Origin of the sequence: Pseudomonas sp. 478, from assembly GCF_003254125.1 — a bacterium.
Taxonomy (GTDB): Bacteria; Pseudomonadota; Gammaproteobacteria; order Pseudomonadales; family Pseudomonadaceae; genus Aquipseudomonas.
In genome coordinates this window covers 56856-110910 of the sequence record NZ_QKZG01000008.1, presented here as the reverse complement: position 1 = coordinate 110910, position 54055 = coordinate 56856, and the positions used below count along the sequence as shown (strand labels likewise).

At 58.8% G+C, this 54055-nt stretch carries 56 protein-coding genes, 2 tRNA genes, 1 pseudogene and 1 riboswitch (2 of these 60 only partly in view); of the genes and pseudogenes, 29 read left to right on the top strand and 30 right to left on the bottom strand.

The window, feature by feature from the left end:
* A protein-coding gene (locus tag DFS28_RS17925) for an AidA/PixA family protein (RefSeq protein WP_111450875.1) crosses the window boundary here: on the bottom strand, positions 1–57 show its 5' end (the start). It extends 483 nt beyond the left edge of the window; the window shows 57 of its 540 coding nt (coding positions 1–57); it begins with the start codon at positions 55–57; its stop codon lies off the left edge, out of view.
* A gap of 124 nt (positions 58–181) precedes the next feature.
* The gene (locus DFS28_RS17920; RefSeq protein WP_111450873.1) at positions 182–685 is read right to left on the bottom strand and encodes an inclusion body family protein; all 504 of its coding nucleotides are present in this window, start codon (positions 683–685) and stop codon (positions 182–184) included.
* Positions 686–1125: 440 nt separating this feature from the next.
* On the opposite strand from DFS28_RS17920, the gene DFS28_RS17915 reads away from it, so the two are divergent.
* Both DFS28_RS17915 and tam read left to right on the top strand, forming a co-directional pair.
* On the top strand, positions 1126–1455 hold the full coding sequence (locus DFS28_RS17915; protein ID WP_111450872.1) for a YXWGXW repeat-containing protein: 330 nt from the start codon (positions 1126–1128) through the stop codon (positions 1453–1455).
* Positions 1456–1559: 104 nt separating this feature from the next.
* On the top strand, positions 1560–2330 hold the full coding sequence (gene tam / locus DFS28_RS17910) for a trans-aconitate 2-methyltransferase (protein WP_111450870.1): 771 nt from the start codon (positions 1560–1562) through the stop codon (positions 2328–2330).
* A 79-nt stretch (positions 2331–2409) separates the two neighbouring features.
* On the opposite strand, the gene DFS28_RS17905 is transcribed toward tam, so the two are convergent.
* Complete coding sequence (locus DFS28_RS17905) at positions 2410–2751, bottom strand: hypothetical protein (protein ID WP_111450869.1); 342 nt, start codon at positions 2749–2751, stop codon at positions 2410–2412.
* Positions 2752–3191: 440 nt separating this feature from the next.
* Here DFS28_RS17905 and DFS28_RS17900 point away from each other — a divergent pair, with 440 nt between their 5' ends.
* From DFS28_RS17900 to DFS28_RS17880, 5 genes are read left to right on the top strand one after another with little or no spacing between them, the layout of a single operon-like run.
* Positions 3192–4658, top strand: coding sequence for a cytochrome c oxidase subunit II (locus tag DFS28_RS17900; RefSeq protein ID WP_111450868.1), 1467 nt, complete (start codon positions 3192–3194; stop codon positions 4656–4658).
* Positions 4659–4707: 49 nt separating this feature from the next.
* A complete protein-coding gene (gene ctaD, locus DFS28_RS17895) occupies positions 4708–6483 on the top strand; it encodes a cytochrome c oxidase subunit I (RefSeq protein ID WP_111450866.1) in 1776 nt (591 codons plus the stop codon).
* Complete coding sequence (locus tag DFS28_RS17890) at positions 6480–7172, top strand: cytochrome c oxidase subunit 3 (RefSeq protein WP_111450865.1); 693 nt, start codon at positions 6480–6482, stop codon at positions 7170–7172. The genes ctaD and DFS28_RS17890 overlap by 4 nt, the downstream gene beginning before the upstream one ends.
* 6 nt (positions 7173–7178) lie before the next feature.
* Positions 7179–7892, top strand: a complete 714-nt coding sequence (locus DFS28_RS17885) for a heme-copper oxidase subunit III family protein (protein WP_111450864.1) — start codon at positions 7179–7181, stop codon at positions 7890–7892.
* A gap of 13 nt (positions 7893–7905) precedes the next feature.
* The gene (locus DFS28_RS17880; protein WP_008074510.1) at positions 7906–8223 is read left to right on the top strand and encodes a cytochrome C oxidase subunit IV family protein; all 318 of its coding nucleotides are present in this window, start codon (positions 7906–7908) and stop codon (positions 8221–8223) included.
* A 32-nt stretch (positions 8224–8255) separates the two neighbouring features.
* On the opposite strand, the gene DFS28_RS17875 is transcribed toward DFS28_RS17880, so the two are convergent.
* The 13 genes and pseudogenes from DFS28_RS17875 to DFS28_RS17815 all read right to left on the bottom strand — a co-directional run bounded on the left by DFS28_RS17875 (position 8256) and on the right by DFS28_RS17815 (position 21551).
* Positions 8256–8816, bottom strand: a complete 561-nt coding sequence (locus DFS28_RS17875) for a magnesium transporter (protein WP_111450863.1) — start codon at positions 8814–8816, stop codon at positions 8256–8258.
* Positions 8817–9109: 293 nt separating this feature from the next.
* Positions 9110–9183 (bottom strand) — tRNA-Gly (locus DFS28_RS17870).
* Positions 9184–9363: 180 nt separating this feature from the next.
* Positions 9364–10248: an alpha/beta fold hydrolase gene (locus DFS28_RS17865; protein WP_111450861.1), complete on the bottom strand. Its 885-nt coding sequence runs from the start codon at positions 10246–10248 to the stop codon at positions 9364–9366.
* A gap of 312 nt (positions 10249–10560) precedes the next feature.
* Positions 10561–11253, bottom strand: coding sequence for a pseudouridine synthase (locus DFS28_RS17860; protein WP_111450859.1), 693 nt, complete (start codon positions 11251–11253; stop codon positions 10561–10563).
* A 56-nt stretch (positions 11254–11309) separates the two neighbouring features.
* On the bottom strand, positions 11310–11504 hold the full coding sequence (locus DFS28_RS17855) for a cysteine-rich CWC family protein (RefSeq protein ID WP_008153014.1): 195 nt from the start codon (positions 11502–11504) through the stop codon (positions 11310–11312).
* Positions 11505–11510: 6 nt separating this feature from the next.
* A pseudogene (locus tag DFS28_RS31210) lies at positions 11511–11655 on the bottom strand (GGDEF domain-containing protein); the annotation flags it as partial.
* 59 nt (positions 11656–11714) lie between these two features.
* Positions 11715–13487, bottom strand: a complete 1773-nt coding sequence (atzF, locus tag DFS28_RS17845; RefSeq protein WP_111450857.1) for an allophanate hydrolase — start codon at positions 13485–13487, stop codon at positions 11715–11717.
* Between the two features lie 25 nt (positions 13488–13512).
* Positions 13513–17175 (bottom strand): urea carboxylase, encoded by a 3663-nt coding sequence (gene uca, locus DFS28_RS17840; RefSeq protein WP_111450856.1) that lies wholly within the window; start codon positions 17173–17175, stop codon positions 13513–13515.
* 300 nt (positions 17176–17475) lie between these two features.
* The gene (locus DFS28_RS17835; protein ID WP_076030050.1) at positions 17476–18117 is read right to left on the bottom strand and encodes an urea amidolyase associated protein UAAP2; all 642 of its coding nucleotides are present in this window, start codon (positions 18115–18117) and stop codon (positions 17476–17478) included.
* Between the two features lie 11 nt (positions 18118–18128).
* Entirely contained in the window at positions 18129–18854 is a 726-nt protein-coding gene (locus tag DFS28_RS17830; protein ID WP_111450854.1) for an urea amidolyase associated protein UAAP1, read from the bottom strand.
* Positions 18855–18866: 12 nt separating this feature from the next.
* The gene (locus DFS28_RS17825) at positions 18867–19655 is read right to left on the bottom strand and encodes an ABC transporter ATP-binding protein (RefSeq protein ID WP_111450853.1); all 789 of its coding nucleotides are present in this window, start codon (positions 19653–19655) and stop codon (positions 18867–18869) included.
* Positions 19652–20467: an ABC transporter permease gene (locus DFS28_RS17820; RefSeq protein WP_111450851.1), complete on the bottom strand. Its 816-nt coding sequence runs from the start codon at positions 20465–20467 to the stop codon at positions 19652–19654. Before DFS28_RS17820 ends, DFS28_RS17825 begins: the two co-directional genes overlap by 4 nt.
* Positions 20468–20483: 16 nt before the next feature.
* A complete protein-coding gene (locus DFS28_RS17815; protein WP_111450850.1) occupies positions 20484–21551 on the bottom strand; it encodes a putative urea ABC transporter substrate-binding protein in 1068 nt (355 codons plus the stop codon).
* 62 nt (positions 21552–21613) lie between these two features.
* Positions 21614–21714: riboswitch (guanidine-I (ykkC/yxkD leader) on the bottom strand.
* A 277-nt stretch (positions 21715–21991) separates the two neighbouring features.
* Between DFS28_RS17815 and DFS28_RS17805 the strand changes: the two genes are divergently transcribed.
* Together DFS28_RS17805 and DFS28_RS17800 are read left to right on the top strand one after the other, a co-directional pair.
* Entirely contained in the window at positions 21992–22234 is a 243-nt protein-coding gene (locus DFS28_RS17805) for a hypothetical protein (RefSeq protein ID WP_111451037.1), read from the top strand.
* A 166-nt stretch (positions 22235–22400) separates the two neighbouring features.
* Positions 22401–22880: a hypothetical protein gene (locus DFS28_RS17800; protein WP_111450849.1), complete on the top strand. Its 480-nt coding sequence runs from the start codon at positions 22401–22403 to the stop codon at positions 22878–22880.
* 59 nt (positions 22881–22939) lie between these two features.
* Here DFS28_RS17800 and DFS28_RS17795 read toward each other — a convergent pair whose 3' ends face one another.
* Entirely contained in the window at positions 22940–24043 is a 1104-nt protein-coding gene (locus DFS28_RS17795; RefSeq protein WP_111450848.1) for an enoyl-CoA hydratase/isomerase family protein, read from the bottom strand.
* Between the two features lie 132 nt (positions 24044–24175).
* On the opposite strand from DFS28_RS17795, the gene ung reads away from it, so the two are divergent.
* Positions 24176–24868, top strand: coding sequence for a uracil-DNA glycosylase (gene ung, locus DFS28_RS17790; RefSeq protein WP_111450846.1), 693 nt, complete (start codon positions 24176–24178; stop codon positions 24866–24868).
* Between the two features lie 123 nt (positions 24869–24991).
* On the opposite strand, the gene DFS28_RS17785 is transcribed toward ung, so the two are convergent.
* From DFS28_RS17785 to DFS28_RS17765, 5 genes are read right to left on the bottom strand one after another with little or no spacing between them, the layout of a single operon-like run.
* Positions 24992–26032, bottom strand: a complete 1041-nt coding sequence (locus DFS28_RS17785; RefSeq protein WP_111450844.1) for an AbrB family transcriptional regulator — start codon at positions 26030–26032, stop codon at positions 24992–24994.
* Complete coding sequence (locus tag DFS28_RS17780) at positions 26025–27539, bottom strand: tripartite tricarboxylate transporter permease (RefSeq protein ID WP_111450843.1); 1515 nt, start codon at positions 27537–27539, stop codon at positions 26025–26027. Before DFS28_RS17780 ends, DFS28_RS17785 begins: the two co-directional genes overlap by 8 nt.
* 1 nt (position 27540) lies before the next feature.
* Positions 27541–27999, bottom strand: coding sequence for a tripartite tricarboxylate transporter TctB family protein (locus tag DFS28_RS17775; RefSeq protein WP_111450842.1), 459 nt, complete (start codon positions 27997–27999; stop codon positions 27541–27543).
* Between the two features lie 59 nt (positions 28000–28058).
* The gene (locus DFS28_RS17770) at positions 28059–29036 is read right to left on the bottom strand and encodes a tripartite tricarboxylate transporter substrate binding protein (protein ID WP_111450841.1); all 978 of its coding nucleotides are present in this window, start codon (positions 29034–29036) and stop codon (positions 28059–28061) included.
* Positions 29037–29075: 39 nt separating this feature from the next.
* A complete protein-coding gene (locus DFS28_RS17765; RefSeq protein WP_111450839.1) occupies positions 29076–30368 on the bottom strand; it encodes an OprD family porin in 1293 nt (430 codons plus the stop codon).
* A gap of 233 nt (positions 30369–30601) precedes the next feature.
* Here DFS28_RS17765 and DFS28_RS17760 point away from each other — a divergent pair, with 233 nt between their 5' ends.
* Both DFS28_RS17760 and DFS28_RS17755 read left to right on the top strand, forming a co-directional pair.
* Positions 30602–31273, top strand: coding sequence for a response regulator (locus DFS28_RS17760; protein WP_008153060.1), 672 nt, complete (start codon positions 30602–30604; stop codon positions 31271–31273).
* Positions 31266–32651, top strand: coding sequence for a sensor histidine kinase (locus DFS28_RS17755; RefSeq protein WP_111450837.1), 1386 nt, complete (start codon positions 31266–31268; stop codon positions 32649–32651). Before DFS28_RS17760 ends, DFS28_RS17755 begins: the two co-directional genes overlap by 8 nt.
* A gap of 114 nt (positions 32652–32765) precedes the next feature.
* Here DFS28_RS17755 and DFS28_RS17750 read toward each other — a convergent pair whose 3' ends face one another.
* Complete coding sequence (locus DFS28_RS17750) at positions 32766–33587, bottom strand: HDOD domain-containing protein (RefSeq protein WP_111450836.1); 822 nt, start codon at positions 33585–33587, stop codon at positions 32766–32768.
* A 34-nt stretch (positions 33588–33621) separates the two neighbouring features.
* The gene (locus DFS28_RS17745) at positions 33622–34563 is read right to left on the bottom strand and encodes a folate-binding protein YgfZ (protein ID WP_111450835.1); all 942 of its coding nucleotides are present in this window, start codon (positions 34561–34563) and stop codon (positions 33622–33624) included.
* A gap of 149 nt (positions 34564–34712) precedes the next feature.
* Here DFS28_RS17745 and DFS28_RS17740 point away from each other — a divergent pair, with 149 nt between their 5' ends.
* Both DFS28_RS17740 and DFS28_RS17735 read left to right on the top strand, forming a co-directional pair.
* Positions 34713–34967: a succinate dehydrogenase assembly factor 2 gene (locus tag DFS28_RS17740; RefSeq protein ID WP_007944081.1), complete on the top strand. Its 255-nt coding sequence runs from the start codon at positions 34713–34715 to the stop codon at positions 34965–34967.
* On the top strand, positions 34951–35403 hold the full coding sequence (locus DFS28_RS17735) for a protein YgfX (RefSeq protein WP_111450833.1): 453 nt from the start codon (positions 34951–34953) through the stop codon (positions 35401–35403). Before DFS28_RS17740 ends, DFS28_RS17735 begins: the two co-directional genes overlap by 17 nt.
* On the opposite strand, the gene nadB is transcribed toward DFS28_RS17735, so the two are convergent.
* Positions 35372–36988: an L-aspartate oxidase gene (gene nadB, locus DFS28_RS17730; protein ID WP_008153071.1), complete on the bottom strand. Its 1617-nt coding sequence runs from the start codon at positions 36986–36988 to the stop codon at positions 35372–35374. The genes DFS28_RS17735 and nadB overlap by 32 nt on opposite strands.
* Positions 36989–37546: 558 nt before the next feature.
* Between nadB and rpoE the strand changes: the two genes are divergently transcribed.
* The 4 genes from rpoE to DFS28_RS17705 all read left to right on the top strand — a co-directional run bounded on the left by rpoE (position 37547) and on the right by DFS28_RS17705 (position 41320).
* Entirely contained in the window at positions 37547–38128 is a 582-nt protein-coding gene (rpoE, locus tag DFS28_RS17725) for an RNA polymerase sigma factor RpoE (RefSeq protein WP_007944079.1), read from the top strand.
* Positions 38129–38158: 30 nt separating this feature from the next.
* Positions 38159–38746, top strand: coding sequence for a sigma-E factor negative regulatory protein (locus DFS28_RS17720; RefSeq protein WP_111450832.1), 588 nt, complete (start codon positions 38159–38161; stop codon positions 38744–38746).
* Positions 38747–38754: 8 nt separating this feature from the next.
* Complete coding sequence (locus tag DFS28_RS17715) at positions 38755–39711, top strand: MucB/RseB C-terminal domain-containing protein (protein WP_111450831.1); 957 nt, start codon at positions 38755–38757, stop codon at positions 39709–39711.
* A 181-nt stretch (positions 39712–39892) separates the two neighbouring features.
* On the top strand, positions 39893–41320 hold the full coding sequence (locus tag DFS28_RS17705) for a DegQ family serine endoprotease (RefSeq protein ID WP_111450828.1): 1428 nt from the start codon (positions 39893–39895) through the stop codon (positions 41318–41320).
* A 77-nt stretch (positions 41321–41397) separates the two neighbouring features.
* On the opposite strand, the gene DFS28_RS17700 is transcribed toward DFS28_RS17705, so the two are convergent.
* Positions 41398–42831 carry a M48 family metalloprotease gene (locus DFS28_RS17700; RefSeq protein WP_111450827.1) on the bottom strand — a complete coding sequence of 478 codons (1434 nt, stop codon included), beginning with the start codon at positions 42829–42831 and terminating at the stop codon, positions 41398–41400.
* Positions 42832–42929: 98 nt separating this feature from the next.
* Between DFS28_RS17700 and DFS28_RS17695 the strand changes: the two genes are divergently transcribed.
* Together DFS28_RS17695 and DFS28_RS17690 are read left to right on the top strand one after the other, a co-directional pair.
* The gene (locus tag DFS28_RS17695; RefSeq protein WP_007930235.1) at positions 42930–43169 is read left to right on the top strand and encodes a sulfurtransferase TusA family protein; all 240 of its coding nucleotides are present in this window, start codon (positions 42930–42932) and stop codon (positions 43167–43169) included.
* 31 nt (positions 43170–43200) lie between these two features.
* Positions 43201–44271, top strand: a complete 1071-nt coding sequence (locus tag DFS28_RS17690) for an AI-2E family transporter (RefSeq protein ID WP_046055715.1) — start codon at positions 43201–43203, stop codon at positions 44269–44271.
* A gap of 143 nt (positions 44272–44414) precedes the next feature.
* Here the strand turns inward: DFS28_RS17690 and DFS28_RS17685 are convergent, their stop codons facing one another.
* Positions 44415–44888: a peroxiredoxin gene (locus DFS28_RS17685; RefSeq protein WP_008153083.1), complete on the bottom strand. Its 474-nt coding sequence runs from the start codon at positions 44886–44888 to the stop codon at positions 44415–44417.
* A gap of 10 nt (positions 44889–44898) precedes the next feature.
* On the bottom strand, positions 44899–45459 hold the full coding sequence (locus DFS28_RS17680) for a glycine cleavage system protein R (protein WP_008034925.1): 561 nt from the start codon (positions 45457–45459) through the stop codon (positions 44899–44901).
* Positions 45460–45788: 329 nt separating this feature from the next.
* Here DFS28_RS17680 and dapA point away from each other — a divergent pair, with 329 nt between their 5' ends.
* The 5 genes from dapA to DFS28_RS17650 all read left to right on the top strand — a co-directional run bounded on the left by dapA (position 45789) and on the right by DFS28_RS17650 (position 49478).
* On the top strand, positions 45789–46667 hold the full coding sequence (gene dapA / locus DFS28_RS17670; RefSeq protein WP_008153085.1) for a 4-hydroxy-tetrahydrodipicolinate synthase: 879 nt from the start codon (positions 45789–45791) through the stop codon (positions 46665–46667).
* A gap of 17 nt (positions 46668–46684) precedes the next feature.
* Positions 46685–47800, top strand: coding sequence for an outer membrane protein assembly factor BamC (gene bamC, locus DFS28_RS17665; RefSeq protein ID WP_111450826.1), 1116 nt, complete (start codon positions 46685–46687; stop codon positions 47798–47800).
* Between the two features lie 4 nt (positions 47801–47804).
* Positions 47805–48563, top strand: a complete 759-nt coding sequence (locus tag DFS28_RS17660) for an MBL fold metallo-hydrolase (protein ID WP_008153089.1) — start codon at positions 47805–47807, stop codon at positions 48561–48563.
* A gap of 28 nt (positions 48564–48591) precedes the next feature.
* The gene (purC, locus tag DFS28_RS17655) at positions 48592–49305 is read left to right on the top strand and encodes a phosphoribosylaminoimidazolesuccinocarboxamide synthase (protein WP_008034929.1); all 714 of its coding nucleotides are present in this window, start codon (positions 48592–48594) and stop codon (positions 49303–49305) included.
* Positions 49306–49388: 83 nt separating this feature from the next.
* Positions 49389–49478 (top strand) — tRNA-Ser (locus DFS28_RS17650).
* A gap of 145 nt (positions 49479–49623) precedes the next feature.
* Here DFS28_RS17650 and DFS28_RS17645 read toward each other — a convergent pair.
* Positions 49624–50790: an MFS transporter gene (locus DFS28_RS17645; protein WP_165934044.1), complete on the bottom strand. Its 1167-nt coding sequence runs from the start codon at positions 50788–50790 to the stop codon at positions 49624–49626.
* Positions 50791–51087: 297 nt separating this feature from the next.
* Here DFS28_RS17645 and DFS28_RS17640 point away from each other — a divergent pair, with 297 nt between their 5' ends.
* The 4 genes from DFS28_RS17640 (at position 51088) to DFS28_RS17625 (ending at position 53432) form a co-directional block, all read left to right on the top strand.
* Positions 51088–51432 (top strand): hypothetical protein, encoded by a 345-nt coding sequence (locus tag DFS28_RS17640; protein ID WP_165934042.1) that lies wholly within the window; start codon positions 51088–51090, stop codon positions 51430–51432.
* 291 nt (positions 51433–51723) lie between these two features.
* Positions 51724–51915, top strand: a complete 192-nt coding sequence (locus DFS28_RS17635; protein ID WP_008074435.1) for a DUF1508 domain-containing protein — start codon at positions 51724–51726, stop codon at positions 51913–51915.
* Positions 51916–52085: 170 nt separating this feature from the next.
* Positions 52086–53009, top strand: coding sequence for a LysR family transcriptional regulator (locus tag DFS28_RS17630; RefSeq protein ID WP_111450823.1), 924 nt, complete (start codon positions 52086–52088; stop codon positions 53007–53009).
* A 57-nt stretch (positions 53010–53066) separates the two neighbouring features.
* Positions 53067–53432, top strand: a complete 366-nt coding sequence (locus DFS28_RS17625; protein WP_111450822.1) for a 5-carboxymethyl-2-hydroxymuconate Delta-isomerase — start codon at positions 53067–53069, stop codon at positions 53430–53432.
* 3 nt (positions 53433–53435) lie between these two features.
* Here DFS28_RS17625 and DFS28_RS17620 read toward each other — a convergent pair whose 3' ends face one another.
* Positions 53436–54055, bottom strand: partial view of a LysR family transcriptional regulator gene (locus DFS28_RS17620; protein ID WP_111450820.1) — the 3' portion only. Its footprint extends 316 nt past the window's final position; the window shows 620 of its 936 coding nt (coding positions 317–936); the start codon falls outside the window, past its right edge; it ends in the stop codon at positions 53436–53438.

Genomic DNA, 54055 nt, shown 5'->3' with positions numbered 1-54055 from the left:
CACATTATTGGCTGGCGCGATACTCGTCGAGGGGGAGGCAATCGGTTCGGAAGTCATCATGGATTCCTTTCATGATGTTGATGCAGGACGGCAGCCGCATCGGCTCAAGCAGGACATCCCGTCCCGGCCGAAGCGGCAACGAACTCGGTAGGCCCCTCGTCGCCAAGGGGCCTGGTCGTCGTCAGTTACGGATGGTAATGAACGGATCCCACGAGCAGCAGCCTACGATCTTGCAGTCGCGATCAACGATCAGGAAATGGAAGTGGTAGGTCACGCTACCGCACGAAAGTGTTTCCGAAGACCAGTAATGGTTGTCGACTTTCTGGCAGCTCGGCACCGACGGGTTGCTGGTGTTGGGAACGGCAACGCAAGCTGTAGCCTTGCGGGGCGTGGGTGTTGAGATCAACTCGTTGCCGACATTGCCAATGAACTTGTAGAAAATTACTGCATTCTCGAAGCTCTGCGACAGGCTGGTTTCACGCCAGCGAATCAAGTCGCCAACCTGGGCTTTCAAGTTGAGTTCGCCACCGGCCTGGCCGCTGACGACGTTGTTCTGGTTGGTCACCATGTACACATGATTGACGTCGATCAACGTCGGCGACGCAGGGTTTTTGCTGATGTTCGGGTAGTTTTTCAGAATGGTTTCAGTGTCGATTGAAACAAGTACATCCGTGACTCGAGACATAGTAAAGCTCCTTGTTCATAGTGAATGCCTGGCATCTTCCAGGCACAACAACGCTTGCTTGCCTTACGGCCGTTGCGAAAACACTACGGGCGGAACCCACCTGTCACGGGCATGAGCTGGCCTTGCTCCTTGCGTGCAAACTAACGGGTTCGGGTTCCTTCCGACGGGCCGCGATAGGACTATAGGTGCCGTTTTCAGGCTGTCAAAATTGCTTGCCTGTCAGTTCGACGAACGGTCGATTTAGTTATGATTTCAGAAGATTTGGCGATAAAGAACGCTCATTTAAATTCTCGTTGTTATGTGGGTGCCAAGTCATCCAGGTTCAGGTAATAGACAGATACGACCTGCTACAAGATCAATTAGCCAAGCAGGAGCGTGGCTGGGGAAGGGGGGATTTTTGCTGATGCACTCAATGCGGCGGTCAAGCCTGAGGAGGCAGCATGTGGTTACGTTATATGGCGTTATTGGCGGTGATGTTCGCAGCGTCCGGCTGTGTGCAGGAGCGGGTCGTTCATGAGCGGCGTCCGGTTCAGCATGAGTACGTTGAAGTCATTGCACCGCAGCCGCCACCGGAACGGGTAATCGAAGTAGAGCCTATGGCACGTCCGGGGTACGTCTGGTCCCGAGGGTACTGGCGTTGGGAAGGTGGGCGTTATGTCGCTGTTCATGGCCACTGGGTGCCGGAACGACCGGGCTATCGTTATGTGCATCCCCACTGGGAGCAGCGTAATAATGGCTGGTACTGGCAACGAGGGGGTTGGGTCAACTGACATCTTTCGCCATAGGTCGGATTGGGCAGAGCGCATCGGTCGAGGTATCGTAGCGAACCGGTTTTCCGCCTCTTGCTACAACAACGCACCGACAGGAGAACGCAATGAGTTGGTCCGCCAAACAATACGTCGCTTTTGAAGATGAACGCACACGTCCCGCCCGTGACTTGCTAGCCGCGATCCCTGCTGTGGACGCGCGCTCGGCAATCGACATTGGTTGCGGCCCTGGCAATTCGACCGAGTTGCTGGTTGAACGCTTCGCCAATGCCACGGTACGTGGCCTGGACAGTTCGACCGATATGATCGACGCCGCCCGCAAGCGCTTGCCGCAGGTGCAATTCGATACGGCTGATATTGATACCTGGAACGAAAACGGCCCGTTCGATGTGATTTTCGCCAACGCGGTGTTGCAGTGGCTACCGGATCACGCGAAGTTACTGCCTGCACTGGCGAGCAAGCTGGCCCCTGGTGGCAGCCTGGCGATCCAGATGCCGGACAATCTCAATGAGCCTTCGCATCGCTTGATGCGCGAAGTTGCAGCCGATGGTCCATGGGTTGGCAAACTGGCGGACGCCGCCGGGCAGCGGACGGAAATGGCAGATGCCAGTGGTTATTACTCCATGCTGCGAGCCCATTGTTCCCGTGTCGATGTGTGGCGCACGACGTACCATCATCCACTTGCTGGCGGCGCGTCTGGTGTGGTCGAGTGGTTCAAGGGCAGTGGATTGCGGCCATTTCTTGATCCGCTGGATGAGGCGGAGCGGGCGCAGTATCTCAAGCAGTATCAAGCGGCAATCGAGCTGGCTTATCCGCCGTTGGCCGATGGTTCAGTGCTGCTGCCGTTCCCACGGTTGTTTATCGTTGCGACGCGCTGATGCATTAATGAAAAAGGGACAGATTCTGCTCTTTTCGTCTGTCCCTTTTGCGTACCAATGGCCGAGCATCCCGTCGTAGCTAGGCGTCAATCAGCTGATCAATCAAAACCGCGTTGCTATAGATCAAGCTTCCATCACTCGCTCGATGCCCGACCAAATGGAACTGACCGCGCTCGTTGTGTATATAGACGCGCATTTGGCAGTCGGACAAAGGGCCGTATCCCTCTGGCAATTTCAACTCCAGCGTGTCCATGTCGACATCGACCATGGCTTCACGCTCATGGGTCTTCTGCAGGCGTTCTTCCGCTTGCTCCAGACCCCGATGGAGGGAGCCATCGACGTAAAAATGGATTTCACCCACCGGGGTCGACTTTTGTGCTCCGCTGACTTTGCACCAGCCTTCGATCGTCAATGCACTCATGACGAAATCTCCGTTGTGGACGGCTGGACTCTATAGCTCTGGCCGTCACTTGTCTGACCGCTATGCATAGGCAAGGACTTTTGCGGGGGCTTTTAGCCGATCTTTGCCTTCCGTAATCAGACCTGATTATAGCTGGCAACCGGGCTTCGCTTACTCGACGTGGCGACCAGGCGAGAGGTGTTACTTAATAGTTACAGTTATATATAGCGAATCGGTTTCAAGTGATCAAGTTGACGCAGAAGTTGGAATATCCAGAACGTCAATGGTTTTCACGATAAGCGCTGGTTCCGGCCATGAACTATACTTCCTGCGGACTTTGCCACAAAGATAGTGGTATTTGTCTAGCCTGTTTTGGCGTCAGATTAGTATTGATTTGACGGTGTTGTTCTGTGGCGATGTTTAGGCATACCGATGAGTAACAGGAATAGGATGAAGGCAAAATGGCAATGGCAATTATTCTTGTACTAATCGTTATTGCGTCCGTGCTGTTCCATTTGTTAGCGCCTTGGCATGCGGCACCGCCAGCCTCCAACTGGGGGTCAATAGACACCACCCTGTTCATCACTCTGATCATCAGCGGAATATTTTTCATCGCCGTCACTCTATTCATGGCGGTGGCCTTGATACGTTTCCGTCACAAGAAAGGCGGCAGGGCGGCCTACCAGCCAGAAAATAAAAAGTTGGAAACATGGTTGATTATCGTGACCTCGATAGGTATTGCCGCGATGTTGGCGCCAGGCCTGGTTGTTTATGATGATTTCATCCGGGTGCCAAAAAATGCTTATGAACTCGAAGTGGTCGCCCAGCAGTGGCAATGGGCGTTTCGTTTTCCGGGTCAGGATGGAAAGCTGGGAAAGTCAGACATCAAGTTTGTTGACTCGGTCAATCCTCTCGGTCTTGATCCCAAGGATTCTGCCGGACAGGACGATGTACTAATAAGAAGCAATGAAGTTCACCTTCCGCTCGATCAGCCGGTGAAAGTCTTATTGCGTTCCAAAGATGTACTGCATGATTTCTATATACCGCAGATTCGCAGCAAGATGGACATGGTGCCTGGGATGGTGTCGTACTTTTGGTTTACACCGACGGTAATCGGGAAGTATGAAATACTGTGTGCCGAGTATTGTGGTGTCGGTCATTACAACATGCGCGGCTATATGATCGTAGAAGACCGGACCGCCTTCGAACAATGGCTTAACAGTCAACCGACTTTTGCGCAGACATTAACGACAGCTGCCAAACCCAGTCGGGACAGCGTGCTGGAAAAAGGTCGCCAGTTGGTCGAAAAATACGGCTGCGTTGCCTGCCATAGCCAGGATGGAACTGCCAGTCTCGGCCCAGGATGGAAGGGACTGTACGGCCGCACTGAACAGCTTGCCGATGGCACCAGCGTGCTCGTCGATGAGGCCTACGTGAAAGAGTCGATCCTCGATCCGAAGGCTCGATTGGTACAGGGTTATCCGCCGGTCATGGTGGCCTATACTCTCACTGAAGATGAACTGGGTGCTGTCGTCGCCCTGATCAAATCACTGGGTGTCGCGCAGCAAGAACCTTCTACCGGCGAAAAACTGGACGGAGGTGACGACTTGGCGACACAGGGGCAGCGGCTGGCCCAGTCGCTCGGCTGTCTGGCCTGCCACAGTGTCGATGGCAGCAAGGGCGTCGGCCCCAGCTGGCAGGGCCTGTATAACGAGCCCGTAACCCTTGCCGACGGTTCGACGATAAAGGCCGATGAGGGCTATATAAAAGATTCGGTGCTTAATCCCGGTGCCAAAATCGTCAAGGGCTACGCAGCCATCATGCCGGCCTTTACCCCGAGTGATCAGGAGTTGAACGCACTGATCGCTTTTATCAAATCCAAAGCGAAAGCCGACGCTGATGGGAGCAAGGCGGAGCCAGGGAAGTAACCGTAAAGCAGCCAGGAATGCACCGAAACTTCGACAGGAGGATGACGTGATGGCCTATGCGGAGCAAGCCGAAACAGAAGCACTACACGAGCCCAAAAGCTTCCTGACCAAATATATCTGGAGTCAGGATCACAAGGTCATCGCCATTCAATATTCCTTGACGGCTATATTCGTGGGCGTTATTGCCGTGGTGTTGTCCGACTTGATGCGCATACAGATTGGCTTCCCCGGCACTTTGGCGTTCATGGACGCCAGTGCTTACTATCAGGCGATGACCATGCACGGCATGATCATGGTCATTTACTTGCTGACGGCCTTGTTTCTGGGGGGCTTCGGTAACTATCTGATCCCGCTGATGGTGGGCGCCCGCGACATGGTCTTCCCCTATGTCAACATGCTGAGTTACTGGTTCTACCTGCTGGCGGTAGTGGTGCTGCTCTCCAGTTTCTTTGTCCCTGGCGGCCCCACCGGTTCGGGCTGGACGCTCTATCCGCCACAGTCCATTTCTCAGGGGACACCGGGGGTCGAGTGGGGCATCGTCCTGATGCTCGTCTCACTGGCGATTTTTATTGTCGCAGCCACCATGGGCGGGTTGAACTACGTCACCACGGTGTTGCAGGCGCGCACGCACGGCATGACTTTGTTTCGCATGCCGCTCTCCGTATGGGGCATCTTCATGGCCTCGATCATGGCTTTGCTGGCCTTCCCGGCGTTGTTCGTCAGTGCGGTCATGATGCTGTTTGACAAGCTGTTGGGCACCAGCTTCTTTATGCCGGCGATGATCTCGCTGGGGCAGCAGCTCGATCACCAGGGTGGCAGCCCGATATTATTCCAGCACCTGTTCTGGTTCTTCGGCCACCCGGAGGTCTACATCGTTGCGCTCCCTGCGTTTGGTCTGGTCTCTGACTTGATCAGCACCCATGCGCGTAAAAATATCTTCGGCTACCGAATGATGGTGTGGGCCATTATTGCGATTGGCGTACTCAGCTTTGTGGTCTGGGCGCACCATATGTATGTCAGCGGAATGAACCCATACTTTGGCTTTTTCTTCGCGACCACTACCCTGATCATCGCGGTGCCGACCGCACTGAAAGTCTACAACTGGGTGCTGACCCTGTGGCGCGGCGACATCCATCTGACCGTGCCGATGCTGTTCGCCCTGGCCTTTATCGTCACCTTTCTGGTCGGCGGTCTGACCGGGTTGTTTCTCGGCAATGTGATCGTGGATATACCGCTCTCGGACACCTATTTCGTCGTCGCCCATTTTCATATGGTCATGGGGGTCGCACCGGTACTGGTGGTGTTCGGCGGTATTTATCACTGGTTCCCGAAAGTCACCGGGCGCATGTGGAACGACACCCTGGGCAAGTTGCATTTCTGGATTACCTTTCTGGGCACTTACGCCATCTTCTTCCCCATGCACTACCTCGGTTTTCAGGGGATGCCACGCCGCTACTACGCCTATGACAACTACGCGTTCATCCCGCAGTCGGCGCATGAGTTGAATGCCTTCATTACGGTGATCGCATTGGCCGTCGGCGTTTCCCAGTTGTTGTTCCTGTTCAACCTGGCCTGGAGTGCATTCAAGGGCAGGCCCGCAGGCAGTAATCCCTGGGGCGCGGCCAGTCTGGAATGGCAAACGCCGAACACCCCGCCGATACACGGTAACTGGGGAGAGAAGCTGCCGGTCGTTCATCGCTGGGCCTATGACTACAGTGTGCCGGGGATAGAACAGGATTTCGTTCCGCAGATAGTCTCCGCCGAGGAGTTGGAGCAGATGCGGCAACTGAGTGCCGGAACCAAGATAGCGGACGTTAGAACATGAGCAGGTTGCTATTGAGAAACGCCGACGGCGCGGACCCCGGCGGCAGCTGGAATCGCGATCCGCCGGGTATTCAGGCCGGCGAAGGTGCCGATCGAAACCAAATCGCAAAAACAGGCCTGCGCTTATTTCTGGCCGTGGTGAGTTCGTTATTCTTTCTCTTCTTGCTCGCCTTTATCGCCCGTTCACAAATGACCGACTGGCTCCCCCTGACAGAGCCCATGGCGCCGTTAGCCAATCTAAGGCAGTTATGGCTGAATTCGGCTTTTCTGGTAGTCAGTTGCGTCGCACTGCAGTGGTCGCGTATGGCCGCCCGACGGGCGCGACTGGGTGCCGCTGTGATTGGTTTTGCATTGGCGGGCGTATTCGCCATTGCTTTTCTGGCGGGGCAGCTCTTGGTCTGGCAGCAGTTTGTCGCCTGGGGTTACTTTCTCGCCAGCAATCCGGCCAACAGCTTCTTCTACCTGTTGACTGGCCTGCATGCGCTCCACCTGCTGGGCGGGCTGATAGCCTGGGGCATCATCGTTGCTAAATACCTGCAGCGCGTGCCGTTGCCGCAACTCAGCGCCAGCGTAGAGCTGTGTGCCATCTATTGGCATTACTTACTGGGTCTTTGGTTCGTGCTATTCGCTTTGCTGGCCAGCACGCCGCAAACCTATGAAGCGATCGCCAGATTCTGCGGCCTGAGGTGAAAAGCCATGGCATTGCACCCACTTGCCCCAGGCGAGTCCAGTTCATCCAATCCACCTAGCTTGCCGCCTGCTGCAGGATGGCAGGGCATCGCCAGCGACTGGTCCTCGGATAAGGAGGCCTTCAGGCAGGTGCCTTGGGGCAAGGCGATGATGTGGATATTCCTGCTCAGCGATACGTTCATATTCACCTGTTTTTTAACCGGCTACATGTCGGTACGCATGACCATCACCAGCGCCTGGCCGAACCCCAGTGAAGTGTTCGCATTGACGATCGGCGGCAGAGAAATCCCGCTAATTCTGATCGCCATCATGACCTTTGTGCTGATCAGCAGCAGCGGCACCATGGCCATGGCAGTCAATTTCGCCTATCGCCGTGATCGGGCGAAAACCACGGCCCTGATGCTGGCGACCGCTGCCTTGGGTGTGACCTTCGTCGGCATGCAGGCATTCGAATGGAGCAAGCTCATCGCGGAAGGCGTGCGTCCCTGGGGGAACCCTATGGGGGCGGCGCAGTTTGGCGCCAGTTTTTTCATGATTACCGGTTTTCACGGACTGCATGTGTCAATCGGCGCCATCTATCTCAGCATTGTGGCGTTGAAAGTACTGCGGGGAGATTATGAGCGCTCCGGAAACTATCAGAACGTCGAGATAGCCGGGCTTTATTGGCACTTCGTGGATTTGGTGTGGGTGTTTATTTTTGCTTTCTTCTATTTATGGTAGAGGAGCACGGGTGATGGCACATGCTCAGGGTCAGCAACATCCAATCAGCTTGTACCTTAAAATCTGGGGGCTGTTATTCGTCCTCAGCACGCTGTCGTACCTTGTCGACTATTTCCACTTCCATGGTTACCTTCGTTGGTCCCTGATTATCACTTTCATGTTGTTGAAGGCAGGTTTAATTGTCTCCATCTTCATGCATATGGCCTGGGAACGGTTGGCCATGGTCTACGCCATACTGGTGCCACCGTTGTGTTTGCTGGTGCTCGTCGGACTGATGGCCACCGAGGCGGACTATGTATTCCTCAGCCGGGTTATTTCCTTCGGCCAATAAGCAGCTTCCGGATGGCCATCAGTCTCCAGGGGCTAACCCGATATCACTCGCTTGAACTGATGCCATTTGTGCTGCCAGGCTACAGTCCAATGGGGGGCTGCCGTTCCCGTGCCGGCAATTTCCAGCGCTGGGTGATGTTCGATAACCCCGTCCAATACCGACTCCTGAGCCGGCTCGACATCTACGAAGAAAATATGTTTTCCCTCTTCTACTACCTGTTTAAAACTGCGGAAGTGAGCGTTTGGCACCTGAATACCAAAAAAACCGCCTTCCCAGATGCAGAAGCCACATACAACAATGGCAAGAAAGATAAACGGCATCCAACCTGCGGCGGATTCGGTCCAGCCCAGCCAATAGGCGCCGCCAAGAACCAGCGCCGCGAGTGGCACACCGATCACTGCACCAATTTCGCCAGAGTGGACAACATCCTGTTCCATTAACGAGTTAATTTCGTGAAGGTGATGTTGTTCAACATCCGCAACGTGTTGACTGAGCACATGAATTTGTTCGGAATTGATGCCGCTGGCTTCCAGCTCATTTTCAACGGCTTCAAGATCATCGAGATTGTTGCTGATGTAATAGTGTCGATTCATGCCACACCTCCCATCTCGTGCTTGCCGTAGACCTCCTTTGTCTGTAGCTGCCAGTCGAGATTCGCAGTCGGTACCAGTACCCGTGGGCAACGCTTTACGCTTCATTCAAAGCATAAAAAAGTATAGCACTGCATATCATTCAGGCATGGGGACGGGAAGCATGCGATCTGATGCGCTCGGCAGGTTCCCCTGCACCTCAAATCCTGGGCATAAAAAAACCGGTCACAACGGACCGGTTTTTGTGTTCCTGCATCTCCCGTCAAAATCATCCTGACGTGAGACCAAAATTCGATTGGAGCGGGTGAAGGGAATCGAACCCTCGTTATCAGCTTGGGAAGCTGGAGTAATGCCATTATACGACACCCGCTCAGAGCGGTGACTTTGTACCAGATGTGGGCGTGGAAATGAAGTTTTTCTTTGTGTGGGACGGCTTTAGCGCAGGTGAAACAAAAACAGAGACCGCAGGATGGTCAATCGCGGGCAAGCCTTGCTCCTACAGGAATGCATTCAACACCGTAGGGCTAAGCTTGCTCGCGATGACGCTGTTTCAGATGGCCAATGCATGTTGGTCCTGGACGTAGTGATAACGCGGTCGACTTTCGTGTTGCGAAGGTTTCAGGAAGCTCAGCAATGCGTTGCGGCTATCTCGGCAAGCAGCTTTGTGTTCCATGTCGAGAAAGTGGCCGGTGGCCTGCAGGGTGGTGAACGTAGCGTGTTGCACATGGTTGGCGAACAGTTGAGCGCCGTCGGCAGCGGTGTACTCGTCCCATTCGCCGTTCATGAACAGCACCGGTACGTTAACTTTCTCTGCGGCTTTGAAGAAGCACTGGCGATCACTGTGCAACAGATCGCTGATGTGGAAGTGCATCTGCCCGTATTCATGCTCGGCCAGGGAACTGACGTGCCGATAATTGAAGCGCTTGAACAGGGTCGGCAGGTGTTTGCCGATGGTGCTGTTCACCAGGTTGCCGACCCGGTCACCGTCCCGGCTACCGAGGTAATCGATGCCGCGCTCGAGGTAGTCGAGCATGTGCGCGTTGATCTCCGGAGAGAACGAGCTGATCACGGCTTTTTCGATGCGTCGTGGCTGGTGGGCCAGGGCGACCAGGGTCGCGGCGCCACCCCAGGAAAACGACAGCACGTGTTCGGCGGCGAAGTGGTCGATCAGCTCCAGGAGGATCTGCCCTTCGATTTCCTTGGTCAGCAATTTCTCGTGCAGGTTGTGGGCTTTCGACTTGCCCGCGTAGGGCTGGTCGTAGCAAACCACATTGAACTGCGGATGAAGGTTTTTCACGGTCTGTGCAAACGACGCAGTCGTGGCCATCGAGCCGTTGACCAAAATAATGGTCTTCTCTGCGGCGTCTGCGCGATAGAACTCCGTGTAAACCCGATACTGACCCTGTATATCCAGCACAGCGATTTCTGGCCTCATGTCATAAGACTCCAAGCAAGCGGGTATGCGCGCAAATGAGATTGCACGAGCTTTGTGACAGGTAGGCATACGCCTGGAATTTTTGAGCCCATGTCGATCCAGTGCAGTCCGGTCGACGGGTATTGTTATTGGCGGGCAGTCTGCCGGGGGAAAGCGGAACCTGAGGGTTCTCTACCGGCAAAAAGTTTCTTAGAAGTATGTTGTGACTCGTCGGTCACATTTCGGCCGACGTCCTGATTCAAGCAGGGGTCACGTCATCGCGCAAGTATCTTTGGAAAATTGTTCGACAACTTCTGCTGAGCGGTCGTCTGCTTAGATCAATTGAATCTCTTCGGTGCGTAATGCGCGGTACTTGCCCGGTTTCAGGGCACTGTCGAGCACCAGCAGGCCCATGCTTTCGCGGTGCAGGCGCAGCACCTTGTTGTCGAAATGGCCGAACATCCGCTTCACCTGATGATAACGGCCTTCGATAATGCTCAGGCGCGCCGATTTTGGCCCGAGTAAGACCAGTTCGGCAGGCTGGGTTGTAAGGTCTTCGAAGGCGAAGTACAGGCCTTCGGTGAATTTCAATGCGTATTGCGGGCCAATTTCTTGCTCGGTCTCGACGTAGTAGACCTTGGGTAGCTTGGTTTGCGGCTGGGTCAGGCGTCGCGACCAGCTGCCGTCGTTGGTGATCAGCATCAGACCGGTGGTGTTGAAGTCCAGGCGGCCGGCGATGTGCAGGTCCTCCTTGTCCGGCTCATGGATCAGGTCGAGCACGGTTGGGTGTTGCGGATCGCGGGTGGCACTGACGCAGCCAGGCGGTTTGTGCAGCATGAAATAGCGTGCAGGCTTGCCGACTTGCAGGACCTCGTCGTTGACCTCGACGCGGCTGAACTCGAGTACCTCGGCGTGCGGGTCGCTGACGATTTTTCCGTCGATGCTGACGCGCTTTTCCACCAGCAACAGACGCACCTGCTTACGGTTGAAGCGCGGCAGGTTGCTGAGGAAGCGGTCAATGCGCATGACGAGGGATCGGTAGGAAAGGGGCGCGTATCTTACGTGATCGATTGTGCGGTTGCTTACAGCTGCGCCTCGACTTGTGCGCAGCGTGGGCACAAACAGGATTTGTCGCGCAGTTCGGGCGGCAGCGCTTCGAGCACCGCCGGGTCGATGCTGACACCGTAGCACCAGCAGGCCCGATCGGCGGTTCGCGGGTCGGCCAGGGTGCAGTCGTTGGAGGCGCCGCAGGCCGGGCAGAAATCTGGCTTATTCATGTAGGGTTATTCATAACTGGAGTGAGGCATTTCCACGCAGGTGCGGTTACGGCCGGCTTGCTTGGCCCGGTACATCGCATGATCAGCCTTCGAGAGCAGCCTGTGCAAGGTGTCATCGGTCTGCAGGGAGCAGGCCGATGTTCACGGTCAGCGGGCAGGCATTCTAAAGGCACTGCCGGGAAATAACTGCTCGATGTGCAGGGCGAACGATCATTGAGCGAGGTAACGCCGCCACCCACCCAAGTGACTGATATCCACCGCTCCCTCCAACCCATACGCCTCACAAATAAACCCGCTCTCCCAGCGCCCATCGGCCAATTGCACTTTGCCCAACCCCAACGGTGCCGGAATTCCGCACAGAAAAGAACCCAACTCACGGCTCGGCAACTCCCAAACCTCTACCGCAATCGCCACCCCCCCGTCCTTCACGCGAACCATCCCGGGCCGAAACGGCGGGCCACCGGCCAGGGCATACAGTTGATAGTCCGGGGAGCTGAACGTCGTCTCGATCAGTCGAGCCCCGCGCTGCTTGAGCTGCCAGTTCAGCGCCAACCCGTCCAGATGTGCGCCACACACCACCAATCGCGCCCGGTCATTGCGTGCGACAGCCGACGGAACCGGTGTTGCCAAACCTTGCTGGCGCTGCAAGGCATCCGCCACACCCAACAAATACTGATCAGTAAACGCCCGCCCGAACAACGTCACGCCCCAAGGCAAACCATTGCCCATGAAACCGCTGGGCACGGCGACGGCGGCGTAATCGAGCAGGTTCATGAAGTTGGTGTAGTAGCCCAGTTCCGAATTGCGCAGCACTGGCTCGGCGTCCAGTTCCGCCAGTGTGACGGGGCGGCCAATGGTGGGGGTGAGCACGCAGTCGAGGCCTTCCAGCGCCTGGTCGCACAGGGCTTTCAGCGCTTGCAGCCGGTACTGGGCGCGGAAGGTTTGCACGCCGTTCACCGCTGGCGCCTTGGCCAGCACCGCGCGAATCACCGGCAGTACAGCTTCAGGATTTTGCTCCATCAATTCGCCGGCGACGCTATAGCGCTCAGCCACCCACGGGCCTTCATAGAGTAAACGAGCCGCTTCAAGGAACGGCGACAGATCCAGTTCCACGGCTTCACCGCCCAAGGCATTGAGCTGGTCGATGGCGTCACCGAATAACAGCGGGCCTTCAGGGCAGCCGAAGAACTCCAGATCCTGAGCACGCGGCACGCCGAAGCGGAAGGGCCGAGGCGCACCAAACGCCGAGCCGTCGTTCCATAACGGATTACTGCGGCTGTATTCATCGCGGGGATCAAGCTGCGCAGTGAGCGCGAGCAACTGACTGGCTTCCCGAGCCGTCGCGGTGAACGTGGTCACACAATCGAGGGTGCGGCAGGCCGGAACCACGCCGGCCGTGGAGATCAACCCTTTGGTGGCTTTCAACCCGACCAGATTGTTCAGCGCCGCCGGCACACGGCCGGAGCCTGCGGTATCCGTGCCCAGGGAAAAACTCGCCACGCCGAGTGCCACCGCCAGTGAAGAGCCGGCGCTGGAACCGCCCGACGGATACTCCGACAACACGCTGTTCGGGCACGCGCCATACGGCGAGCGACTGCCGTTAAGCCCGGTGGCGAATTGATCAAGATTGGTCTTGCCCAACGGAATCGCCCCCAGCGCCAGCAACTGTTCGACGATGGTCGCCGAACGCTGCGGCACATAAGCAAATGCAGGGCACGCAGCGGTCGTCGGAATGCCCGCCAGGTCGATGTTGTCCTTGATCGCGAACGGCACGCCGAACAGCGGATAACTGTCGAGGTCGCGACCGTCGAGTGCGGCGAGGTACGGTTCCAGTTCTTCAACACTGAGCAAGTGGATGAACAGGTGATAGTCCGGGTTCAACGCCGCGGCCTTATCGCGCAGGCTCAGTAGCAGTTCACGGGGCGTGATGTTGCCGATGCGATAAGCGCTGCGCAGGGCGTCGAGTTGCAGATTGATGTTCATCGCGTTAGTCCTTTTCATAATGGGTTCAGTCGAGTTCCAGCACCACGACACGCTGTCCGGCACGCACCGCCGAACCCGGTTGCACACGAATCTCGCGTACCACTCCGGCCACGGGCGCGAGCAATGGGATTTCCATCTTCATCGACTCCAGAATCACCAGCACATCACCCGCGGCAACCCGGCTGCCGGTTTCAACCTGAACCTGCCAAAGGTTGCCGGCGATGTGGCTGTCGACGCTCTGTTGACCGCTGGCCAGCGGTGCGTCGTCGGTGACTTCCGGGCCCCGTTCTTCACTGTCGAAATGCGCCTGGCCACTGGCGATCCAGCGCTCGCGTTCGGCGTTGAACGCGCCTTTTTGCTGATCGCGAAACGCGGCAATGCTTTCGGCTTCCTTCGTCAGGAAGGCTTGGTAATCCGCCAGATTCAGCTGACTGTGCTCGATGTTCAGATCGAAGCGCCCGAGGGGGAAATCCCGTCGAATGCGCAGCAGTTCATCGGCACTGACCGGGTAGAAACGGATCTGATCGAAGAAGCGCAGCAGCCACGGTTTGCCATCGAATGCGGCGACCTCGCGATAGCGATTCCACATCTGCAACGTGCGGCCCACGAACTGATATCCGCCAGGGCCTTCCATGCCGTAGACGCACATGTAGGCACCACCGATGCCCACCGAGTTTTCCGCGGTCCAGGTACGGGCCGGGTTGTATTTGGTGGTCACCAAACGATGACGTGGATCGAGCGGCGTGGCGACCGGTGCACCGAGGTAGACGTCGCCCAGGCCCATCACCAGGTAGCTGGCGTCGAACACCGTGCGCTGCACTTCATCGAGGTTTGGCAGGTCGTTGATGCGGCGGATGAACTCCAGATTGCTCGGGCACCACGGGGCGTCCTTGCGCACGGTGGTCATGTATTTTTCGATCGCCAACTGGCAGGCCGGGTCGTCCCAGGACAGTGGCAGATGGACGATGCGCGAGGGCACTTGCAGGTCCTTGGCGGCGCACACGGCGTCCCATTCGCCGGCGACGATGCCGAGCAGATCGGCCAGCGGCAGTTGTTCGGGTTGGTAGTGCACTTGCAGCGAGCGGATGCCTGGGGTGAGGTCGATCACGCCGTGCAGGTTTTGGCTTTCCAGGGCTTGCATCAGTGCGTGGGCGCGGAAGCGCAGAACGAGGTCAAGCTCGGGCGCACCGATCTCCAGCAGCAGATGAGTGTCCCCCGACAGTCTCGCCACAAGCCGCGTATCACCCTGACCCAAATCCAACACCACAGGCGACACAACTCCCTGTGGGAGCGGGCTTGCTCGCGAAGAGGTCGTGTCAGTCAACGTTGATGTATCTGACATACCGCTTTCGCGAGCAAGTCGAATCGTCGCACCGCCGCTCCCACAGGAGGTATTCCATTTCAGGGCGAGGCGGCGGGCGGTCTTGAGATCGACCGGGAGGAACTGAACTTTGTCCCCAGCCTTGAGTTGCCCCAGCTGCCAAAGATCCGCCTCAATCACCGTCACCGGGCAGACAAACCCGCCGAGGCTAGGGCCGTCGGGACCGAGGATGACCGGCATGTCACCGGTGAAATCCACCGCGCCAATGGCGTACGGATTGTCATGGATATTCGATGGATGCAGACCCGCCTCGCCACCATCGGCGCGCACCCATTCAGGCTTCGGCCCGATCAACCGCACGCCGGTTCGGCTGGAGTTGAAATGCACTTCCCACTGGGTGGCGAAGAAGGTGCCGATGTAGTTTTCGGTGAAATATTCCGGTGCACCATGAGGGCCGTAGATCACCCTGATTTGCCGCACGGTGGGCAACTCGGTGACCTGTTCTTCAGGCAGTTGAAGACCGCTGCGGCGATCACTCAAAGCAAGGACATGCAACACGTCCCCGGCTCGCAACGCACGACCACCATGCCCGCCAAACTGACCGAGGGTGAAGGTGCTTTTGCTGCCCAAATAATCCGGAACCTGCAAGCCACCGCGCAGGCACAGATAGCTGCGGGCACCCGCACCGGCAATCGTACCAAGGCTCAACGTAGCGCCCGCCGGTACCAGCAAAGCCGTGTTCATCGGCACCACTTCACCATTAAGGGTCAGTGGAATCACGGCCCCGGTCACCGCCACCACCGCGTCGCAATTGAAGCGCAGCAGCGGCCCGCTCATGGTGATTTCCAGCGCAGCGGCGCCTTCGTCGTTACCCAGCAAAAGGTTGCCAAGACGCAACGCACGACTGTCCATCGGCCCTGACGGCGGCACACCCACGGCCCAGTAACCGAGACGGCCGGGATAGTCCTGCACGCTGGTCTGAGTGCCGGCGCTGAGCACTTCAAAGGTGTTGGCCTGATACACCAAACCTTCCAGGCAACGGGTCCAGGGCTGGCCGCTGGCGAAGGGCACATCGAGCAGAATCTGCCGCAAATAATCGCGGTTGGTTTCCACCCCGTAGAGCAGGCTGTTGCCCAGCGCTTGATGCAGATCGGCAGCGGCTTCTTCGCGGGTCGGCGCCCAACTGATGACCTTGGCGATCATCGGATCGAAGTACGGCGGAATTTCGCAACCGGCCTCGACCCAGGTGTCGATGCGCAGGTGTTTGCCATCGGCGAAAGGGAAGTTCACGGCGGTCAGCAAGCCTGGGCTCGGCTGAAATTCGCGACCGGGATCTTCGGCATACAGCCGTGCCTGAATCGCATGACCGCAGGCTTTCAAACCTTGGCTCAGCTCACTCAGCGGCGGCAAGTCACCTGCCGCCAATTCGACCATCCAACGCACCAGATCCACGCCCCAGACTTGCTCGGTGACGCCGTGCTCCACCTGCAAACGGGTATTCACTTCGAGAAAGTAGAAACGCTGAGCCTCGCTGTCGAAGACGAACTCAACGGTGCCGGCGCTGCGGTAATTCACCGCTTTTGCCAGTTTGATCGCCGCCGCGCACAGCTCTTCGGCCATGCCCTCGGGGAGGTTCGGTGCGGGGGTTTCTTCGAGGACTTTCTGGTTACGCCGCTGCACCGAGCAGTCGCGCACGCCGAGGGCAATCACTTCGCCCTGGCCGTCGCCGAACACTTGGACTTCCAGATGTCGGGCGCGCTGGATGTACTTTTCGATGAACACCCCGGCGTCGCTGAAGTTGTTCTGGCCGAGGCGTTTGACCGCTTCAAAGGATTCGCTCAACTCGGCGGCACTGCGACACACGCGCATGCCGATGCCGCCACCGCCGGCGGTGCTTTTGAGCATTACCGGGTAGCCGACCTGTTCGCCAGCCATCAGCGCCGCGTCTAGGCTGTCGAGCAACTCGGTGCCTTCGAGCATCGGCACGCCGTGTCGTTTGGCCAAGGCGCGCGCGGTGTGCTTTAGGCCGAACACCCGCAGCTGCTCTGGTGTCGGGCCGATGAAGGCGATGTTGGCGGCTTCGCACGCTTCGGCGAACGCAGCGTTTTCCGAGAGAAAACCGTAGCCGGGATGGATCGCCGTGGCGCCGGTAGATTTGGCGATGGCGAGGATTTTTTCGACGGCCAGATAGGTGCCGGCGGCTGCGCCTTCACCGAGGCTGTGGGCTTCATCGGCTTGCAGAATGTGCAAACTGGCGGCATCAGCTTCGGAGTAAACGGCAACGCCCTGGACCTGCAACTCACGCAGGGTGCGCAGGATGCGACAGGCAATGGCGCCACGGTTGGCAATCAGGACTTTTTCGAACATGGCATAACCCCTGGAGGCGATAACGCATCAGCCTCGACCTGGGATGCGGGCCGTCCCGCAGTTTTTCGAGATGCACCCGGGCCGTCCCGGATGAACAAAATTCGCGCTTTTTGTGGCGAGGGAGCTTGCTCCCGCTGGGTCGCGAAGCGGCCCCAAACCCGCCAACACTTGCGGCTGCTACGCAGCCGAGCGGGAGCAAGCTCCCTCGCCACAAGGTTTAGCGGTGCTCCCGCTGTTGCAGGCACTGGCCTGAACGGGCCTGGCACAGTGCAAACAACCATCTACGCAACCGCGCGAATTTCAGTTCCATACCAGCAGCTCCGCAGGGGTCGGGTTGTAGGCGTTGCACGGGTTGTTCAGTTGCGGGCAATTGGAGATCAGCACGATCACGTCCATCTCGGCCCGCAGGTCGACGTATTTGCCCGGCGCCGATATCCCGTCCTCAAACGTCAGCCCGCCATCCGCCGTGACCGGTACGTTCATGAAGAAGTTGATGTTCGGCCCGATGTCGCCCTTGCCCAATCGCCCGTCGTGGACGCAGGCCCGCAGGTAGTTGTCGCGGCAGCTGTGCATGTAGCGTTTCTCCAACGCGTAACGCACGGTGTTGCTCTCTTGCGCACAAGCGCCGCCGAGGGTGTCGTGCCGACCGCAGGTGTCGGCAACGATGGTCAGCATCGGCTTGCCGAGGTTGGAATAGAGCACGCTGCCGGTGCTCAGGTAGACGCTGTTCTGTCGGCGCAACGTGCGTTGTACGTCGTAGCGTTCCTTCGGGTTGGCGACGCTGTAGAACAACGTATCGACGGCCTGATTGCCTTCCAGGTCGAGGATGCGCAAGGTCTGGCCAGCCTTGACCTCCATCAGCCACGGTTCGCCGGCCGGGATGGTGGCGCGGTAGATCGCGGTTTCGGGCAGCTGTTGAGCGGTAGCGATTGCGAGTGACATAGCAGCGATCCTCAGGCGAACAGACGGTCGGTGTTGATGAAGCCGCGCTCGTTTTCCGGGCGCGAGGTGCGGCAGTGTTCGGCGACGCTGGCATCGGCGTTCATCCAGCTCAACTTCAATGGCTTCGGCGCGTACTCAGGTGAAGGATCCATCGGATGTTGCAGCGCGGTGAGCACCACCAGCGTGTCCATCGGCGCATACAACTCGATGTAGTCGCCGGCCCGGGAATGGCCTTCGACGAAATGAAAACGCCCGGCTTCATCGACGTTCAAGCGACTGAACAGGTTGAGCGTCATCAGCAAATCGGACAGGCCCAAACCCCACTTGCCCAACTCCACCAACAGGTTGTCGGTGCCGTTGCGGAAGAAGCCGTTGCGCAGTTCCTGATAGCGCCCCGCGCCGTATTTTTCTGCGACCTCTTCAGCGCAGAGCACACCGCCGAGGCTGTCACTCCAACCGCAGGTGTCGGCGGTAATGGCTGCGAGCACGCGGCCCATGTCCGAATACAGGCAATGGCCGGTGGTGAGCTTGGCGGTGTGTTGGCATTTGAGGCTGTCGGGCAGGTTCAGGCGTTCGGTTTTCTCGTTGGCGTTGAGCAACGTCAGGCTGACGTTGGCACCTCCGCGCAGGTCGGTCAGGCGCAGCAGTTGGCCGCGTTTCAGGACGAAGGAACGATGGCCGCCACCGGGGAGCATTTCTTCGGCGAAGGGCGGGAACAGTTGGGTCGAATCAGTCATTTCAAAATTCCTCTAAGCGATACGAAGCGTGCCTGCCAGCGCAGCCGGCAAGGCATCGACGGCGGCGCGGTTGACGCGGCGGTCGCTGTTCAAAGGGATGTCGTAAGTGATGCGCGCGCCATAAGCGCCGGGGGCGTGCGGGTCGACACGGACCTTGTCGAACACCAGCAGGCGAGTGCCGAGGCTGAAGCCTTCGGACAGGTCGTGGGTGACCATGAACACCGTCAATTGCGTCTCGCGCCACAGCTCCAGCAGCAGGCCGTGCATGTCTTTGCGAATGCCTGGATCGAGGGCGCCGAACGGTTCGTCGAGCAGCAACACGCGCGGCTTCATGATCAGCGCCTGGGCAATCGCCAGTCGTTGTTGCATGCCGCCGGAGAGCTGCGCCGGGTACTTGTCCAGCGAGTGGCCGAGGCCGACTTTGTGCAGCAGCACTGAGGCTTGTTCGCGTGCGTCTTTTTTAGCGCTGCCGAACAACCGCCCGAGCAGCGGCGAGCGCGGCAGTTCAAGGCCCAGGGCGACGTTGTCCAGCACCGTTAAATGCGGGAACACCGAGTAGCGCTGGAACACCACGCCACGGCTGGCATCCGGCTCGCCGGCCAAGGCCTGGCCATTGAGCAGAATCTCGCCGCGACTGGCGCGTTCCTGGCCCAGCAAGAGCCGCAGGAAAGTCGACTTGCCACAACCCGACGCCCCGACCAATGTGCAGAACTCACCCTCGTTGACGTTCAGGTTCAGCCCTTCGAGCACCACCTGATCGGCGTATTGCTGCCAGACATTTTTCACCGTGATGAAGCTCATGCGCGAGCCCCCTCATACCAAGGGAACGCCCGTTGGGTCAGGCGTTTCAGGCCCCAATCCATCAGCCAGGCGAGCAGGGTGATCCACACCACGTAGGGCAAAATCACGTCCATCGCCAGGTAGCGGCGCACCAGGAAAATCCGGTAGCCGAGGCCGTCGGTGGAGGCGATGGCTTCGGCGGCGATCAGGAACAACCACGCCGAGCCAAGCATCAGCCGCAGCGAGATCAACAAGCGCGGCAGCAATTGCGGCAGCACCACGCGCAGCATCAGCGTCCAGGTCGAAGCGCCGAGGGTCTGGGCCTTGATCAGCAACTCGACCGGAATCTCTCGGGCGCGTTGCTCCAGATCACGGGCCAGGCACGGGGTGATGCCGATCACGATCAGCATCACTTTCGACAATTCCCCCAAGCCGAACACGATGAACAGAATCGGCAGAATCGCCAGCGGTGGCACCATCGACAGCACCGTCAGCAACGGCGACAACGGCGCGCCAAACAGCGGCAGCGTACCGGCGGCGATGCCCAGGCACAGCCCGGCCAGTGCGCTGATGCCAAGTCCGATGGCCAGGCGGCGCAGGCTGGACGCGGTGTCTTGCCACAACACGTATTCGCCGGTGCGGGTGTCGGCGGTGAAGGCCAGGCGTTTCACCGCGTCGGTCATCTGCACGGCGCTCGGCAGCAACTTGTCGTTGGGGTTGTCCGTCAGTCGCTCGGCCGAGCCCATGAAGTAGGCGAACAGCACCAGGGCGAACGGCAGGATCGCCAACAGCAGGCGACTCGGGCGATCCGGGTGGCGATTGATCAGGCGCATGGCCAGGTCCTCCTGATTACAGCTTGGCGTCGGCGGCCAACTGCACGTAGGTCGGGTCGAAGCGCAGCTTGAGGTTGTTCTTGTCGCCGCTGGTCACGCCGTTGGCGAACGCCATGCCGACCGCGCTGGTGTCCTTGGCGCCTTCACCCAGCAAGCCATGCTGGAACGAAAACTCGGCCACCTTGCGCATGGTTTCCGGCAGTTGCTTGCTGGTGGAGAACGCCAGGGCTTCTTTGGGGGTAGCGAACAATTTGGTGGTGTCCAGTTGCGACTGGAAACCGGCCAGATCGGTGCCCGAGGCTTTGGCCATGTGTTCGAGCGCGGCTTTGCTGGCGGCGTTTTTGGCGTTCATCAATTCCACCACTTCGAACCAGGCACCGGTCAGCGCTTTGCCCAGAGCCGGGTTGTCTTTGAGGGTGGCGCTGTTGACCACCATCATGTCCATGATTTCGCCGGGGATCTGGCTGGAGTTGAACACTTCGGTCACCGCAGGCTTGGCCTTGATGTCCGAAAGCATCGGGTTCCAGGTGGTGACGGCGTTGACCTGATCGGTGTTGAAGGCCGCCGAGATGTCGGCGTCGGAGGTGTTGACCACTTTCAGGTCTTTCTCGGTGAGATCGACCGAATCCAGCGCACGGGCCAGCAAATAGTGGGAGACAGAGAGCTCCACCAGATTGACGTCCATGCCTTTGAGGTCGGTGACTTTCTTGCCGTCGCCCTTCAGCACAATGCCGTCGTTGCCGTTGGAGAAGTCGCTGACGATCAGCGCGGTGCTGTCGACGCCACCGGCCGCCGGAATGGTCAGCGCGTCCATGTTGGTCATGGTGCAGCCATCGAACTGGCCGGCGGTGTATTGATTGATGGATTCGACATAGTCGTTGAGCTGCACCACATCGATCTTGATGCCGTACTTCTTCGCCCATTTATCGACGATGCCTTGGCTGCCGGCGTATTCCCACGGCATCCAGCCGGCGTAAATGGTCCAGCAGACGCTGAAGTGGTCTTTCTGTGCGGCTTGGGACGAGACGCTCACGAGGGCTGCGAAAGCAGCTGCGAGCAGGGCGGGTAAACGAAGCTTGAGCATGGGTGGTTCTCCAGTTGATCAAGGGCGGGCAGGAGTCAACGCGGCACCGTGAACGGTGGCTTGTCTCCCGGGCTTTTATCCCGCCGTGTAACCTCAACTGGAGGTCGCCAACTCTCGGACCAGCCACTCGCCTTAGCGAGCCGGAACCCTAGTCAGCCATTGCAAATTGTGGTGCCGCGAACCTGTGATGACTCCTGCACGTCTTTGCTAAAGCGAGAGCCGTGCCAAGTTGGCTTGAGCGCTCTAGTGTGGGCATTTACGCAATTAGCGCGTTGGGGAGAGGTGGCGACGTCGCCTTGTGATGGTGCATGGGTGCACCGCAATGGACCGGGCCGGCCGCTGATCTGAAGGTCCTGGCGGCTCGGCACTCGATGGAATATTTCCAGTCAAAACAGGTGTCAGCCGGCGTGTTCCGGCTGTGGGTCTTTCAGGAGGCCGCCATGTTTCGTCGACTGTTGTTTGGTGTTGTTCTCGGTCTGGGGTTGTCCGGCTGCTACTACTACGCCGGTGGCTACGATGTGTATTCCGCGCCTTATTACTACCCCGACTACTCACCCTATTCCTACTATTACGGACCGCGCTATTACCACGGGCCGCGCTTTTATGGCGGCTATCGCTACTACTATTGGGGCGGGCATTCGCCTCGTTATTACGGAGGTGGATATCGCGGTGGCCACCATTAATCAGCGGGCGAATGATGAAAAACCTTTCATCGGCGACTTGTTTCAATCTGTTTCAGGAACGCACCAGATTTGGAAAACGATGTCTGATCTTTCGACAGTCACCGAATAATTGACTGTCGCCTGCCAGCGTCGCTGGTGTGGCTCACTCGCGGTCCAGGAGGCCGCCATGTATCTGCGAATTCTTCTGATTGCTGTATTGGGATTGTCTCTTGGTGCATGCGTGCCCTATTCCGATGGAGGAGCCAGCTACTACAGTTCCGAGGTCTATACCTCGCCATCCTATTATGACGGCGGACCTTACTATTCAGGCGGCGGCGGTTATTACACGCAACCACGCCGGTACTACGCACCGCCAGCGCGGTATTACCAGCCAACACCGCGGTATTACTACCAGCCGCGGGTTTATCAACCGGCACCGCGTTATTACCAGTCGTCGCCACGAGCCGATTACCGGGCTCATCAGAATCGCGGCTGGGATGACCATAACCGCGGCGGCTGGGATAACCATAACCGTGGCGGTTGGGACAGCCGTAACCGCGGTGGTAACAACGACTATCGCGGCGGCCATGGCGGACGCGACAACCGTGGCGGAAGGGGCGACCACAGCGGTCGCGGTGATAACGATGGCCGAGGCGGCCACCGTTAAACACTCATAAAAAAGCGGCGCATGAAGCGCCGCTTTTTTATGCCCCGATTTCAGTATTCCTACAGATCGGCCAGAGGATGCCGGCCTTCCCAGGCCTTGTGGAAATGCGCTTCTATCACCGCATCCGGCAGGTTATTGATGTCTGGCCAGTGCCAATGCGGTTTTTGATCCTTGTCGATCAACCGTGCGCGCACGCCTTCGCTGAACTCAGGATGACGGCAGCAGTTGAGGCTCATGGTGTATTCCATCTGAAAGACTTGAGCCAGCGACATGTGCCGGGCGCGGGCGATCTGCTCCCACACCAGATGAGCGGTCAGGGGCGAGCCTTCGCTCATGGTTTTCGCGGCACGGCTGAGCAGCAGATCCGTGTTGTCGCGCAGCTGGCTGATGGCCTTCCAGGCGCAGCGCACGTCACTGACATCCAGCAGCTCATCGATCTGCTGGCGTCGTGGTAGCCACTGGGCTTCAGGCATTTGCGCGATGGCTTCCTGCTGCAAGGCCTTGAGCAGGCTGTTCAGCTGCATCGGTGTCTGTTCCTGCCAGTTCAACTGCAGCAGGCCTTCCATCAGTTCTTCCTGCTGTTCATCGAGCAGGAAACGGTCGGCCAGGTCGAGATCGATCGCATCGCGACCGTTCATATGGGCGCCGGTCAGGCCGAGAAACAATCCGAGCTTGCCGGGCAGGCGCGACAGAAACCAACTGGCCCCGACATCCGGGTACAACCCGATACTGATCTCCGGCATTGCCAGGCGGCTGCTCGGCGTAACAATTCTAATGCCCGCCCCTTGCAGCAGCCCCATGCCGCCGCCGAGCACATAGCCATGCCCCCAGCAGATCAGCGGTTTAGGATAAGTGTGCAGATTGAAGTCCAGGCGATATTCCGCCGCAAAGAAATGCGCGGCCAACGGCGGCACTTCGCCGGGATGGGCACGACAGGCTTCCACCAGGCTGCGGACTTCGCCACCGGCGCAAAAGGCTTTGGCACCGTTGCCGCGCAGCACGACGCAGACGATTTGTGGCTCTTTGGCCCAGACGTCCAGTTGATCACGCAAGGCATTGATCATCGGCAAGGACAGGGCATTGAGGGACTTTTCGGCATCCAGGCTGGCGACTCCGATGCGTGCGCCGTCGGTGCCAGTGAGTTCTTCGAAGTGCAGATTCATCGTGACCTCGATCGGGAATTTGAGCGTTCAGTATGATCGCTATGTAGGAAAGTGCTGGATCTGCGTCAGATCAATTGACAAGCGTGATGGGCTTTCCTAGGGTTCGCCCCATTGTTTTTGCCGGATGTAACCATGACTGCTGACGACCGTATCAAACTCGAACCGAGCTGGAAGGAGGCACTGCGTGCCGAATTCGACCAGCCCTACATGGCAGAGTTGCGCAACTTCCTGCAAGAGGAGCGCGCGGCAGGCAAGGAAATCTACCCTCCAGGACCGATGATTTTCAACGCGCTCAATTCGACGCCGCTGGATAAAGTCAAAGTCGTCATCCTCGGCCAGGACCCGTACCACGGTCCGGGACAGGCCCACGGCTTGTGCTTTTCAGTGCAACCGGGCGTACCGGCGCCGCCGTCGCTGGTGAATATCTATAAGGAGTTGAAACGCGATCTGAACATCGACATCCCGACCCACGGTTGCCTGCAAAGCTGGGCTGACCAGGGCGTGCTGATGATCAACACCACCATGACCGTGGAACGCGCCAACGCCAACGCCCATGCGGGCAAAGGCTGGCAACACTTTACCGATCGGATTATCGAAGTGGTCAGCGAACACCAGCCACATCTGGTGTTCCTGCTGTGGGGCGCGCATGCCCAGAGCAAGCAGAAACTGATCGATGCCACCAAGCACCTGGTGCTGACGTCGGTGCATCCATCACCGCTGTCCGCCTATCGCGGCTTCCTCGGGTGCGGGCACTTCAGTCGAACCAATAAGTTTCTTGAGCAGAATGGCGAAACGCCGATCGAGTGGCGGTTGCCACCGGTTTGAGGGGTTAATGATCGTTCCCACGCTCTGCGTGGGAATGCAGCCCGGGACGCTCTGCGTCCCATCCAAAGCCGAACGCGGAGCGTCCGTTGAGGCATTCCCACGCGGAGCATGGGAACGATCAGGTTAGGGGGCGTCGGGCTGCCGATTCCAATACTTGAACAGCGGCTCCGCCAGAAACAGCACAAACAGCAGCCGCATCACCTGCATCGCCGTCACCAACGGCACCGACAACTGCAATGTCTCTGCCGTCAGGCTCATCTCCGCAATCCCGCCGGGCATCATGCCTAACGTCAGCGAACGCAAATCCAGATGCGTCAGCGCACTCAACCCCAATGCTGCCAGCGTGGCGATCAACATGGTCAGCACCGTGCCGATCAAGGTCCGCCCCATAAACGACGGCGCACGCCGGAAAAACTGCCGATTGAAGTGACACCCCAACCCGCTGCCAATCAGCCATTGGCCGATCTGGCTGCCGCCGTTAGGCAAACTGATGTGCAGGTCCCAGCCAATGCTCACCGCCGCACTCACCAGCAACGGACCGAACAGCCACGGATTGGGTTGACGCAGACGCTCCCAGAGCCAGGCGGCGAGGGCGCCCGCCGGGAATAGAAGGGCCAGCCAGCGCCAGTCAACGGAAGTGGCATGGGACAGTGGTGCACCGTCACCCAGCCAATACTTGAACGCCGCCGGCACACACAGCACCACCACCAACACCCGCAGACTTTGCCCCGCCGCAACGCGACTGAGCACCGCGCCGTTACGCGCGCCGAGGTTGACCATCTCCCCGGAGCCGCCGGGCATGCTGGAAAAGAACGCGGTGGCGCGATCTTCACCGGTACGCCGCATCAACCAGACACCCACCACGGCCGAGAGACTGGTGACCAATGCACCGAAGAAGATCAGACCGAAGTGGCTCAGGACCTGCTCCATCACCACCGGGGTGAAGTGCAGGCCGATGCCGATGCCGACAATCCACTGGCCGCACTTGCGGCCGCCAGGGATTTCCGCCAATTGCCAGGGTGTCAGGCAACGCACCAGGATGATCGCCAGCAACGAGCCGACCATCCATGGCAGTGGCCAGCCAATCTGGCTGGCCAGGTAACCGCCCAGTAGACCGACCAGCGGAGTTCCCCACCAGGCTTTGAAGGGTGTTCGATCAGACATCGGCGATAACGCGCCGGGCGGCCGAACGTTTGCGCCAGATTCGCAGGATCGGCATCAGCAGCATGATTGCGGTCAGTACCCAGACACCGAAGGTGATCGGGCTGGACCAGAGGATTTCCAGCGCGCCGTTGGAAATCGAAAGGGCGCGACGCAGGTTCTGCTCCATCAGGCCGCCGAGAATGAAGCCCAACAGAACCGGTGACAACGGGAAATCCAGCTTGCGCAGGATGTAACCGAAGATGCCGATGCCGATCATCAGGAACAAGTCGAAGGTGGTGGCGTGCACCGCGTAGACGCCGATCCCGGTGATGATCGCAATCACGGGCACCAGCGCCCAGTTCGGCACGGCCAGGATGCGCGTGAAGATGCGGATCATCGGGATGTTGAGGATCACCAGCATGATATTGGCGACGAACAACGAAGCGATCAGGCCCCAGACAATGTCCGGTTGCTGTTGAAACAACAGCGGACCCGGGGTGATGTTGTACAGCGACAGCGCGCCGATCATTACCGCCGTGGTACCGGAACCCGGAACGCCGAGCGTCAGCATTGGCACCAGGGCACCGCAGGCTGCGCCGCCGATGGCGGTTTCCGGCGCCGCGAGGCCACGCATGTCGCCTTGTCCGAACGTGCCATTGGCGCCGGCAATACGTTTTTCGGTCATGTAGGCCACGGCACTGGCCAGTGTTGCGCCGGCACCCGGCAGAACGCCCATGATGAAACCGAGCAGACCGCAACGGATGTTCACCACGAACACCGACGACGCTTCCTTGAAGTTGAACATCATCCGGCCGGTCGCTTTCACCGCTTCCTGGCCGCGATGGGTTTTTTCCAGCAGCAGAAGGATTTCACTGATGGAGAACAAGCCCAGTACCAGCACGACGAACTGAATGCCGTCGGTCAAATGGATATTGTCCCCTGTGAAACGATACACGCCGCTGTTGGCATCGATCCCGACGGTCGACAAAAACAAACCGATCAGCGCGGCGATAAAAGTCTTCAGTGGTCGATCACCGGCCATGCCGCCGAGGCAGACAATCGCGAACACCATCAGCACGAAATACTCTGCCGGTCCAAAGGCAATCGCCCATTTCGCCAGCAACGGGGCGAACAGCACCATGCCGCAAGTGGCGATGAACGCACCGATGAACGAACTCCACGCCGACAGCGACAACGCTACACCCGCCAGACCCTTGCGAGCCATAGGGTAACCGTCGAGGGTGGTCATGACGGTGGAGGCTTCGCCCGGAATGTTCAGCAGGATCGAGCTGATCCGGCCGCCGTATTCACAACCCAGGTACACCGCCGCCAGCAGGATCAGCGCCGACTCCGGCGGCAGACCGAGGGCGAATGCAATCGGAATCAGCAACGCCACGCCGTTGATCGGGCCCAGGCCTGGCAATAGCCCGACGACGGTGCCGATCAGGGTGCCGCACAGCGCGGTCACCAGGTTGTACGGGCTCAGCGCGACGCCGAAGCCCTGACCCAAATAGCCAAGAGTATCCATATCAGTTCTCCAGAACGTCGAGCACGCCCAGCGGCAGTGGCACGTCCATCACCTTGTCGAACAGCAGATAAAGACCGATAGCCATCAGGCTGATGATCACCGTGCTGGGTAGCCAGCGGCCGCCATACAGGCGTGCCATAGGGATGCCAATCAGAATGCTGGCGACGATGAAACCAAGGGGTTCGAAGGCCCCGGCGAACACCAGCAACAGCAGTACGCAGATGCCGATCTTGATCAGGGTTTCACGGTCGAGTTTCGGGTCGTCGTCACTGTGCACGATCGGTGTCGGACGAAACACCATGTACAACAGACCAAGGCCCATCAGGCCGAGCATCAATAGCGGGAAGGCTCGGGGCCCCACCGGTTCGTAGGAAAAGGCCGCTTGATACGGCCACGCCATCAGCGCCAGGCCAACACAGGCCAGCAACAGCGCCGAAGCGAAAATGCGTTGTAAGAGCATGAGAAACTCCTGTGCCGCGGCCCCGCAGAACGGGGGCCGCAGCCGCTAGACAGAGGCGATCACTGAATCAGGCCGAACTCTTTGGCCAGCACTTTGTAGTCCGCCACCTGCTTCTTCACGTAGGTGTCCAGCTCCGGGCCAGTCATGGCGAACGGGAACAGTTCACGCTGATCGCGCAACTTGGCGAACTCTTCAGAAGCCAGCAGTTTGTCGAAAGCGTCTTTCCACCAGGCGTAGTCTTCATCGCTGACTTTTGGCCCGAGGTAGAAGCCGCGAACCACTGGCCAGACGATGTCGTAGCCTTGCTCTTTGGCGGTCGGAATGTCTTTCATTTCCGGCTCGTCCAGACGCTTCTCGGCGAACACGGCCAGCAGGCGCATGTCACCGCTCTGGATGTGCGGCATGGAGTCGGAGATGTCGGTGCTGCCAACCTGAATGTGGCCGCCGAGCAGGGCGGTGGCGATTTCACCGCCGCCTTCGAGGGCGACGTAACGCAGGTCACGCGGGTTGATCCCGGCGGCCTTGGCGATCAGGGCGGTCTGCATCCAGTCCTGGCTGCCGACGGTGCCGCCGGAGCCGATCACCACTTTGCTCGGATCTTTCTTCAACGCCTGAACCAGATCGTCCAGGGTCTTGTAAGGCGAATCGCTTTTCACCGCGATGGCGCCATAGCTTGTTCCAACGGCGGCCAGCCAGCGCACGGCGCTTTCATCAAAACGGCCGAACTTGCCTTGGGCCAGGTTCAACAGCGAACCGCTGGACCACGCCACCAGCGTGCCAGCATCGGCCGGACGCTGGGCGACCACCGCGTTGTACGCCACCGCGCCGACACCGCCGGGCATGTAGGTCACGCGCATCGGTTTGGTCAGCAGTTTCTGATTCACCAGCGCGCTTTGCGCCAGCTTGCAGGTCAGGTCGAAACCGCCGCCTGGCGAGGCCGGGGCGATACATTCCGGGCGTTTGGGTTCGGCGAGCAATTGGCCGGCGAACAGCAGGGCGCTGGCGGTGAGAGCAACTTTACGCAGTGATAAGTTCATTCAAGTCTCCTGGGGAGTTGTTGTTATAGGTTTACTGAATTACCAAAGGGCAACGCTATAGCTCACCAGCAGACGCACTTCATCGGCATCGCGAGCGGAGTAGTTGGAGCGGTAAGTGGCATTACGCAGGCGCACGGCGACATCCTTGAGCGCGCCGCTTTGTACGACGTATTTGATTTCGGTGTTGCGTTCCCACTCTTTGCCTTCGTCACCGTTCTTGAGCTTGATGTTGTCACCGCTCAGGTAACGGCTCATGAAGCTCAGGCCGGGGATGCCGAGTTTGGCGAAGTCGTAGTCGTAGCGCGCCTGCCAGGAATGCTCTTCGGCGCCGGCAAAGTCATTGATCTGAACGAAGTTGACCAGGTACGGGTCACTGCCATCGACATAAGGGAACGCGCTGTCGCCGGACATGTGCTGATAGCCGGCGCTGAATTTATGCCCGCTCAAGGCGTAGCTCACCAGGCCGTTGAGGGATTTGTTGTCGATCTTGCCGCCACGGGCCGCACCCTGGTCATCACTGATGGCCAGGCGCAGATCGGTGCCGAAAGTACCGGGGCCGAACGGTTGCGAAGCGACTACGCCGAGGAAGTGCTGGTTGTAGACCTCATCGAGTTGGGCGAAGTGGTAGCTGCCGGTGATTTTGTCGGTGAACTTGTAGTCCAGACCGCCAAAGTCGAAATGCTTGCCGGCTGCGGTGCCAGCGAAGCGGCTGTTCTTGTTGTTGAGGGCGATGTCCTCGAAATCGGTGCTGTCGCGGTCCTTGGCTTTCTCCAGACGCCCGCCGGTGAAGGTCAGGTTCTTGATCTCTTTGGAGGTCAGCATTCCACCTTCAAAAGTCTGCGGCAGGATGCGCCCGTCGTTGGGCTTGAGGATCGGCAGTTCCGGAATCAGGCTGCCGATTTTAAGTTCCGTGGCGGAGATTTTCACTTTGCCGGTCAGGCCAAGCTTGGAATACTCATCGGCCGCGCGGCCGTCGTCATGGGTTGGCAGCAGGCCGGTGCCGGTGCGATCGGGACTCGAATCGAGTTTGACCCCCAGCATGCCCAGCGCATCGACACCGAACCCCACGGTGCCGTCGGTGTAACCCGATTGCAGATTGAGCATGAACCCCTGAGCCCATTCGTCCCGCTTGGATTGCTGGGCGCTGGTACCGTCGCGAAAGTCGCGGTTGAAATACATGTTGCGGGTTTCGAGGGTTGCCGTACTGTCTTCGAAGAAGGCAGCCTGGCTCAACGGCGAAAAGCCGGCGAGGGCGGCAGCACTGGCAAGGGCGGTGTGGCTGAGGCGGGAAAAGCGAGCAGGCGGGCAAGCCTGTAGCTGCATGGACAGCATCTTGAAGTACTCCGTTTATTGTTCTTATTGGCGAAAACGCTTCGAGGCGTTTTTCGTACGCTATGTGCGGTAGCGACGGCAGTCGAAACTGTCCGTGGCTGGACTCTAACCGGCCAACCTTTCGCTAACCTTTCAGAAGACTTTCACGGTTTTCGGGCTTCACAGCGGCGGTTGCGGCTGTAAACTCCGCGCCAAAGAATGGCGTCGGCCATCCCTGAATGAGGTAAGGTTCCATGCGTGTTCTGCTCGTCGAAGACCATCTGCAGCTCGCCGAAAGTGTCGCCCAGGCGCTCAAGAGCACCGGGCTGACCGTGGATGTGCTGCACGACGGCGTGGCGGCCGACCTGGCGTTGAGCAGCGAGGAATACGCCATGGCGATTCTCGACGTCGGCCTGCCACGCATGGATGGCTTCGAAGTGCTGGCGCGCCTGCGGGCGCGGGGCAAGAACCTGCCAGTGTTGATGCTGACCGCCCGCAGCGACGTCAAGGATCGGGTCCACGGCCTGAACCTTGGCGCTGACGATTACCTGGCCAAACCTTTCGAACTGACCGAACTCGAAGCCCGGGTCAAAGCCTTGCTGCGCCGCAGTGTGCTCGGCGGTGAACGCCTGCAGCGCTGCGGTGTGCTGGCCTATGACCTGGACACCCGGCGCTTCACCCTTGGCGAAGAGTTGCTGACCCTGACCTCCCGCGAGCAGGCGGTGCTCGAAGCCCTGATTGCCCGTCCCGGTCGGGTGATGAGCAAAGAGCAACTGGCCTCGCAAGTCTTCGGACTGGACGAAGAGGCCAGCCCCGACGCCATCGAGATCTATGTCCATCGCCTGCGCAAAAAGCTCGACGGCCAACCGGTTGTCATCGTGACCTTCCGCGGTCTCGGCTACTTGCTGGAAAGCCGCGATGCATAAGCCCAGCAGCCTGCGGTGGCGGTTGCTGTGGAATCTGGCGCTGTTGCTGGTGGTGTTGATGCTGGCCAGTGGTTTGAGCGCTTACTGGAACGGTCGCGAAGCGGCCGACACCGCCTATGACCGGACCTTGCTGGCCTCTGCGAGGACCATCGCTGCGGGCGTCTCCCAGCGTGACGGCACGCTGAGCGCCGACGTGCCCTACGTGGCCCTCGACACCTTCGCCTACGACAGTGCGGGACGGATTTTTTACCTGGTCAACGACATCAATCAGAAGCTGATTTCCGGTTACGAAAACCTTCCGCCGCCGCCGCCGGGAACGCCGCGCACCGATGACTATCCGGCACTGGCGCGCTTCTATAACGCCAAGTACCAGGGGCAGAACGTGCGTGTGGTGAGCCTGCTCAAACCCGTGAGCGAGCCGAACATGAACGGCATGGCGGAAATCCGCGTGGCGGAAACCGATGAGGCGCGGGTCAGCATGGCCCGCAGCCTGGCGGCGGACACGTTGCTGCGTCTGGGCATGTTGGCGATGGGTGCGTTGTTGTTGGTGTGGTTTGCGGTCAGCGCCGCGTTGCGTCCGCTGGAACGCTTGCGTACCGCGGTGGAAGAGCGTCAGTCGGACGATCTGCGGCCATTACCGTTGGTGGAAGTGCAACGCGAATTATGGCCGCTGGTGCGCGCGCTCAATCACTTTACCGAGCGCTTGCGCGGGCAGTTCGAGCGTCAGGCGCAGTTCATCGCCGATGCCGCCCATGAGCTGCGTACGCCCCTGGCGGCGCTCAAGGCACGACTGGAACTGGGTTTGCGCTCGACCGAACCTGAAACCTGGCGCAATACATTGGAAACCGTCGCCCAAGGTACGGACCGTTTGACCCACCTTGCCAATCAATTGCTCTCGCTGGCACGGGTCGAAAACGGTGCCCGGGCCATCGCCGAGGGCGGCGCGCAGTTGCTTGACCTCAGTCAGCTGGCTCGCGAACTCGGCATGGCCATGGCGCCGCTGGCCCACGCACGTGGTGTGGCGCTGGCGCTGGAAGCGGACGAACCGGTGTGGTTGCGCGGCGAGCCAACGCTGTTGAACGAACTGTTGAGCAATCTGGTGGATAACGCGCTGGCGCACACGCCGTCGGGTGGCAACGTGATTCTTCGGGTCACGGCACCGGCCGTGTTGGAGGTCGAGGACGATGGCCCAGGCATTCCTCTTGAAGAGCGCGATCGGGTGTTCGAGCGCTTTTATCGGCGCAACCAGCAGGTGGCCGGTTCGGGGTTGGGACTGGCGATTGTTGGCGAGATCTGCCGCGCACATCTGGCTCAAATCAGCCTGCACGATGGCGAGCAGGCGGGGTTGAAGGTGCGGGTGAGTTTTATCGCCGGATAGTTTTTCGGTGTCTGGGCTGACCCCTTCGCGAGCAAGCCCGCTCCCACATGGTCCTGTGAACACAGATCAAATGTGGGAGCGGGCTTGCTCGCGAAGGGCGCGACGCGGTCTAGATTAGTAAAACATCGACCGCGACTCTTCCAGATCGCGGCACACTGCCTCGTTCTCCGGATCAATTCCCAGCTTTTTGAACGCCGGTACGCTGAATGCGTCGATACGGGCGAGGGGATGATCGGTGTCCTTGTGGCAATACAGGCTGGCCACTTGCACCAGATCGACATAGTCGACCCGCTCGGACTGTCGATTGAAGTCCAGATAAAGCCCCGGCACCTGTACCAGCATCTCCGGAAACTCCCAGACCCTGAGCAGTTTGTCGCCGAGCAGTGGATGAATGTGATCGATCACATGGTTGAGGCTGACCGGGTCAGCCAGCAGTTCATAGTGATCTTCGGCGTAGGTCAGGATCGGCAACACACCGATCTGATGCACCAGTCCGCCAAGGGCTGCCTGGTCGGGCTTGAGTTGCGTGTACCGGCGGCACAATGCATAGCTGATCCCGGCGATTTCCAGGCTTTTGCGCCAGACATCGCGCATTTTCTGTTCCACCACCTCGGAACGGGCATGGAAAATCTGTTCCATGACCAGACCGATGGCCAGGTTGCTGCTGTAATTGATGCCCAATCGAGTGATTGCCGTGTGCAGGTCAGTGACTTCCTGGGTCGCACGCAACAGCGGGCTATTGACCACTTTGATCAGACGCGCCGACAGCGCGGTATCGCGGCCGATCACTTTACTCAGGGTGCTGACACTGATTTCCGGGTCTTCGGCGGCCTTGCGAATCTGCAGGGCCACTTCCGGTAACGTTGGCAGAACCAGGTCATCGTTATCGATGGCCTCAACCAAATCCTGTTGGACCTTTTCCGCCAGCTCGCTCATTTCGTTTCTCTAGGTATTGCGACAAATGCTGCTGTTAACGCTGGATTTCGCGATCGCGATCCAGTTCGTAAGGCAGGTCGAGCAGGTGCAGGGCTGGCCCTTCGAGCGCGCCCAGATGGATATCCCCCCCGTCCGCTGCTTCGGCTTGCAGCACGGCCAGGAGTTCAATGTTTTGCCCGGCGTTGGCGGCCAGCACCACTTCGCCGATAGAGCTGCCGTGAGTAGGGGAAAACAAGGGTGTGCCAGGTTCAGGCAACTCGTTGGCATCCAGTGTCAGGCGATACAAGCGGCGCTTGAGTTTGCCCAGGTACTGCATGCGCGCAACGATTTCCTGGCCGGTGTAGCAGCCTTTCTTGAAGCTCACGCCACCCACGGCTTGCAGATTGAGCATCTGCGGGATGAACAGTTCGCGAGTGCTCGGCATGACCTGACCGATCCCTGCGCGGATCTGGCCCAACAGCCATTGATTCAGATCGCCTTTGGCCAATACGACGGCCAGCTTGCCCTTGATAAGGTCGGCCTGGTCGGCGGCGACCCAGAGTTCGGCGCGGTCCGGCGAGACGCGAATGGCGATCAAGCCGTCATTGCGCGCGACGCTGTCGGTGTCAGCCGGAAGATCAAGACCGAGGCTGATCAGCGCCGCATCGCCATGGTCGATGCCGAAGCGGACCCAGGCTGCGCTTTCGTCGGTCAGTTTGGATTTGGAAAACACCGCGTACTTTTTCAGGTCCGCCAGTTGCGGTTCCAGCAGTTCGGTGGCCATGGCCATCAGAACGCCGTCGCCTTCCAGCAGGATGCGGAAACTCGACTGCATCCGGCCCTTCTGCGTGCAGCGGGCGCCGAGGCTGGCCTGGGTGTCACTCAGGTAATTGAGGTTGCAGGTCAATTGGCCTTGCAGGAATTTGCCGGCATCCGCGCCGCGTACTGCGAGAACGCCTTCGTGAGACAGGGTGCAGAAAAAAGCAGAATCGGCCATGGGTCATCGCAGGATAAAGAGTCTGGGGGACATCATAAGGGGGCGCTCTTGAAATGGGTAGTTCACAAAGGATCGTTGGTGGCCGACCAAAGCCGAGTGTTCGACTCCGCCTGGGGCTGTATACTTGCCGCCTATTTGAGGAGCGCTCCATGGTCGAAGATGTTGAACTGAATCGCCTCTACTGGCACAGCCGCCGCGGCATGCTTGAGCTTGACGTGTTGCTGGTACCGTTCGTGAAGGAGGTCTATCCGCACCTCAATGATGTCGACCGCGATTGCTACCGCAAGCTGCTCGAATGCGAAGATCAGGACATGTTCGGCTGGTTCATGGAACGCGCCGAATCGGAAGATCCGGAGCTTCAGCGCATGGTTCGCATGATTCTGGATCGTGTCCAGCCCAAATAATGCGTTCGAATGCCGCTGGCATGCCTCACGGCAGTTGCTGGCGGCGTATCTTCTGGCCCAGCTGTTCGCGCTGGGTTCGCTGTGTCTTCTCTCTATACCGGTCTGGGCCAGTCTGCTCGGCGCTTTTTGCTGTCTGGCTCACGGCGCTTGGGCGTTACCGCGACAAATTCTGCTGACACACCCTCAGGCATTTCGCGGCTTGCGTCGCGATGCCGATGGCTGGCAGTTGTGGAATCAGGCAACAGGTTGGCAGCCAGTGCAGTTGCGACCGGACAGCTTGGCATTGCCATTGATTGTGGTGCTGCGTTTTCGACTTCGAGACGAGCGGCGGGTCAGATCAATCTGCGTTCCCCGCGACTCGCAGGCGGCGGATCTGCACCGGCGCCTGCGGGTTCGGCTCACGTTCAGTCGACGTAGGTGGGCGGCACCAGAATAGTGTCCAGGGCCACCGGCAGCATGTTCGGATAGTCGAGGGTGTAATGCAGGCCGCGACTCTCCTTGCGTTCCATGGCTGACTGGATCATCAGCTCGGCCACCTGGGCCAGGTTACGCAGTTCGATCAAGTCCCGACTGACCTTGTAGTTGCTGTAGAACTCGTCGATTTCATCCAGCAACAGACGCACGCGGTGCTGTGCCCGTTGCAAGCGCTTGTTGGTGCGCACAATGCCGACGTAGTCCCACATGAATCGCCGCAGTTCGTCCCAGTTGTGCGCAATGATCACGTCCTCATCGGAGTCGGTGACCTGGCTTGCATCCCAGACGGGCAGGGCGGTCGGAATCGAAACCTGCGGCAGCTGCTCAAGAATGTCCGCCGCCGCGGAGCGCGCGTAAACGAAACACTCGAGTAACGAGTTGCTGGCCATGCGGTTGGCGCCGTGCAGGCCGGTAAAGCTGGTTTCGCCAATGGCATACAGTCCCGGCACGTCGGTGCGCCCCTGCTGATCGACCATCACGCCGCCGCACGTATAGTGCGCCGCCGGAACCACTGGAATCGGTTGCTTGGTGATGTCGATGGAGAATTCGAGGCAGCGCTCGTACACCGTCGGGAAGTGAGTCTTGATGAACGCTTCCGGCTTGTGGCTGATGTCCAGATAGACACAATCGACGCCCAGGCGCTTCATTTCATGGTCGATGGCGCGTGCGACGATGTCCCGTGGCGCCAGCTCGGCGCGAGGGTCGAAGCGTTGCATGAAGCGTTCGCCGTTAGGCAGCTTCAGGTGTGCGCCTTCGCCGCGCAGGGCTTCGGTGATCAGGAAACTCTTGGCTTGCGGGTGATACAGGCAAGTTGGGTGGAACTGGTTGAACTCCAGATTCGCCACCCGGCAGCCCGAACGCCAGGCCATGGCAATGCCATCACCGCAGGCGCCGTCCGGATTGCTGGTATAGAGATAGACCTTTGCCGCGCCGCCCGATGCGAGGATCACAAAGCGAGCGGCGTAGGTATCGACTTCACCGGTCCCGCGATTGAGGACGTAGGCGCCGAGGCAGCGATCACCTTCAAGGCCCAGGCGCTTTTCGGTGATCAGGTCGACCGCGACCCGCTGCTCCAGCAGTTCGATGTTCGGTCGTTGCCTGGCCTTGTCGAGCAAGGTTCTGAAAATCGCGGCGCCCGTGGCATCGGCGGCATGGATGATACGCCGATGACTGTGACCGCCTTCGCGGGTCAGGTGGAACTCGAATCCGCCATCTTCGGTACCGGACTGTTCATCGCGGGTGAAGGGCACACCTTGGTCGATCAGCCATTGAATCGCCTCTTTACTGTGCTCGACGGTAAAGCGCACGGCGTCTTCGTGGCACAGGCCGCCGCCAGCATTGAGGGTGTCATCGACATGTGATTCAACGGTGTCGGTGTCATCCAGGACGGCAGCGACGCCACCCTGGGCCCAGAAAGTCGAGCCATTGGCGAGGTCGCCTTTGCTCAGTACGGCGATGCGCAAATGACCGGGCAAGGTCAGCGCAAGGCTCAAGCCGGCAGCTCCGCTGCCAATTACCAGAACATCGTGTTGAAACTGTTGGCTCATTTCAGGATTCCGCTCAAAGCGACCCGGGTCGGGGTTGGCGCAAGACACCTGGATCGGCGAGTCAAGACAGCCACACAGCCCACTAGTATATAGAGGGGGGGAGCGGCACAATAGCGAGCGCACATGGCATTGTGGAACTACTGTGAAGGAAAATACCTGACGCTTCGTCGGATGGTTTTTCGGCCGCTTCGGCGACAAGACGACTGTATCAACGATTTAACAGTTTTTTTCCATTCACGATTGCACAATGTCGCTCTTGCGCAGCTATAAATATTTGGAACTTTTGCCAAAGGCCCAAGACCAATAGACCGTTGCCTGATTCAAGGGACAGTGTCGGCTTCAACGCGGGATCTGTGATTTGATCCTTGCCGGCGAATCCGATGACAAGATTATTCGCGCAGCCGGGTTAACCCGCGCTGCGCTTTTCGTGCGTGCCAAATCAGAGCCCGCAGGAAACTTGCTTGGAGGGGGAGAACTTTTGCGAAAAGCCCGAGTCTATGTTTGCAAGTCTGGTTGTTTAGTTATGCAAGCCTCCTTCGAGCTCATCGAGGAGTGTTCATGCTAACCCAGGAAGAGGATCAGCAGCTGGTCGAGCGCGTTCAACGCGGCGACAAGCGAGCTTTCGATCTGCTAGTGCTGAAATACCAGCACAAAATTCTCGGGTTGATCGTGCGTTTCGTGCACGACACCCATGAAGCCCAGGATGTGGCGCAGGAAGCCTTTATCAAGGCGTACCGTGCACTTGGAAATTTTCGCGGGGACAGCGCGTTTTATACGTGGCTTTACCGCATCGCCATCAACACGGCGAAAAACTATCTGGTTTCACGCGGCCGTCGGCCGCCGGATAGCGATGTCAGTTCCGAGGATGCAGAGTTCTACGATGGCGATCATGGCCTCAAGGATCTCGAGTCGCCAGAACGTGCATTGCTGCGGGATGAGATCGAAGGCACCGTCCATCGAACCATTCAGCAACTACCAGAAGATTTGCGTACGGCTTTAACTTTACGTGAATTCGATGGTCTGAGTTACGAGGACATTGCGGCCGTCATGCAGTGTCCGGTGGGTACCGTGCGCTCCCGGATTTTCCGCGCTCGGGAAGCCATCGATAAAGCCCTGCAGCCGTTGTTGCAGGAAAACTGAGACAGCGGCGACAGCCAAGAGAGGAACGCCATGAGTCGTGAAGCCCTGCAGGAATCGCTGTCCGCAGTGATGGATAACGAAGCGGACGAATTGGAATTGCGTCGGGTATTGAATGCCTTTGACGATGTAGAAACCCGTGATACCTGGGCTCGTTATCAAATCGCTCGGGCAGTTATGCACAAGGATTTGCTGCTTCCACGTCTGGATATCGCTGCGGCAGTCTCTGCTGCGCTGGCTGACGAAGCCGTACCTGCAAAAGCCACCCGTGGTCCATGGCGCAGCCTGGGTCGTCTGGCGGTCGCTGCTTCGGTAACCCTCGCCGTACTGGCAGGTGTTCGTCTGTATAACCAGGACGAAATCGCTGGGGTCGAACTGGCTCAACAATCCAGTCAACCAGGTCTGGCCGTTCCTCAGGTCAAGGGGCCAGCAGTATTAGCAGGCTACAATGAGAGTTCGGAAGCCACTGGCCCTATGGCCAACGGCGTGTTGCAAGGTCAGCAAGGCTCGCACGATCAGCGTCTGCCAGGCTATTTGCGCCAACATGCTCAACAGGCTGCACTGAAAGGTACTGAGAGCGCTCTGCCTTACGCTCGTGCAGCAAGTCTGGAAAACCGTTAAGGAGGATCATGCGCGCCATCCCTCTACTTACGCTTCTGCTCGGTGGCTGGTTTGTTGTTCCAGCCCATGCTGATGAAGCCCAGAACTGGTTGACCCGTCTGGGCCAAGCCGAGCAACAGCAAAGTTTTCACGGTACATTCGTCTACGAGCGTAACGGTAGTTTTTCTACCCACAACATCTGGCACCGCGTCCAGGATGGCAAGGTCCGCGAGCGTTTACTCCAGCTCGACGGCTCGGCACAGGAAGTCGTGCGCATTGATGGACGTACTCAATGCGTTAGCGGCATTCTGATAGCAGGGCTTGGAGATTCCCCCAGCTCCGCTGCTCGTGCACTCGATCCACAAAAGCTAAAGAATTGGTACGATCTTGCCGTCATTGGCAAGTCGCGTGTGGCTGGGCGTGCGGCAGTAATCGTTTCACTGACACCTCGCGATCAACACCGCTACGGTTTTGAATTGCATCTGGATAAAGAAACCGGCCTGCCTCTCAAATCATTGCTTCTGAATGAACGAGGGCAGTTGCTGGAGCGATTCCAGTTCACGCAACTGGATACCGCCGATCTTCCGTCCGACAGCGACTTGCAGCCTAGTGCCGATTGCAAAACTATTGCCCTCGACAGTGACAAGGCTTCTGCAACCAAGTCAGCGCAAGTATGGCGTTCGGACTGGTTACCGCCTGGTTTCGAGCTGACCAGCAGTACCTCCCGCAAGGATCCAGAGACCAAAACCCAAGTCAACAGTCTGATGTATGACGATGGTCTGGCGCGTTTCTCGGTTTTCCTTGAACCGTTGAATGGCGCAACAATTACTGACACTCGCACCCAGTTGGGGCCGACCGTTGCAGTTTCCCGACGCTTGACTACCCCGCAAGGCGAGATGATGGTGACTGTGGTCGGTGAGATTCCGATTGGCACCGCTGAACGGATTGCGCTATCCATGCGCAGCGACGCCACTGCAACCAAGTAGTGAGCAGAAATCGAAATGTTTGGTGAGCATTTCAACTTGCAAATATCCCCGATTTTTTCTATAGGTCAGAGCCTCTCGGCTCTGGCCTTGTTTGTTGTTCCCGGAACAAAAATACCGGCGTATCGTTCCCGGTGTTCCTTGCTCCATATCGCTTAACCATGCTCGTCGTAACGGGAGCCGTATGTCGATACCACGCTTGAAGTCTTATCTCTCTATTTTTGCCACCGTGCTGGTGCTTGGTCAGGCGGTCGCTGTTCAAGCGGCTGAGTTGCCTGACTTCACACAGTTGGTCGAGCAGGCCTCGCCCGCGGTGGTAAACATCAGTACCACGCAGAAACTGCCTGATCGCATAGTGAGCGAGCAGATGCCCGACCTTGAAGGCTTGCCGCCCATGTTGCGCGAGTTCTTCGAGCGAGGTATGCCGCCACAGCCGCGTACGCCCCGCGGTGATCGTCAGCGTGAAGCCCAATCCCTGGGGTCGGGTTTCATCATCTCGTCTGATGGCTACATCCTGACCAACAACCATGTGATTGCCGATGCAGACGAAATCCTCGTCCGCCTCGCTGACCGCAGCGAATTGAAAGCCAAACTGATTGGCACCGATCCGCGTTCCGACGTGGCTCTGCTGAAAATCGAGGGCAAGGATCTGCCGGTCCTCAAGCTCGGCAAATCCCAGGACCTGAAGGCCGGCCAATGGGTCGTGGCGATTGGCTCGCCATTCGGTTTCGACCATACCGTGACCCAAGGTATCGTCAGCGCCATCGGTCGCAGCCTGCCAAACGAAAACTATGTGCCGTTCATCCAGACCGACGTGCCGATCAACCCGGGTAACTCGGGTGGTCCGCTGTTCAACCTGGCCGGTGAAGTGGTTGGCATCAACTCGCAGATCTACACCCGTTCCGGCGGCTTCATGGGCGTGTCGTTCGCGATCCCGATCGACGTCGCCATGGACGTTTCCAATCAGCTCAAAAGCGGTGGCAAAGTTAGCCGTGGCTGGTTGGGTGTGGTGATTCAGGAAGTGAGCAAGGACCTGGCCGAATCGTTCGGTCTGGAGAAGCCAGCTGGCGCATTGGTGGCTCAGATCCAGGATGACGGCCCGGCTGCCAAGGGTGGCCTGCAAGTAGGGGACGTGATCCTGAGCATGAACGGCCAACCGATCGTCATGTCCGCCGATCTGCCACACCTGGTGGGCGCGCTGAAGGCCGGCTCGAAAGCTGATCTGGAAGTGATTCGTGAAGGTAAGCGCAAGAATGTCGAGTTGACTGTCGGCGCTATCCCGGAAGAAGGCAAAGAGCTGGATTCGCTGCCGAAATCTACCACCGAGCGCAGCAGCAACCGGCTGGGTGTTTCCGTGGTCGAGCTGACGGATGAGCAGAAGAAAACCTACGACCTCAAAGGCGGCGTCGTGATCAAGGAAGTCCAGGACGGTCCTGCTTCTCTGATTGGCCTGCAGCCAGGCGATGTGATCACTCACCTGAATAATCAGGCAATCGGTTCCACCAAGGAGTTCACGGATATCGCCAAGGCGCTGCCGAAGAACCGCTCGGTGTCGATGCGGGTTCTGCGTCAAGGTCGCGCCAGTTTCATCACCTTCAAACTGGCTGAATAATCCGGTTGTTGGCTGAATAAAAAACCGCCTCGAAAGAGGCGGTTTTTTTGTGCCTGTCATTTTGTTTGAACAGCAGGTCAGCCCATCATGTCCTTGATCATGCGCTCCTGTTCCATCAGCTCACGTTGCCGTGCATCGATCCGCGATGACAGCGGGAAGTTGGTGCCTGCCTTGCGCTTGGCGAAGTCCAGTTGCTGAATGGCCTGGCGGTAATCCCCGACCAGGGCGAAGTACTCGGCGCGGGCCTGATGCAGGCCGATGATGTTGCCTGACAGACCGCGAGTCTCGGCCACCATGTACCAGACGTCCGGATCGTCAGGACGGCTCTTGAGCAGATTCTCCAGTGCTTTTTCCGCTTCGGGTGCACGGTTCTGCTTGAGCAGCAGGTCAACGCGCACCGAGTTCAGCGGATAGTTGCCGGGATACTGCGTCAACATTCGGTCAACCCGGGACTGGGCGTCCGGCAGACGATTGTTGGTGATGTCCAGATCGACCTGCGCCAGGTTGTAGATGATCTCGTTCGGCGACTTGGCCAGAAGCAGCTTGAGGTTTTCCCGTGCTTCATTCAGCTGGCCGCCCTTGATCTGCGCGATGGCCAGGCCATAGCGAGCGACATCATTTTTCGGGTTTTCATCAAGCTGGGCGCGAAAGCGTTTGGCGCCCAGGCCTGGGGTTTCTTCATAGATCAACTGGACCCGTGCACGAATCAGCTGATAACGCATAGTGTCTTCGATGCCGCCGGGTTTTGCCTGTTCGGCGCGGTTGCGCGTGTCAGCGATCCGCGACTCGGTCACCGGGTGAGTCAGCAGAAATTCCGGTGGCTTGGCGTCAAAACGATACTGGCGCGCCAATCGCTCGAACATCGTCGGCATCGACCGCGGGTCGTAACCGGCCTTTTCCAGATTGAGGATGCCAATACGGTCAGCTTCCTGTTCGTTCTGGCGAGAGAAACGCCGTTGTTCCTGAATGGCTGCCGCCTGCGTGCCCGCAATGGCCGCGATCCCGGCGTTACCGCCGCCGGCTGCGGCAATCACGATCCCGGCCAGCAGCGCGGCCATCATCGGCACTTGCATGCGCTGTTGGGCTTCGACGCCACGGGCGAAGTGGCGCTGCGACAAGTGAGCCAATTCGTGAGCGAGTACGGAGGCGTATTCGCCTTCGGTCTGGGCATTGAGGAACAAGCCGCCGTTAACCCCGACAATACCGCCCGGTGCGGCGAAGGCGTTGAGTTGCGGGCTGTTGATCAGGATGAACTCCAGGCGCCGGTCATTGACCTGGCTGGTCTCTACCAGCCTGTAGACGCTGGATTCGACGTAGTCCTTGAGCTGTGGATCGTTGAGCTGCGAAACCTGGCTGCGCAACAGCGCCAGCCAGGCACGGCCCAACTGATGTTCCTGTTGCGGCGAGACGATGGCAGAACTGGCGTCGCCGAGTGACGGCAGGTCGTCGGCGAAGCCCGGTGAGGCGAGCAGGCAAGCGAGCGTCAGCAGGGTAGGGCGCAAAAAAGTCATGCACAAAGCCTTAGTCGACAAAGACCTTACTGTAGCCGGACACTACGCTTCGGACCAGATATTCTAGCCGCTCGACCACCTGTCCCCGGAGTGATGCAATGACCGACGCTGTAGCCCATGACGCCGAGCTCGACGCCAGCGGCCTGAATTGCCCCTTGCCGTTGCTCAAGGCCAAGATGGAACTCAATCGACTGGCCAGCGGCGCAGTGCTGAAGGTCATTGCCACCGATGCGGGCTCGCAGCGCGACTTCCGCACCTTTGCCCGATTGGCGGGTCATACGCTGCTTCGTGAAGAAGATGAAGCGGGTGTTTACCGCTACTGGTTGAAAAAAGCCTGAATTCTGCTGCGTTCGTTTCTAAGGATTATTGATGTTCAAAGTGTTACGCGACTGGATTCAGCGCTACTTCTCCGACGAAGAGGCTGTTGTGCTGGCGGTCCTGCTGTTTCTGGCGTTTACCGCCGTGCTGACGCTGGGCGGCATGCTTGCGCCAGTGCTGGCCGGGATGGTGCTGGCGTACCTGATGCAAGGGTTGGTCGTCACCCTCGAACGCCTGCGCATGCCGGGCGGGGTGGCGGTGGGACTGGTCTTTGCGTTGTTCATGGGGCTATTGCTGGTGTTCATCGTGGTTGTGGTGCCGTTGCTCTGGCATCAGTTGATTACGCTGTTCAACGAGTTACCCGGCATGCTCGCCAAGTGGCAGTCGCTGTTATTGCTGCTGCCCGAGCGCTACCCGCATCTGGTATCCGATGAGCAGGTGCTGCAGGCCATCGAAGTGGCGCGGGGCGAGATTGGCAAGTTCGGCCAGTGGGCGCTGACGTTCTCGCTGTCGAGTCTGCCGTTGCTGGTGAACATCATGATCTACCTGGTGCTGGTGCCGATCCTGGTGTTTTTCTTTCTCAAGGACCGGGAGATGATCGGTCAGTGGGTGCGTGGTTACTTGCCCCGTGAGCGGGCGCTGATCACCCGCGTCGCTCATGAGATGAACCGGCAGATTGCCAATTACATTCGCGGCAAGGTCATCGAGATTTTCATTTGCGGTGGCGTGACCTACATCGGTTTCGTTGTTCTGGGCCTGAACTACGCGGCGCTGCTGGCATTGCTGGTGGGCGTGTCGGTGGTGGTGCCTTACGTCGGCGCTGTGGTGGTGACCGTGCCGGTCATGCTGATTGCGCTGTTCCAGTGGGGCTGGAGCGATCAGTTCATTTATTTGATGGCGGTCTACGGGATCATCCAGACGCTGGACGGCAACGTGCTGGTGCCGCTGCTGTTCTCGGAAGCGGTCAATTTGCATCCGGTGGCGATCATCTGCGCGGTACTGTTGTTTGGCGGGCTGTGGGGCTTTTGGGGTGTGTTCTTTGCGATACCGCTAGCAACCCTGTTCAAGGCTGTACTGGACGCGTGGCCGCGCAAAGAACCGGTGGTGGCGCCGCTGCTTTAACAGTCCGCTCAAATTTTCCAGTGAGGCTAATGGCCTCTTCGCGAGCAAGCCCGCTCCCACATTAGACCGCGTTCGTCTGAACAACTCGGTCAAGTGTGGGAGCGGGCTTGCTTGCGAAGGCATCCGATCAGGCGCCAAAAAACTTAGGCCTTGTTCAGCGCCTGAGCGGCAGCCAGAACAGCATCCACATGCCCCGGCACCTTCACACCACGCCATTCCTGACGCAGCACACCGTCCTTGTCGATCAGGAACGTGCTGCGATCAACACCCATATATTCTTTTCCATAGAGCTTTTTCAGCTTGATCACGTCGAACTGCTGGCAGAGCGCTTCTTCCTTGTCGCTGATCAGCTCGAAGGTGAACGCCTGCTTGGCCTTGAAGTTTTCGTGTGATTTCAGGCTGTCGCGTGACACGCCAAAGACTTCGGTATTGGCGGCTTTAAAGGCGTCGAGCTGGTCACGAAAGCCCTGACCCTGAGTGGTGCAGCCTGGCGTGCTGTCCTTCGGATAGAAGTAAATCACCACCTGCTTGCCTTTGAGGCTCGCGAGGTTGACGGTCTGCCCGCTGGTGGCGGGTGCTTCGAAGTCGGCAACCGGTTGGTCGATGGCAACGGCCATGAAAGCTTCCTTACATTGGGTTTTGTGGGCGCCACGGTTCGATCAGGGCATCCAGGTTCAGCGCGTCGGCGAAATCCAGGAACTGATCGCGCAGCCAGCTGATTTGCACCCCGGCCGGCAAGGTCACGGTAAACGTGGCATTGAGCATGGTGCCGCCGGTTTGCGGAGCCTGATAGGTGTCACAGGTCAGGTTTTCCAGCTCGACGTTGTGGTCCATGAAGAACTGGCACAGCTCGTTGATGATGTCCGAGCGGTAAGCCGAGCTGACATAGGCGACGTAAGGCAGGGCTTGAGGACGATTCTCCAGCGCTGCGCTGCGCACCACGTTGACCGTAAAGGCGTGCTTCTTGGCGAGGCTCGGCAGGCTGCCTTCGAGGCGCGCAAGGGCATCCCAGCTGCCGGAGATCTCGAGGATCAACGCACTGCACTCGCCATGACGCGTCAGGCGAGAGGTGACCACGGCGCAGCGGTTTTCATGGCTGGCGCGGCACAGGACGTTAGTCAGCTCCATGGGGTTGGCGCCGAGGGCACTGATGACAAGGAATTGTTCGCGAACTGTGGGGGTGGACATGCAGCATTCCTAAAGCGATGAGCGGTCGATACTTCTACGGGCTTTTTTTACCGGGAGCGAGCCTGCGGATGCGAATTCAAAAAACCCGAGCCACAAGGTTGCAACATGCTCCAGTGAGGCAGGAGCGAGGGGCGGCAACGCTGGATCGGGGCTTGTGATGCCGAAAATGGAGGCTGGAACCCGGCGTACGAGCTTATCAGTACCGATCAAAGTCTGAAGGGTAGCGAAAAGCGACGCCAAGGGGAATGGCAGCAGCGCAGTACTTTGCTTGTGCAAGCATCTTGGCGCCAGTACCATTACCGCTCTCTTTTTCCGGCAGGAGCGGTTTCATGATTGCGGGCAGTATGGTGGCACTGGTCACACCCATGGATGCACAAGGGCGTCTTGACTGGGACAGCCTCAGCAAACTCGTGGACTTCCACCTTGAAAACGGCACCCATGCCATTGTCGCGGTCGGTACTACCGGCGAGTCGGCAACCCTCGATGTGGACGAACACATCGCTGTCATCAAGGCCGTGGTCAAGCAGGTCAATGGCCGTATTCCGGTCATCGCCGGTACCGGCGCCAACTCGACCCGCGAAGCCGTAGAACTGACCCGCAACGCCAAAGCGGCCGGCGCCGACGCCTGTCTGCTGGTCGTTCCGTACTACAACAAGCCGACTCAGGAAGGCTTGTACCAGCACTTCAAGCACATTGCTGAAGCGGTCGACATTCCACAGATCCTCTACAACGTTCCTGGCCGCACCTCCTGCGACATGCAGGCCGAGACCGTGATTCGCCTGTCCACTGTGCCGAACATCATCGGTATCAAGGAAGCCACCGGCGACATGAAGCGTGCCAAGGCAATCCTTGATGGCGTGAGCAAGGACTTCATCGTGCTGTCCGGCGATGATCCGACCGCTGTCGAGCTGATCCTGATGGGCGGCAAGGGCAACATCTCCGTCACCGCCAACGTCGCCCCGCGCGAAATGGCTGACCTGTGCGAGGCCGCGCTCAAGGGCGACGCCGAGACTGCACGGGCAATCAACGAAAAATTGATGCCGCTGCACAAGGATCTGTTCATCGAAGCCAACCCGATTCCGGTGAAGTGGGCTTTGGTCGAAATGGGCCTGATGCACGAAGGCATTCGCCTGCCGCTGACCTGGCTGAGCGCACCCTGTCATGAAACGCTTCGCACGGCCCTGCGCCAGTGCGGCGTCCTGGTTTAATTGAGGAAGTACTACGCATGAAGCGATTGGCCGGACTTTCCGCACTTGCCTTGATCATCTCCAGCACCAGTGGCTGCGGATGGGTCTGGGGCCCGGAAGGTTATTTCCGTGACCGCGGTAGCGATTACCTGGAAGCGCAACAGACTGCACCCATGCAACTGCCGCCGGATGTCAGCACTGCCAAACGTCTGGATCCGCTGTTGCCGATCCCGCGCAACGTGGCCGATGACTCCGTCAAGGGCGAGTACATCGTTCCTCGTCCGCAGCCGTTGTCGGCAGCGGCTGACGCCAGCGCCTACTCCCTGCAAAAGACCGGTGATTCGCGTTGGATCGTCGCTCAGAACCCGCCGGCCGAAGTCTGGCCAGTGGCCGTGCAGTTCTTTCAGGACAACGGTTTCCGTCTGGACGAACAGCGTCCGCAAACCGGCGAATTCACTACCACCTGGCAGCATTCCGACGAACTGTCCGCTGCAATGGCCAAGCGCCTGAGCGCAGCCGGTGTCGGCGCTGACAGCGAAACCCGCGTGCGGGTCCGCATCGAGCCAGGCGTGCAGCGCAACACCAGTGAAATCTACGTGGTCAGCGCCGAGCGTCCTGCCGGTAGCACCTCCGACGTGGCCTTCACCAACCGTTCGGTCAACACTGGCCTGGACGCGGCACTGGTCGACGACATGCTCGCGAGCATGAGCCGCACCTCGGAGAAGGGCGGTTCGGTCTCCATGCTGGCTTCGCGTGACTCCGATACGCCAAGTCGTGTCAGCCTGAGCGAAGACGGCAGCGGTAACCCTGTCCTGAACGTCGGCACCGACCTGGATCGTGCCTGGTCGAGCGTTGGTCGTGCGTTGGAACAGGGCGAATGGCGCGTTGAAGACATCAACCGCAGCCTGGGTCTGTACTACATCAACCTGGCCGAAAAAGCCGAGAAAAAGGACGAGAAGCCAGGTTTCTTCAGTGGCCTGTTCGGCAGCAAGCCGAACAAGGAAGAAGTTGAAGCCCGTGCCGAGCGTTATCAGGTTCGCCTGAGCAAGGTTGGCGAAAACGTCCAGGTCACCGTCGAGAAAAACATCAACACCGTGGCGCCGGCCGATGTGGCGCGCAAGGTACTGAGCGTGATTCAGGACAACCTGGGCTGATCACATGCGTTTTGCCGTTCTCGGCAGCGGTAGCCAAGGGAACGGCACGCTGATAGCCAGCGCTGACACGTATGTGCTGGTGGATTGTGGTTTCTCCCTGCGGGAAACCGAAAAGCGTCTGCTGCGCCTGGGGGTTAACCCGGCGCAGTTGAGCGCGATACTCGTGACCCACGAACATGCCGACCACGTGCATGGCGTGGGTTTGCTATCTCGGCGCTACAATCTGCCTGTCTACCTCAGTCGCGGTACCCTGCGCGGGATGCGCAAACCAATTGAACCGGCTGGCCTTCTGGCCGGCGGCGAGCAACTGCAGATCGGCGCACTGAGCATCGGCGTCATTGCCGTGGCCCATGATGCACAGGAACCGACGCAATACGTCTTCAGTGACGGTGAGCGGCGTTTCGGCCTGTTGACCGACCTGGGCTCGTATTGCAACAAGGTGCTGGACGGCTATCGGGATCTCGATGCGTTGATGATCGAGTCCAACCATTGCCGTGACATGCTGGCTCGCGGTCACTACCCGTACTTTCTCAAGCAACGGGTGGGCGGTGAACTGGGGCATTTGAACAACCATCAGGCGGCATTCCTGGTGTCCGAGTTGGGCTGGCAAGGCCTGCAACACCTGGTCCTGGCCCATCTGAGCAGCAAGAACAACCTGCCGCAGCTGGCCCGGCAATGTTTTGTCGACACCCTCGGGTGCGACCCGGACTGGCTGCAACTGGCCGATCAAGATTCAGGGCTCGACTGGCGACACATCGCCTAGCCCACCTACTTAGCAAGCGGAGCCCATCATGGAAAAACGTGAAGAACTCTACCGCGGCAAAGCCAAATCGGTTTTCAAGACCGACGACGCTGACCGCTTGATCCTGCTGTTTCGCAACGACACTTCGGCGTTCGACGGCAAGCGCATCGAGCAGCTCGACCGCAAAGGCATGGTGAACAACAAGTTCAACGCCTTCATCATGCAGAAACTCGAAGCAGCCGGCGTGCCGACCCAATTCGACAAACTGCTGGGCGACAATGAATGCCTGGTGAAGAAGCTGGACATGATCCCTGTCGAGTGCGTCGTGCGTAACTACGCCGCCGGCAGCCTGGTCAAGCGCCTGGGCGTCGAAGAGGGCATGAAGCTCAACCCTTACACCTTCGAACTGTTCCTGAAGGACGACGCCAAGGGCGACCCGTTCATCAACGAGTCCCACGTCGTGGCATTCGGTTGGGGCACCGCCGAGCAACTGGTTCGCATGAAAGAACTGTCGCTCAAGGTCAACGAAGTCCTGAGCAAACTGTTCGACGACGCCGGCCTGCTGCTGGTCGACTTCAAACTGGAGTTCGGCGTGTTCTCCGACGGCTCCATCGTCCTGGGCGACGAATTCAGCCCGGACGGCTGCCGTCTGTGGGACAAGGCCACCGGCAAGAAAATGGACAAGGACCGCTTCCGTCAGGGCCTCGGTGACGTCATCGAAGCTTACGAAGAAGTCGCCAATCGTCTGGGCGTACCGCTTTAATCGACGCAAGCATCTGATAGCACGGAAAAATTTCGCTTAGGGGGTTCGCTTCCGGCAAAAGTGTTGTTATGATGCGCGCCGTTGGAGAGATGCCAGAGTGGCCGAATGGGACGGATTCGAAATCCGTTGTACCTTCACCGGTACCTAGGGTTCGAATCCCTATCTCTCCGCCATTATTGAATAAGACTAAGCCCCTGAAATTGTTAAAGATTTCAGGGGCTTTTTCGTTTCTGGCGTTTCGTTTAGGGCAAATTTGCCGACTGTTTCGCCGGCGAGCGGTACGACTTACTCGCGAAACACAGGTGATATCGCTCTTTGCTATCGAACCTGAACTCTCGCCTGGATCACCCACAATCCCAGCAACGTCAGAGCAGCAAAGCCGCCACCCATCAAGAACGTGCCTTGGAAGCCTACCGTGTCCCACAGCGCTCCAGCGATGACGCTGGCCAGCAGCAAGGCCAACCCGGTCAATAGGTTGAACATGCCAAATGCCGTCCCGCGCAGTTCAGCCGGCGCGCAATCGGCGATCAGGGCGGCGAATACCCCTTGGGTAAACCCCATGTGCAGCCCCCATAGAACGACGCCGATGATCAGGCCTCCGATACCCGGCGCGAACGCCAGCGTCAGGTCGGCAGCAATCAGCAATATCAGACCTGCGCCGAGCACCGCCACGCGGCTGACACGATCAGACAAGGCCCCGGCGGGATAGGCTGACAGTGAGTACGCCACCCCCATCAGGACAAGCACCGCTGGCGCCCACATCGGCGCGAGCCCGACGGCCTGGCCGCGCAGAATCAGAAAGGCTTCGCTGAAACGCGCCAGGGTGAACACCGCAGCGACACCCACCACCCACCAGTAACCAGCGCCCAGTCGGGCTAATTCCCGTCGGCTCAAAGGCGCACGCACCCGGTGCGTCCCTTCCACTGGTTTGGGTTCATGAACGAACACCAGCAGCACCGCGACGGCAAGGAAGGCCGGGATGACGGCCACCCAGAACACGGTCTGGAAGTGGTTCGCGGTTAGCCACATCAACCCGATCGCCAGCAACGGTCCCAGGAATGCACCTACGGTATCCAGCGTTTGCCGCAGGCCGAAAGCTGCGCCCCGTATCGCGGGCGGCGTGATGTCGGCCACCAACGCATCGCGCGGCGCGCCGCGAATACCTTTGCCAATGCGGTCGATAAAGCGAGCCCCGATCAGCCAGTCCAGCGAGCCCGCCAAAGGAAAGATCGGTTTGGACAGTGCCGCCAACCCATAGCCCAACGCTGCGAGCAGTTTGCGCTTGCCCAATCGATCGCTGAGTGCCCCGGAGAATACCTTGGTGATCGAGGCCGTAGCCTCGGCTATGCCTTCGATGAGACCCACCGCCAAAACGGAGGTCCCTAGTACGGTGACCATGTAGAGCGGCAACAATGCATGGATCATCTCTGAGGAGATGTCCATCAGCATCGAGACGAAGCCCAGCGCCCAGATGCCGCCAGGCATGGTGCGCCAAACGTTGCCGGTTGACGTTTTCTTGATTGGCGCAGCAACCGAAGTGCCATCTGACTTGTCGGTGGTTTTCATCATGAGCCTCGAAATCCTTGTTTGGCACAGGCCTCTAGCGCCTCGCACCCCCGCAGCCGCGTTGCCGCTACCTCCGCCAAGATACGCTGTATCGATGAGTGATTTCGATCAAACAGATTGCGCCGATCCCACATCAGTTTGTTCTGGCTTACGGTGTAACCCTGGTCATTAGCTATCATGCAATACAGGGCAAATCACCGGATGACGGGGGAATGCATGAACAGATGGCGACGGATTTGGGTGTTTGTGAAGCTGGTGGCAGCATTTGCGGCATGCCTGGCTGTTGCTGTTCAGGCTTTCAGCTACATGTTGGAAAGCCCCGATGCAGCGCAGATGCATCCTTTGAGCATTTTGGTGGTTGGACTGATCTTTGGCTTCGTCACCTATGGAATCCTTTCACTGATTGAAAGGCTTGTGCGGGTTTTCCTGCCCCATCCTGACCCAGTCACCACCACGGTAACGGCTCAACCTCAAACCGACCATGAGGAAGATGCCGTGGTGATGGAAGAACAGCCTTTGGCCCTGTCAGCTGACGATTCAACTCAGCAGAAAAATCAGTGAACAGTCTGTAAGGCAGGTATTACCGGGCGATCACCAACGGCTTGAATCAGCGTTTTTGCGTCGGACCAGACAGCATCGCAGCGTAAGAAAAATATGCTTCTTCAAGGGAAAAGTTACTCAGCGCAGTCACCCAATTTACCGCCCCCCCGAATCTGTTGGTCGTCCCGCCAATCAAGGCTGAATCTGCGAAACATCCCCTGACATTGAAAGGCCCTGCTGCAAAAAATCCTCATCTACTCTCGTTTCGCAGACCACTGATCTGCCGTCATCAGCAATCGCAAGGAGCGAGCAATGTATTTCGAGATTTACAGGCAAACCCGTGGCATCGCACAGACCGGCAAAGGTCAATGGCGGTGGCGTTTGAGGGCGGGTAACCATGAAACGATTGCCAGTGGGGAGGCTTACGTCAACAAGTCTGATTGTGTGCATGCCATTAGTTTGATCAAAGGGACCCATGATCAGACCCCGGTCAAGGAAATCTAGGCTTCAGGTCCTGAAGCTGCTCAGTCAGAGCAGCTTCGTTTCAACGGGCGGCCTTATGGTTATGAGTGCCGCTGCCGGATTCCGGATTAAACACAAACTGCTTGAGTCGCATAGACGCCGATTGCGACAGCTACCTAAACTGTCATCAGATTTGGGAGCGGGGTCAGTGGATGAATCGTAACGAACTACGCAAGGCCGACATCAACCTGATGGTGGTGTTTGAAACGCTGATGCTCGAACGCAACGTCACCCGGGTGGCGGAAAAGTTGTTTCTCGGCCAGCCGACGATCAGTTCGGCGCTCAATCGCTTGCGCACGATGTTCAACGACCCGCTGTTCATTCGCGTCGGCCATCGTATGGAGCCGACGGCACGGGCCGAGGAGATTATTCTGCACCTGTCGCCGGCGCTGGATTCGTTGTCGGTGGCATTGAGCCTGACCCATGATTTCGACCCCGCCAGCAGCACCATGACCTTTCGTATCGGGCTGTCGGACGATGTCGAGTTTGGCCTGCTGCCACCGTTGCTGCGCGCCTTGCGCCAGGAAGCCCCCAAGGTGGTGTTCGTGGTGCAGCATGTCGATTATTGGCGGATTCCGGATTTGCTGGCGTCCGGCGATATCACCGTTGGTATCAGCCAGACTCGCGGGCTGCCGGCCAATGCCAAGCGCAAGTTGTTGCGGCACATCCTGCCGAGCATTTTGCGCGCGGACGCATCGGACACACCGTTGACGCTCGATGAATATTGCGCACGACCGCACGTGCTGGTTTCCCACACCGCCAATGTCAGTGGTTACGCCGATGAGTGGCTGGCGGAGATTGGTCGTACGCGCCAAGTCGTCCTTTCCGTGCCGCAATACAGCTCGTTGCCGGCCTTGCTTGCAGGGACCGATCTGATCGCCAGCCTGCCGGACTACGCCGCCGAAGCGATGGCCGCGTCCGGCCAGCTGTTCAAGGAACCGTTTCCGTTCAAGACGCCGACCCTGGATCTGTCGATGGTCTGGCTCAGCCATGTCGATACCGACCCGGCCGAGCGCTGGTTGAGGTCGCGGCTGGAGGCGTTCATGAGTGAACGCGCGGTTTTACCGCTCGAGTGAGTAGGGCGATGCTGTGTTATATGTACGATCTTTCTGCCCACTTTCAGGAGCTCAGTCATGCCTCACCTGCACATGGAATACACCGCCAACCTGCCCGAGCTCAATGCCGACGTGGCGTTGATCCGGCTCAACAATGCGTTGGTGGCTTCCGGTCAGTTTGCTGCCGAATACGACATCAAGAGCCGAGCGGTGAAGGTTGAGACGTTCAAGGTCGGCACGGTGTCAGGTGAGCGAGCCTTTGTGCATGTGAAACTGGCGCTGTTGAGCGGTCGTTCGCCGCAGATCAAGCAGCAGTTGTCCGAAAGTTTGCTGGCGGTGGTGCAGGAGCTGTGTGAATGGCCGAAGGACATTGAAGTCCAGCTGGCCGTGGAAATCCTCGACATCGATCGAGAGTCCTACACCAAGATTGCCATCAGCCACTGAGTTTCAGGCCATTTCCTGCTCGGTGCAGGCCTTGACCACTTGCTCGCGCAGCCAGGTGTTGGCGCTGTCCTGATCGACATTCTGGCTCCACTGCATGTCGAGGCTGAAACCCGGCAAGCCGTTGGGCGCTTCGCAATGATTGAAGATCGCGTCGTTGGCCAGCAATTGCTGGATACGCCGAGGCAGGGTCAGGATGAAGTCGGTGCCGGTGATCATCTTCAGTGCCGCGCTGTAGCTGTTGGAGCGCGCGACGATCTTCCGTTTTTGCGCCTGCTGCGCCAGCCAGCCGTCGACCATGTTGGTGGTGGAGGTCCAGGGTGTCGGGAACACGTGTCGGCGTTCAACAAAGGCTTGCAGGCTTAAACGCGGCTCCAGCGGTGTGGCACGTTTATCGAAGACACAGACCAGGTCGTCCTCCAGCAGCATCCGGGATTTGAAATCGCCGTGACTGCGATGAAAGTTCGGGCCGAAGCAAATCACCAGGTCGAGGCTGCCGTCGCGCAGTTCTTCGGCCGGAATATCGGTTTCGAACTTGTGCATGTTGACCATGACTGGAAGGTCGGCGAAATCGAAGCTTTTCAACAGGCGCGGCAGGATCAACTGCTCGAAGTATTCCGGTGCGC

Excerpts from the sequence above, each read along its gene's own strand:
- DFS28_RS17815 (WP_111450850.1), bottom strand. The coding sequence starts at position 21,551 with ATGCTCAAGCTTCGTTTACCCGCCCTGCTCGCAGCTGCTTTCGCAGCC.
- tam (WP_111450870.1), top strand. The coding sequence starts at position 1,560 with ATGAGTTGGTCCGCCAAACAATACGTCGCTTTTGAAGATGAACGCACA.
- DFS28_RS17750 (WP_111450836.1), bottom strand. The coding sequence starts at position 33,587 with ATGAGCGAGCTGGCGGAAAAGGTCCAACAGGATTTGGTTGAGGCCATC.
- DFS28_RS17645 (WP_165934044.1), bottom strand. The coding sequence starts at position 50,790 with ATGCCTGGCGGCATCTGGGCGCTGGGCTTCGTCTCGATGCTGATGGAC.
- DFS28_RS17700 (WP_111450827.1), bottom strand. The coding sequence starts at position 42,831 with ATGACTTTTTTGCGCCCTACCCTGCTGACGCTCGCTTGCCTGCTCGCC.
- DFS28_RS17915 (WP_111450872.1), top strand. The coding sequence starts at position 1,126 with ATGTGGTTACGTTATATGGCGTTATTGGCGGTGATGTTCGCAGCGTCC.
- DFS28_RS17760 (WP_008153060.1), top strand. The coding sequence starts at position 30,602 with ATGCGTGTTCTGCTCGTCGAAGACCATCTGCAGCTCGCCGAAAGTGTC.
- DFS28_RS17885 (WP_111450864.1), top strand. The coding sequence starts at position 7,179 with ATGGCATTGCACCCACTTGCCCCAGGCGAGTCCAGTTCATCCAATCCA.
- DFS28_RS17835 (WP_076030050.1), bottom strand. The coding sequence starts at position 18,117 with ATGTCACTCGCAATCGCTACCGCTCAACAGCTGCCCGAAACCGCGATC.
- DFS28_RS17715 (WP_111450831.1), top strand. The coding sequence starts at position 38,755 with ATGCGCGCCATCCCTCTACTTACGCTTCTGCTCGGTGGCTGGTTTGTT.
- DFS28_RS17720 (WP_111450832.1), top strand. The coding sequence starts at position 38,159 with ATGAGTCGTGAAGCCCTGCAGGAATCGCTGTCCGCAGTGATGGATAAC.
- DFS28_RS17705 (WP_111450828.1), top strand. The coding sequence starts at position 39,893 with ATGTCGATACCACGCTTGAAGTCTTATCTCTCTATTTTTGCCACCGTG.
- DFS28_RS17660 (WP_008153089.1), top strand. The coding sequence starts at position 47,805 with ATGCGTTTTGCCGTTCTCGGCAGCGGTAGCCAAGGGAACGGCACGCTG.
- DFS28_RS17880 (WP_008074510.1), top strand. The coding sequence starts at position 7,906 with ATGGCACATGCTCAGGGTCAGCAACATCCAATCAGCTTGTACCTTAAA.
- DFS28_RS17795 (WP_111450848.1), bottom strand. The coding sequence starts at position 24,043 with ATGAATCTGCACTTCGAAGAACTCACTGGCACCGACGGCGCACGCATC.
- DFS28_RS17920 (WP_111450873.1), bottom strand. The coding sequence starts at position 685 with ATGTCTCGAGTCACGGATGTACTTGTTTCAATCGACACTGAAACCATT.
- purC (WP_008034929.1), top strand. The coding sequence starts at position 48,592 with ATGGAAAAACGTGAAGAACTCTACCGCGGCAAAGCCAAATCGGTTTTC.
- DFS28_RS17635 (WP_008074435.1), top strand. The coding sequence starts at position 51,724 with ATGTATTTCGAGATTTACAGGCAAACCCGTGGCATCGCACAGACCGGC.
- nadB (WP_008153071.1), bottom strand. The coding sequence starts at position 36,988 with ATGAGCCAACAGTTTCAACACGATGTTCTGGTAATTGGCAGCGGAGCT.
- rpoE (WP_007944079.1), top strand. The coding sequence starts at position 37,547 with ATGCTAACCCAGGAAGAGGATCAGCAGCTGGTCGAGCGCGTTCAACGC.
- DFS28_RS17900 (WP_111450868.1), top strand. The coding sequence starts at position 3,192 with ATGGCAATGGCAATTATTCTTGTACTAATCGTTATTGCGTCCGTGCTG.
- DFS28_RS17890 (WP_111450865.1), top strand. The coding sequence starts at position 6,480 with ATGAGCAGGTTGCTATTGAGAAACGCCGACGGCGCGGACCCCGGCGGC.
- DFS28_RS17825 (WP_111450853.1), bottom strand. The coding sequence starts at position 19,655 with ATGAGCTTCATCACGGTGAAAAATGTCTGGCAGCAATACGCCGATCAG.
- DFS28_RS17780 (WP_111450843.1), bottom strand. The coding sequence starts at position 27,539 with ATGGATACTCTTGGCTATTTGGGTCAGGGCTTCGGCGTCGCGCTGAGC.
- DFS28_RS17800 (WP_111450849.1), top strand. The coding sequence starts at position 22,401 with ATGTATCTGCGAATTCTTCTGATTGCTGTATTGGGATTGTCTCTTGGT.
- DFS28_RS17695 (WP_007930235.1), top strand. The coding sequence starts at position 42,930 with ATGACCGACGCTGTAGCCCATGACGCCGAGCTCGACGCCAGCGGCCTG.
- DFS28_RS17690 (WP_046055715.1), top strand. The coding sequence starts at position 43,201 with ATGTTCAAAGTGTTACGCGACTGGATTCAGCGCTACTTCTCCGACGAA.
- atzF (WP_111450857.1), bottom strand. The coding sequence starts at position 13,487 with ATGAACATCAATCTGCAACTCGACGCCCTGCGCAGCGCTTATCGCATC.
- DFS28_RS17865 (WP_111450861.1), bottom strand. The coding sequence starts at position 10,248 with ATGAGGCCAGAAATCGCTGTGCTGGATATACAGGGTCAGTATCGGGTT.
- DFS28_RS17830 (WP_111450854.1), bottom strand. The coding sequence starts at position 18,854 with ATGACTGATTCGACCCAACTGTTCCCGCCCTTCGCCGAAGAAATGCTC.
- DFS28_RS17745 (WP_111450835.1), bottom strand. The coding sequence starts at position 34,563 with ATGGCCGATTCTGCTTTTTTCTGCACCCTGTCTCACGAAGGCGTTCTC.
- DFS28_RS17855 (WP_008153014.1), bottom strand. The coding sequence starts at position 11,504 with ATGAATAAGCCAGATTTCTGCCCGGCCTGCGGCGCCTCCAACGACTGC.
- bamC (WP_111450826.1), top strand. The coding sequence starts at position 46,685 with ATGAAGCGATTGGCCGGACTTTCCGCACTTGCCTTGATCATCTCCAGC.
- DFS28_RS17640 (WP_165934042.1), top strand. The coding sequence starts at position 51,088 with ATGAACAGATGGCGACGGATTTGGGTGTTTGTGAAGCTGGTGGCAGCA.
- uca (WP_111450856.1), bottom strand. The coding sequence starts at position 17,175 with ATGTTCGAAAAAGTCCTGATTGCCAACCGTGGCGCCATTGCCTGTCGC.
- DFS28_RS17805 (WP_111451037.1), top strand. The coding sequence starts at position 21,992 with ATGTTTCGTCGACTGTTGTTTGGTGTTGTTCTCGGTCTGGGGTTGTCC.
- DFS28_RS17905 (WP_111450869.1), bottom strand. The coding sequence starts at position 2,751 with ATGAGTGCATTGACGATCGAAGGCTGGTGCAAAGTCAGCGGAGCACAA.
- DFS28_RS17625 (WP_111450822.1), top strand. The coding sequence starts at position 53,067 with ATGCCTCACCTGCACATGGAATACACCGCCAACCTGCCCGAGCTCAAT.
- DFS28_RS17770 (WP_111450841.1), bottom strand. The coding sequence starts at position 29,036 with ATGAACTTATCACTGCGTAAAGTTGCTCTCACCGCCAGCGCCCTGCTG.
- DFS28_RS17775 (WP_111450842.1), bottom strand. The coding sequence starts at position 27,999 with ATGCTCTTACAACGCATTTTCGCTTCGGCGCTGTTGCTGGCCTGTGTT.
- ctaD (WP_111450866.1), top strand. The coding sequence starts at position 4,708 with ATGGCCTATGCGGAGCAAGCCGAAACAGAAGCACTACACGAGCCCAAA.
- DFS28_RS17680 (WP_008034925.1), bottom strand. The coding sequence starts at position 45,459 with ATGTCCACCCCCACAGTTCGCGAACAATTCCTTGTCATCAGTGCCCTC.
- DFS28_RS17740 (WP_007944081.1), top strand. The coding sequence starts at position 34,713 with ATGGTCGAAGATGTTGAACTGAATCGCCTCTACTGGCACAGCCGCCGC.
- DFS28_RS17820 (WP_111450851.1), bottom strand. The coding sequence starts at position 20,467 with ATGCGCCTGATCAATCGCCACCCGGATCGCCCGAGTCGCCTGCTGTTG.
- DFS28_RS17860 (WP_111450859.1), bottom strand. The coding sequence starts at position 11,253 with ATGCGCATTGACCGCTTCCTCAGCAACCTGCCGCGCTTCAACCGTAAG.
- DFS28_RS17685 (WP_008153083.1), bottom strand. The coding sequence starts at position 44,888 with ATGGCCGTTGCCATCGACCAACCGGTTGCCGACTTCGAAGCACCCGCC.
- dapA (WP_008153085.1), top strand. The coding sequence starts at position 45,789 with ATGATTGCGGGCAGTATGGTGGCACTGGTCACACCCATGGATGCACAA.
- DFS28_RS17630 (WP_111450823.1), top strand. The coding sequence starts at position 52,086 with ATGAATCGTAACGAACTACGCAAGGCCGACATCAACCTGATGGTGGTG.
- DFS28_RS17755 (WP_111450837.1), top strand. The coding sequence starts at position 31,266 with ATGCATAAGCCCAGCAGCCTGCGGTGGCGGTTGCTGTGGAATCTGGCG.
- ung (WP_111450846.1), top strand. The coding sequence starts at position 24,176 with ATGACTGCTGACGACCGTATCAAACTCGAACCGAGCTGGAAGGAGGCA.
- DFS28_RS17875 (WP_111450863.1), bottom strand. The coding sequence starts at position 8,816 with ATGAATCGACACTATTACATCAGCAACAATCTCGATGATCTTGAAGCC.
- DFS28_RS17765 (WP_111450839.1), bottom strand. The coding sequence starts at position 30,368 with ATGCTGTCCATGCAGCTACAGGCTTGCCCGCCTGCTCGCTTTTCCCGC.
- DFS28_RS17785 (WP_111450844.1), bottom strand. The coding sequence starts at position 26,032 with ATGTCTGATCGAACACCCTTCAAAGCCTGGTGGGGAACTCCGCTGGTC.